We start from the raw sequence: 57,671 nt of genomic DNA, 5'->3' as shown, positions 1-57,671 counted from the left end.
CGCTGAACTCTGAATCGGGCCCGGTTCCGTTGGCTGATATTTCTGAACGTCAGGGTATTTCACTCTCCTACCTGGAGCAGCTGTTCTCCCGCTTGCGTAAAAATGGCCTGGTGGCCAGCGTGCGCGGTCCTGGCGGTGGTTATCTGTTAGGTAAAGACGCGAGCAGCATCGCCGTAGGTGAAGTGATCAGCGCCGTTGATGAGTCCGTAGACGCCACCCGTTGCCAGGGTAAAGGCGGCTGCCAGGGCGGCGATAAGTGCCTGACTCACGCGCTGTGGCGCGACCTGAGCGATCGCCTGACCGGCTTCCTGAATAACATCACCTTGGGTGAACTGGTTAACAACCAGGAAGTGCTGGACGTGTCCGATCGTCAACATAGTGAAAATCATCGCAGCACCCGTTCTCAAGACGCTATTGACGTCAAACTGCGCGCATAAGCAGAAGAACAAGAATTTTAGAATCAGGTTGAGGGAGCGGTGCTCCCTGTCTATAACGGCAACATATTTTAAGCCTGATTCTTCGCATTGAAGTGATGTACGGAGCTTAAGAGCAATGAAATTACCGATTTACCTCGACTACTCCGCAACCACGCCGGTAGACCCGCGTGTTGCTGAGAAGATGATGCAGTTTTTAACGATGGACGGCACCTTCGGTAACCCGGCCTCTCGTTCCCACCGTTTTGGCTGGCAGGCTGAAGAAGCCGTTGATATTGCCCGTAACCAAATCGCTGAACTGGTTGGCGCAGACCCGCGTGAAATCGTCTTCACCTCCGGCGCAACCGAGTCAGACAACCTGGCTATCAAAGGTGCGGCTAACTTCTATCAGAAGAAAGGCAAGCACATCATCACCGCCAAAACCGAACACAAAGCCGTGCTGGACACCTGTCGCCAGCTTGAGCGTGAAGGGTTTGAAGTGACTTATCTGGCGCCGCAGAGCAACGGTATCGTTGACCTGAAGCAGCTGGAAGCCGCTATGCGTGAAGACACTATTCTGGTGTCCATCATGCACGTTAACAACGAAATCGGCGTGGTGCAGGATATCGCGGCTATCGGCGAAATGTGCCGTTCCCGTGGCATTATCTTCCACGTTGATGCTACCCAGAGCGTGGGCAAACTGCCTATCGATCTGAGCCAGCTGAAAGTTGACCTGATGTCCTTCTCCGGCCACAAAATTTACGGGCCGAAAGGGATCGGTGCGCTGTACGTGCGTCGCAAACCGCGTATCCGTATCGAAGCGCAGATTCACGGCGGGGGTCACGAGCGCGGCATGCGTTCCGGTACGCTGCCTGTGCATCAGATCGTCGGCATGGGTGAAGCTTACCGTATCGCAAAAGAAGAGATGGAGACCGAAATGGCCCGTCTGCGCACGCTGCGTAACCGTCTGTGGAACGGCGTGAAAGATATGGAAGAAGTTTACCTGAACGGTGACCTGGAGCATGGCGCGCCAAACATCCTCAACGTCAGCTTTAACTATGTTGAAGGCGAGTCGCTGATCATGGCGCTGAAAGACCTCGCGGTCTCTTCGGGCTCAGCCTGTACTTCCGCTAGCCTCGAGCCATCCTACGTGCTGCGTGCGCTGGGGATGAGCGATGAACTGGCACACAGCTCTATCCGTTTCTCTCTGGGTCGTTTCACCACTGAAGAAGAGATCGATTACACCATCGAGCTGGTACGTAAATCCATTGGCCGTCTGCGCGACCTTTCTCCGCTGTGGGAAATGTTCAAACAGGGCGTGGATCTTAATTCCATCGAATGGGCTCATCACTGATCGTTCGTCAGGACGTCGATTTCAGATTCTGGAGAAGTAAAAATGGCTTACAGCGAAAAAGTAATTGATCACTACGAAAACCCACGCAACGTTGGCTCTTTTGACAACAGCGACGACAGCGTAGGTTCTGGCATGGTGGGTGCACCGGCCTGTGGCGACGTGATGAAGTTGCAGATTAAAGTCAACAATGACGGTATCATTGAAGACGCGCGTTTCAAAACCTACGGCTGCGGTTCGGCGATTGCGTCCAGCTCGCTGGTGACCGAGTGGGTGAAGGGCAAGTCCCTGGACGAAGCGCAGGCGATCAAAAACACCGACATCGCAGACGAACTCGAACTGCCGCCGGTGAAAATTCACTGCTCAATCCTGGCTGAAGACGCTATCAAAGCGGCCATCGCGGATTACAAAAGCAAACGTGAAACAAAATAACTCTAACGCATTCGAGCTTGCTGCCCGGCAGCGGCTCGAAGTATGACGAGTTAAAATTTTTATTGAGGTTGTTGTATGTCGATTACCCTTAGCGACAGCGCCGCTGCCCGTGTAAGTGCCTTCCTGACCAACCGCGGTAAAGGGTTTGGTTTGCGTCTGGGTGTGCGCACATCAGGCTGCTCTGGGATGGCTTATGTTCTCGAATTTGTTGATGCACCGATGGCGGATGACACCGTGTTCGAGGACAAAGGCGTGAAGGTGGTTGTCGATGGTAAAAGCCTGCAATTCTTAAACGGGACCGAGCTCGACTTCGTCAAAGAAGGCCTTAACGAAGGGTTTAAGTTCACTAACCCAAACGTGAAGGATGAGTGTGGCTGCGGCGAAAGCTTCCACGTCTGATCCCGCGCAATTCCCCACTGGCTCTGGCCCGTGGGGATTTTGCTTTACCACACAGCACTTACCTGACCTGAACCTGAGTCTGTTATGGATTATTTTACCCTGTTTGGGCTGACGCCAGGCTACACCCTGAACATCGAGCAACTGGCCAGCCGTTACCAGGAGCTGCAGCGTCAGTTCCACCCGGACAAATACGCCAGCCGCCCTCAGGCAGAACAGCTTCTGGCCGTGAGCCAGTCCGCCACTATCAACCAGGCCTGGCAGACGCTGCGTCACCCGCTTGCCCGCGCCGAATACATCCTGTCACTGAACGGTTTCGACCTCGCGAATGAACAGCACACCGTGCGCGACACCGCGTTCCTGATGGAACAGCTGGAGCTGCGTGAAGAGCTGGACGATATCGAGCAGGCGAAAGACAGCGACAAGCTTGAAAGCTTTGCCTCGCGCGTAAAAACGATGGTGAAAAACCGCAGCGCGCAGATGGTGCAGCAGCTGGATGACCAGCAGTGGGAACAGGCGGCGGACACTGTCCGCAAGCTGCGTTTCCTCGATAAATTGCAGAGCCAAATTGAACAACTAGAAGAAAAGCTGCTCGACTTTTAACGCCTGAACTCAGGCCCGATTTTTGGAAGCGATACATGGCCTTATTACAAATTAGTGAGCCTGGCATGATGGCAGCGCCGCACCAGCGCAGGCTGGCTGCGGGCATCGACCTTGGCACCACCAACTCGCTGGTGGCTACCGTTCGCAGCGGCCAGGCCGAAACCCTAGCCGACCATGAAGGCCGCCACCTGCTGCCTTCCGTGGTGCATTATCAGCAGCAAGAGCATATCGTTGGTTTTGACGCTCGCGCGCTTGCCGCGCAGGATCCCGCGAATACCATTAGCTCGGTAAAACGTATGATGGGCCGCTCTCTGGCGGACATCCAGACGCGTTATCCTCATCTTCCGTATCGCCTGCAGGCCAGTGAAAACGGCCTGCCGATGATTGAAACGCCTGCTGGCCTGCTGAACCCGGTACGCATCTCTGCCGACATCCTGAAATCGCTCTCCGCGCGAGCCAGTGAAACCCTGGAAGGGGAACTGGATGGCGTGGTGATCACGGTGCCAGCCTATTTTGACGATGCGCAGCGCCAGGGCACCAAAGACGCTGCTCGCCTTGCCGGGCTGCACGTTCTTCGTTTGCTGAACGAACCTACCGCCGCGGCGATTGCCTACGGCCTGGATTCCGGTAAAGAAGGCGTTATTGCCGTTTACGATCTGGGCGGTGGGACGTTTGACATCTCCATCCTGCGCCTGAGCCGCGGTGTGTTTGAAGTGCTGGCTACCGGCGGTGATTCCGCGCTGGGCGGCGATGACTTCGACCATCTTCTGGCCGACTGGCTGCGTGAGCAGGCCGGGATTGCCGACCGTAGCGACGACCGCGTGCAGCGCCAGCTTCTGGACGCCGCCATCGCCGCCAAAATCGCGCTTAGCGATGCCGCCACCGCTAGTGTAGAAGTGGCTGGCTGGCAGGGCGAAGTCACCCGCGAGCAGTTCAACGAGCTTATCTCTTCTCTGGTTAAACGGACGCTGCTGTCCTGCCGTCGCGCGTTGAAAGACGCGGGCGTGGAAGCAGAAGATGTACTGGAAGTGGTGATGGTCGGCGGCTCAACCCGCGTACCGTTGGTACGTGAGCGCGTAGGCGAGTTCTTTGGCCGCATGCCGTTAACCTCTATCGACCCGGATAAAGTTGTTGCCATCGGCGCGGCCATTCAGGCCGATATTCTGGTGGGCAATAAGCCGGACAGTGAAATGCTGTTGCTGGATGTGATTCCGTTGTCCCTTGGCCTGGAAACGATGGGCGGCCTGGTCGAGAAGGTTATCCCGCGTAACACCACCATCCCGGTGGCCCGCGCGCAGGAATTCACCACCTTCAAAGACGGCCAGACAGCGATGGCTATCCACGTGCTGCAGGGCGAGCGTGAACTCGTTCAGGACTGCCGTTCATTGGCGCGTTTTACCCTGCGCGGCATCCCGGCAATGTCCGCGGGCGGAGCCCACATTCGCGTCACCTTCCAGGTCGATGCCGATGGCCTGCTGAGCGTGACGGCGATGGAAAAATCCACCGGCGTTGAATCTTCAATCCAGGTGAAACCTTCTTATGGCCTGAGCGATGGCGAAATTGCCAGTATGATTCAGGATTCCATGAGTTACGCCGAGCATGACGTGCAGGCACGCATGCTGGCCGAGCAAAAAGTCGAAGCTGCCCGCGTGCTGGAAAGTTTGACCAGCGCGTTGACGGCGGATGCCGCGCTGCTAAGCGCCGCAGAGCGTGCCGACATTGATGCCGCGATGGCCGCGTTAAGCGCTGCTGCCGCAGGCGAAGATGCCGACGCTATTCAAAATGAAATCAAAAACGTAGACAAGCAAACCCAGGAATTCGCCGCACGTCGTATGGATCAATCGATCCGTAAAGCGCTGACCGGCCATTCTGTGGACGAGGTTTAATATGCCAAAGATTGTTTTTCTGCCTCATCAGGACCTGTGTCCGGATGGCGCAGTTCTGGAAGCGAAGCAAGGTGAAACCATTCTCGACGTTGCGCTGCGCAACGGCATTGAGATTGAACACGCCTGTGAGAAGTCCTGCGCCTGCACCACCTGCCACTGCGTAGTGCGTGAAGGTTTTGATTCCCTCGCGGAAAGCACCGAAGACGAAGACGACATGCTGGATAAAGCATGGGGTCTGGAGCCGGAAAGCCGCCTGAGCTGCCAGGCTCGCGTCAGCGACGAAGACCTGGTGGTTGAGATGCCGCGTTACACCATTAACCACGCACGCGAACACTAACGGGAGTCGCCATGGGACTGAAATGGACCGACAGCCGCGAAATCGGCGAGGCGCTGTACGACAGCCGTCCGGATCTCGATCCTAAGACGGTGCGTTTCACCGATATGCACCAGTGGATCTGCGAGCTGGAAGAGTTTGATGACGATCCGAACGCTTCTAACGAGAAAGTACTGGAAGCGATTTTACTTGTCTGGTTAGGTGAAGCTGAATGATACACGGGCTGCCTTGGGCGGCCCGTTTTTGCATTTTGCCTGTGCTGAATAATGAAGGATTGGAAAATGACTGAAGCCATGAAAATCACCCTTTCCACGCAGCCAGCGGACGCACGCTGGGGCGAAAAGGCGACGTATAGCATTAACAATGACGGCATTACCCTACACCTGACCGGCAAAGACGATCTCGGTCTGATCCAGCGCGCGGCGCGCAAAATTGACGGCCAGGGGCTGAAGCACGTCCAGCTGGCTGGTGAAGGCTGGGACGTTGAGAAAAGCTGGGCTTTCTGGCAGGGCTATCGTGCCCCAAAAGGCACCCGCAAAATTGACTGGGCGGTGCTGAGCGAAACCGAGCAGAAAGAGCTGGATAACCGCCTGAAAGTGATCGACTGGGTTCGCCATACCATCAACACCCCGGCCGAAGAGCTTGGCCCTGAGCAGCTTGCTTCCCGCGCGGTAGATCTGCTGTGCGATGTCGCCTGCGACCACGTGTCTTACCGCATCACCAAGGGCGAAGACCTGCGTGAGCAGAACTATGCCGGTATCCACACCGTTGGCCGTGGCTCAGACCGTGCCCCTGTGCTGCTGGCGCTGGACTACAACCCAACCGGCAATCCGGATGCACCGGTTTATGCGAGCCTGGTCGGGAAGGGCATTACCTTTGACTCCGGCGGTTACAGCATCAAGCAGACCGCGTTTATGGATTCCATGAAATCCGATATGGGTGGCGCCGCGACTATCACTGGCGCACTGGCTCTGGCCATCACTCGTGGCCTGAACAAGCGCGTTAAGCTGTTCCTTTGCTGTGCGGATAACATGATCAGCGGCAACGCCATGAAGCTGGGTGACATCATCACCTACCGCAACGGCAAAACCGTTGAAGTGATGAACACCGATGCCGAAGGGCGACTGGTGCTGGCTGATGGCCTGATTGACGCCGCAGCACAGAAACCAGAGCTGATCATCGACTGCGCGACCCTGACAGGGGCAGCAAAAACGGCCCTGGGTAACGACTACCATGCGCTGTTCAGCTTTGATGACAAGCTGGCTGCCCGCCTGCTGGCAAGCGCGGCGGAAGAAAACGAGCCGTTCTGGCGCCTGCCGTTGGCTGAATTCCACCGCAGCCAGCTGCCGTCTAACTTCGCCGAATTGAACAATACCGCGAACGCCTCTTACCCTGCGGGAGCGAGCACGGCGGCAGGTTTCCTGTCTCACTTTGTGGAAAACTACCACGAAGGCTGGCTGCACGTTGACTGTTCTGCGACTTACCGTAAAGGTGCCGTTGAGCAGTGGTCTGCTGGTGCGACCGGTCTCGGCGTGCGTGCGATCGCCAATCTGCTGTTAGCGAAGTAATATTGCCCCTCACCCCGGCCCTCTCCCCATAGGGGAGAGGGAGAAAAAAGTTCGGAGGGAGTCAACACCGACAGTCTCTCTCTGGAAGGGGAGACACTTTGAGTGGTTCTCATCTCCCTTTCAGGAAGAGAGACTCAGAACTGTTCCCTCTCCCTACCAGGGAGAGGGTTAGGGTGAGGGTAAACCCCTTAGGCTTTATCCCGGAATCACAATGTCAGAAACAAAGAACGAATTAGAAACCCTGCTTGAGCAGGCGGCAACCGAGCCGGCGCATCGCCCGGCATTTTTCCGCACCCTGCTGGAATCCACCGTTTGGGTGCCGGGCAATGCGGCAGAAGGTGAAGCGATTGACGCCGAGAGCGCAGTTGAACTGCAGCACTGGGAAAAAGAAGACGGCACTTCGGTGATCCCTTTCTTCACGTCCCTGGAAGCTTTGCAGGAAGCGGTCAGTCACGAGCAGGCGTTTGTAGTAATGCCCGTGCGCACTTTATTTGAAATGACGCTGGGTGAAGCGCTGTTCCTCAACGCCAAACTGCCGACAGGCAAAGAATTTACGCCAAATGAAATCAGCCATCTGGTCAGCGCGGAAAGCGATCCACTGAGCCAGCAGGAAGTGCTGGAGGGCGGTACTTCACTGCTGCTTTCCGAAGTTGCTGAACCGCCAGCGCAGATGGTTGACTCTCTGACCACGTTGTTTAAAAACCTGAAAACGGTCAAACGTGCGTTTATCTGCTCCATCAAAGAACAGGCGGACGAAGAGCCAAACCTGCTGATTGGCATTGAGGCCGACGGCGACATCGAGGCGATTATTCGTCAGGCCGGAAGCGTAGCCACCGATACGTTGCCGGGCGATGAGCCGGTTGATATCTGCCAGGTTGTTGAAGGCGAGAAGGGTATCAGCCACTTTATGATTGCCCACATCCCGCCGTTCTATGAACGCCGTTGGGGCAGCTTCCTGCGCGACTTCAAGCAAAACCGCATTATTTAACGGCCGGTTATACATATTCTAAGGGAGGCGCAGTGCCTCCCTTTTTGTATTTATTGCGCAGGCTCAACGGGCAGGTCTGGGCGAGCACCCCATTCACTCCACGAACCATCGTAAAGCGACACGCCGTTCACGCCCAGCGTGGTCAGCGCCAGCACCACAACGGCGGCGGTAACGCCTGAACCACAGCTGGCAATAATTGGCCGCTCAAAGCTCACGCCCTGGCGTTCGAAGATCTCGCTCAGTTTGTCCGTAGTCTTCAGTTGACCGTTTTCTACCAGGTCCACCCACGGCACGTTAAGCGCCCCAGGAATATGGCCGCGTTTCAGGCCCGGGCGTGGCTCATCGGCCAGCGCGTTGAATCGAGGAGCAGGGCGGGCATCCACAATTTGTGCAGTACCTTCGTGGCTGACCAGCAGCACGTCCGTCAGGCGTTTGATCACCAGCGGATCGAAGTTAACCTCGAACTCACCTTCCGGTAGATCCACGTCCCCTTGTTCCAGCGGCAATGCTTCACGCTGCCACTCCGCCAGCCCACCGGCCAGAATGGAGACTCTCTCGACGCCGAAGGTGCGCAGCATCCACCAGGCGCGAGGCGCGGAGAACAGGTTGCCTTCGTCGTAAACCACCAGATGCTTGTCACTGCTAACGCCAAGCTCGCGCATAGCAACGGCAAACGCTTCTGCACGTGGCATCATATGAGGAAGAGGGCTTGTGTGATCGGAGAGCGCTTCGATGTCGAAATAGGCCGCACCTGGCAGATGCCCGGCACGGTACTCCGCAGGCATATCGCGAAGTGCTTCCTGGCCTGCTGGTGCCATGCGGGCATCTAAAATCTGGATATCGTCATCGTTAATATGTTCTGCGAGCCAGTCGCTCGCGACGAAGAAAGAGGTGGACACAATGAGCCTCCGGTTCATCAAAGAAAAATGGATTGTCGGTGTTTTTCTATAACCCGGCAAGCAGCCTTGCCCGACACCGCGAGATACTTCGTAAAACTTAATGAATACACCCGCAAATTTACTGCCGCCTGCGAGGCTTCGCGCAAGGCAGAGTATTCCGACTTTCGCTTTTCTGGCTAATCCGCATAATACTTGCTCTACGTAATGTTTGGCGGCCCTTATTGGCCAGGGATGAAAGAATGAATGCACTACGTTTGACGAGCCTTGCCGTACTGGTTTGCGGCCTGCTTGCGCTTTCCGGCTGTGACGATAAAAACAATCAGCAAACCGTTCAGCCCACCGCCTCTGCAGCAGCGGAACAAAACAGTAAGGCTGAAACTAAACCGGATGCAGCTCAACTGGAAAAACTGGCTCAGCAGTCTGCGGGGAAGCCGCTGAAGCTGCTCGATGCCTCTGAAGTTCAGCTGGACGGTGCCAGTACGTTAGTGCTGACCTTCTCGATTCCGCTCGATCCCAATCAGGACTTCAATAAAGTTGCCCATCTCGTGGATAAAACCAGCGGCAAAGTGGACGGTGCCTGGGAGCTTTCCAGCGACCTAAAAGAACTTCGTCTGCGGCATCTGGAGCCCAAACGCACGCTGATTGTGACCGTAGACAGCGGGCTGCTCGCGCTCAATAAAGCGACGTTCGAAGATGGCTTTGAAAAGCAAATTGCCACGCGTGATATTCAGCCGAGCGTTGGCTTTGCCAGCCGGGGCTCCTTGCTGCCGACTAAAGTGATTGCGGGGTTGCCGGTGATGGCGCTTAACGTCGATAACGTTGACGTTAACTTTTATCGCATTAAAGACAGCTCCCTGAGCGCGTTTGTCAGCCAGTGGCAGTACCGTAACTCGGTTTCAAACTGGGAATCTGACAATCTGCTGAAGCTGGCTGACTTGGTTTACACCGGGCGTTTTGACCTAAATCCTGCGCGAAATACTCGTGAGAAGCTAATGCTGCCGCTGGGTGATATCAAACCTCTCCAGCAGCCCGGCGTCTATCTCGCTATCATGAGCCAGGCCGGGCATTACGCCTACAGCAATGCTGCAACCCTGTTCACGCTGAGTGATGTTGGTGTTTCGGTGCATCGCTACCACGACAGAATTGACGTCTTTACTCAAAGCCTGGAGAACGGTGCCGCGCAGTCGGGTGTGGAGATTGCGCTGTTGAACGAAAAAGGCCAAACGGTAGGGCAAACGAAAAGTGATAGTGACGGGCATGCCACGCTTGAGAAGCTGAACAAAGGCACGCTGCTGCTGGCGCGCAATGGTGAGCAAACCACGCTGCTCGATCTCAGCCGCCCGGCGCTGGATCTGGCGGAGTTTGATATTGCCGGTGAGCAAGGCTACAGCAAACAGTTCTTCATGTTTGGCCCAAGAGATCTCTATCGCCCCGGAGAGTCTGTCATCGTGAATGCCTTGCTCAGGGATGGGGATGGCAAACCGCTCCCGCCGCAGCCGGTGAAGCTTGAGGTCGTAAAACCGGACGGCCAGGTTACCCGCACCGAAGTGTGGCAATCTGCCAACGGACTTTATCAATTTACCTGGCCTCTGAGTGAAAGCGCGGCAACCGGTAACTGGCAAATGCGGGTCAACACCGGGGATAACCAGCCGCGTATCTGGACATTTAAAGTTGAAGACTTCATGCCGGAGCGTATGGCGCTGAATCTCACGGCGCAGAGCGCGCCGATAGCGCCTGAAGATACCGTCAATTTCGACGTTACCGGGCGCTATCTCTACGGTGCGCCAGCCGCGGGTAACAGCCTTCAGGGGCAGCTATTCCTACGCCCTTTACGTGATGCCGTTGCAAAGCTGCCTGGGTTCCAGTTCGGCGATATCAATGAGCAAAACCTTTCCCGTAGCCTGGATGCCGTTGAGCTAACGCTGGATGAACAAGGGCACACGACCGTCAGCGCGGAAAGCCAGTGGGGGGACGTGCATTCTCCTCTGCGCCTTATTTTGCAGGCTAGCCTGCTGGAGTCCGGCGGTCGCCCGGTGACACGCCGCGTTGAGCAGGCTATCTGGCCAGCTCAGGCAATGCCTGGGATCCGCCCTCAATTTGCCAGCAAAGAGGTTTATGACTACCGGACCGACACTACCCGCACTCAGCCCATCGTCGATGAAGACAGCAGCGCAGGTTTCGACATTGTGTATGCCGATGCGCAGGGGGAAAAGCTGGCGGTAAGCGATCTGGACGTGCGCCTGATTCGTGAGCGCCGGGACTACTACTGGAGCTGGGAAGAAAGTGAAGGCTGGCGGTCTCAGTACGATCAAAAAGATCTGGTGGAAGCCGAGCAGAAGTTGACGCTGGCTGCCGGAGAAACCGGCAAAGTTGCCTTCCCGGTAGAGTGGGGCTCGTACCGCCTGGAAGTTCGAGATCCTGAGAGCAACCTTGTCAGTAGCCTGCGCTTCTGGGCCGGTTACAGCTGGCAGGATAACAGCGATGGTACGGGGGCGGTGCGCCCGGACAGGGTGACGCTAAAAATAGATAAACCGTCTTACAAAGCTGGCGATACCATCAATCTGCATATTGCCGCGCCTGCCGCAGGTAAAGGCTATGCGCTGGTGGAATCCAGTGACGGCCCACTGTGGTGGAAAGAAATTGATGTTCCGGCAGGCGGCATGGATCTTGCCATTCCGGTGGATAAGCGCTGGCAGCGGCACGATCTTTACTTAAGCACCGTTGTTATTCGCCCCGGAGACAAGGCGCGTTCCGCCACGCCTAAGCGCGCGGTCGGGATCCTTCATCTGCCGCTAGGAGACGAGAGCCGCCGTCTCGATCTGACGTTGCAAAATCCAGCCAAAATGCGGCCTAACCAAAACCTGACCGTGAAGGTGAAGGCCAGCGTGAAAAATGGCGAAGTGCCGAAGCAGATTAACGTGCTGCTGTCCGCCGTGGACAGCGGTGTGCTGAATATCACCGATTACAAAACGCCGGATCCGTGGGACGCCTTCTTTGGACGCAAGCGCTATGGGGCAGATATCTATGACATTTACGGTCAGGTGATTGAAGGCGAAGGGCGGCTGGCTGCTTTGCGCTTCGGCGGTGACGGCGATGAAGGCGATGAGCTTAGTCGCGGCGGTAAAAAGCCGGTGAATCATGTCACTATCATCGCTCAGCAAGCCCAACCGGTTGCGCTGGATGAAAACGGCGAAGGAACGGTGACGCTGCCGATTGGTGATTTCAACGGCGAGTTGCGGGTTATGGCGCAGGCCTGGACCGACGATCGCTTTGGTAATAGCGAAGAAAAAGTCACGGTTGCCGCGCCGCTAGTGAGCGAACTGGCCGCGCCGAGGTTTATGGCGAGTGGCGATACCAGCCGCCTCGCGCTGGATCTTACTAACCTGACGGACAGGCCCCAGCAGCTTAGCGTGGTACTCAGCGCTCAAGGGCTGTTAGCGCTCAATGGCGCGTCGACGATGGACGTGAAGCTGGCGCCTGGTGCTCGCGGCACGCTGTTCATTCCCGTACGTGCGCTGGAAGGTTTCGGTGACGGTGAAATCAAAGCCGTGATTAACGGCCTCGCACTGCCGGGTGAAACGCTGGCTGACCCAATCAAACAGTGGAAAATCGCCGTTCGTCCTGCATTCCCTGCGCAGACGGTGAACAGCGGTGCCGTGGTTAAACCGGGAGAGACATGGACGCTTCCGCCTAAGCATCTGTCCGGCATTGCTGAATCTACCCTGGAAGGGCAGCTGCTGCTGAGTGGGCGTCCGCCACTGAACCTGGCGCGTTACATTCGTGAGCTAAAAGCCTATCCGTATGGCTGCCTTGAGCAAACGACCAGCGGTCTGTTCCCGTCTCTGTACACCAATGAAGCTGAACTTAATGCGCTGGGTATCAAAGGTATTACCGACCAGCAGCGCCGGAACGCCATTGATGTAGGGATTGCCCGCCTGCTTGAGATGCAAAGTGACAATGGCGCTTTTGGACTGTGGGATAAAGCAGGGCCGGAAGAATACTGGCTGACGGCCTACGTGACCGACTTCCTGGTGCGAGCTGGCGAACAGGGTTACAGCGTCAATGCGGATGCACTCAGCAAGGCCAATCAGCGCCTGCTGCGCTATCTGCAGGATCCGGGTTTGATTGCCTTACGCTACAGTGACGACGCTCCGGCCAGCCGCTTTGCGGTACAGGCTTATGCCGGGTTGGTGCTGGCTCGTCAGCAAAAAGCGCCCCTTGGGGCATTGCGCGAGCTTTGGCAGCGCCACGATCAGGCGCGTGCCGGGCTGCCGCTCGTGCAGCTGGGCATCGCGCTGAAGTTCATGGGGGATGAACCTCGCAGCCAACAGGCGATTGCTTTGGGGCTGAAAACTCAGCGCAGTGATAAACAGATCTGGATGGCGGATTACGGCAGCGAACTGCGGGATAAAGCGATGATGCTGAGCCTGCTGGAAGAGAATAAGCTGCTACCCGACGCTCAAAACCAGCTACTGCTTGAGCTGTCTGATTTGGCCTGGAGCCAGCGTTGGTTATCCACTCAGGAAACCAATGCGTTGTTTATTGCCGGTCACGGTCTGCAAAACGTGAAAGGCGACTGGCAGGCGCAAACATCGCTTGGTGCACAGCCACTGGCATCCAGTCAGTCGGTAACGCGCAATCTGAGCGCGCAGCAGCTTTCTGATCTGCAGGTGACCAACACCGGGATGAGCAGCCTCTATTTGCGCCTCGACAGCGCGGGATATCCGCAGCAGGCACCGGCTCCCTACAGCAATGTGCTGCATATTGAACGCCACTTCCTTGATGCGAAAGGCAACACCCGGCCGCTTTCTTCACTGAAAAGCGGTGAGCTGGTTATGGTCTGGCTGGACGTTTGGGCAGACAAGAACGTGCCTGATGCGCTGGTCGTCGATTTACTGCCGGCCGGGCTGGAGCTGGAAAACCAGAATCTGGCTAACAGCAGCGCCAGCCTGGGGGACAGCGCGAGTGAAGTACAGACTCTGCTGAACCAAATGCAGCAGCAGGACATTCAGCATATGGAGTTCAGGGATGACCGCTTTGTGGCCGCATTGCCGCTTAATGAAGGCCAGCATGCGACGCTTATTTACCTGGCCCGAGCCGTTACGCCGGGAAGCTACACCGTGCCCGTACCGCAGGTGGAATCCATGTACGTTCCGCAGTGGCGGGCAACCGGTAGCAGTACCGGCACGTTGACCGTTGTACCGTAAGCAGAACGTCGGTGCTTAACGGATCAAGGCCACGCTGGCGGCGGGGCTATCTCTGGCTGATAGTCCCGCTGCTGGTTGCCACTTTTATCTGGCTGGCGGATAAGCTTTGGCCGTTGCCGCTGCAAGAGGTCAATCCGGCCCGCGTGGTGGTGGCGGCAGACGGCACGCCGCTTTGGCGTTTTGCTGATGCCGAAGGGATCTGGCGTTACCCCGTCGTACTGAATCAGGTTTCTCCCCGCTACCTGGATGCGCTAATCGGCTATGAGGATCGCTGGTTTTGGGATCATCCTGGCGTCAATCCGTTCTCTATCTTGCGCGCGGCCTGGCAGGATCTGCGCAATGGGGAAGTGATCTCTGGTGGCAGTACGCTGACAATGCAGGTCGCCCGCTTATTGGACCCCCATCCTCGTACACTCGGCGGCAAAATACGTCAGGTCTGGCGGGCCTTTCAGCTCGAGTGGCATCTTTCCAAAACGGAGATCCTGACGCTCTACCTTAATCGTGCCCCCTTTGGCGGCACACTACAGGGGATCGGCGCGGCAAGCTGGGCGTATCTTGGAAAAGCGCCTGAGCAGCTAAGTTATTCAGAAGCGGCCTTGCTTGCCGTGCTGCCTCAGGCTCCCAGCCGCCTGCGGCCCGATCGCTGGCCTGAACGAGCGCAACAGGCGCGGGATAAGGTTTTACGCCGTATGGCGGAACAGGGCGTCTGGTCGCAAAAGCAGATTGATGAGGCTTTGCAGGAGCCTGTTTGGCTGGCACCGCGACAGATGCCGCAGCTGGCTCCGCTGCTGTCGCGGGCACTGGTATCGAAAAGCAAGTCAACGTTGATTGCGACCACGATAAATGCTCCTTTACAGCGCCAGCTGGAAGAGCTGGCGCTGAACTGGAAATCACGCCTGCCGCCTCGCTCCTCGCTGGCCATGCTGGTGGTTGATCACACTACAATGCAGGTTCGCGCGTGGGTGGGATCGGCGGATATTAACGATGACAGCCGATTTGGGCATGTCGATATGATCACCGCGATTCGCTCGCCGGGGTCCGTGTTAAAGCCTTTTGTTTACGGCATGGCAATGGATGACGGGCTGATTCATCCGGCGTCGTTGTTGCAGGACGTTCCGCGTCGGTTCGGCGATTATCGCCCTGGGAACTTCGACACCGGTTTTCACGGGCCGGTAAGCATGAGCGATGCCCTGGTGCGTTCGCTGAATTTACCTGCTGTTCAGGTGCTTGAGGCCTACGGGCCGAAGCGTTTTGCCGGGCAGATGGGCAACGTGGGGCTTAATCTTCGCTTCCCTCAGGGCAGTGAGCCGAACCTGTCGCTTATTCTTGGGGGCGGTGGTGCCAGGCTGGACCAGATAGTGGCAGCCTACAGCGCGTTTGCCCGTCATGGCAAGGCCGCTCAGTTGCGGGTTTTGGAAAGTGATGCCCTGCGAGAGCGCCCTCTGATGTCGCCGGGAGCTGCGTGGGTGATTCGCCGTATTCTTGCCGGGGAGGCCCAGCCTCAGCCGGATGCTTCTTTACCTCCCGTCGTCCCTCTGGCGTGGAAAACCGGGACCAGTTACGGGTATCGTGATGCTTGGGCCATAGGCATTAATTCGCGCTATCTGATTGGCATCTGGACCGGCAGGCCTGATAGCACGCCGGTGGCGGGGCAGTTTGGGTTAGGGAGTGCCGTACCGCTGCTTAATCAGGTGAATAATTTGCTGCAGGCTAATTCGCGCGTGCAGCAGCTCCATTTACCGACCGATCCCCGGCCCACTTCCGTTACTGCCGCAGAGATCTGCTGGCCTGGCGGCCAGGCATTGCCAGCCGGGGATGTGAACTGTCGTCGACGGCTGGCAACATGGCTTCTGGACGATGCTCAGCCGCCCACGCTGCTGGCACCGGGGCAAGAAGGGGCTCAGGGAACGCGCCAGCTTATTTGGGTGGATGCGCAGGGTAAGCGAGTGGCAGCCGATTGCCCTGGGGCTATTCAACAGGCAGTTGCTCTCTGGCCATTGCCCCTTGAACCCTGGCTACCCCCGACTGAACGCCGTGCTGCTCGTTTGCCAGCAGTTTCAGCCAGTTGCCCACCGCTACAGAAAGAGAGTGCCACGCCGCTGCTGCTGCTCGGCGTGCGTGACGGCACTATTTTGAAACGCTTACCGGGGCAGATGCAGCTCCCGCTACGGCTTTCCAGCCAGGGCGGGCAGGGCCAGCGGTGGTGGTTCATTAACGGAGAAAGCGAAGAGAGTAAAGGCGACGGGCTGGCCTTAATGCTCAATAAACCGGGCGACTATCAGGTCGTGGTGATGGATGAGTCCGGGCAGGTTGCCAGCGCGACCTTTACCCTGCAGTGACGGCAAAACGTGAAATTTCACCCTCTGCAGCAATAGTGTTGCCAAAATTAATCTTATTTTAAAAAAATGTTATCTCCATCCATAGGCAACGACAAACTTGCTCTTTATAATCTGCGCCAATTTCATAATCGGGTTTCCCCGGACACACAGAACATCTACAGAGGTAATCATGGCTATTGAACGTACTTTTTCCATCATCAAACCAAACGCGGTGGCAAAAAACGTTATTGGTAACATTTATACTCGTTTTGAATCTGCAGGGTTTAAAATCGTTGGCGCAAAAATGCTGCACCTGACCGTTGAGCAGGCTCGTGGTTTCTACGCCGAGCACGACGGTAAGCCGTTCTTCGACGGTCTGGTTGAGTTCATGACTTCTGGCCCAATCGTGGTTTCCGTGCTGGAAAGCGAAAACGCAGTACAGCGTCACCGTGACCTGCTGGGCGCAACTAACCCGGCTAACGCACTGGCTGGTACTCTGCGTGCAGACTACGCGGACAGCTTCACCGAAAACGGCACCCACGGTTCTGACTCCGTAGAATCCGCAGCCCGTGAAATCGCCTACTTCTTCGGCGAAGGCGAAGTGTGCCCACGCACTCGTTGATATTTCTAAATCTGTAAGCGAATTTACACTTAATATCTTAGTTGTTCGCTTTCAGTCGTGGCATCTATGCCATAAAATTTGTACAATGCAACGCCCCCGGAAGAGCCTGCTCACCGGGGCGTTTCTTTTTCTAACCCTCCAGGGGCCATAACGTGTAACAACGAGGCCGGAAAACATTATGTCTGAAATGAACACGCCTGAAGCAACACCTGTTGTTGTTTCCAATAAAGCCGAAAAAATTAACCTGCTCGATCTCAACCGCCAGCAGCTGCGCGAGTTTTTCGCCGAGCTGGGTGAAAAACCTTTCCGTGCAGATCAGGTCATGAAGTGGATGTATCACTACTGCAGTGATGATTTCGACGAAATGACGGACATCAACAAGGTCCTGCGCAATAAGCTGAAAGAGATCGCCGAGATTCGTGCACCTGAAGTTGCTGAAGAGCAACGTTCTGCCGACGGTACCATCAAGTGGGCAATCAAAATTGCCGACCAGCTGGTGGAAACGGTGTATATCCCGGAGGAAGACCGCGCCACGCTGTGTGTTTCTTCTCAGGTTGGCTGTGCGCTAGAATGTAAATTCTGCTCAACCGCGCAGCAGGGCTTTAACCGTAACCTGCGCGTGTCTGAAATTATTGGTCAGGTCTGGCGCGCGGCGAAGATTATCGGTGCGCAGAAGAAAACCGGCGTGCGTCCTATCACCAACGTGGTGATGATGGGCATGGGCGAACCGCTGCTGAACCTGAACAACGTTGTTCCGGCAATGGAAATTATGCTCGACGACTTTGGCTTTGGTCTGTCCAAACGCCGCGTCACGCTTTCTACCTCTGGTGTGGTACCCGCACTGGATAAGCTCGGGGATATGATTGATGTCGCGCTGGCAATTTCGCTGCACGCGCCGACCGATGATATTCGCGATGAAATCATGCCGATCAACAAGAAGTACAACATCGAAACCTTCCTGGCGGCCGTTCGTCGTTACCTGGAGAAATCCAACGCCAACCAGGGCCGCGTCACGGTGGAATACGTTCTGCTGGATCACGTCAATGATGGTACCGAACATGCGCATCAGCTGGCTGAATGCCTGAAAGATACGCCATGCAAAATCAACTTGATTCCATGGAACCCGTTCCCGGGCGCACCATACGGCCGCAGCTCCAACAGCCGTATCGATCGTTTCTCTAAAGTGCTGATGAGCTATGGTTTCACCACCATTGTTCGCAAGACACGCGGCGACGATATCGACGCGGCATGTGGTCAGTTGGCGGGGGAAGTGATCGACCGTACCAAACGCACTATGCGTAAACGTATGCAGGGCGAACCTATTGCCGTAAAAGCTGTTTGATTGTAGATGGCGATTTGCCGCGCTGGGCGAGGGTGCCTGGCGCGGTATAAAAAACGGGCAAAAGTGCATGAACAGTCAATAACGTGGCCTAATACATCATTCAGCATAATAATTACGGTGCGTTTCTGGCGGCTTTAAGGCAGTATGTAGCGTCGCAACAACAGTTTAGTTGTGCCCATTTCGTAAAGTTAACGGACAGCCAGCCAAAGGCTGACTATGGTTAACTAACCGGCGAGTCCGGTAGCCCGTAAAAATGCCAGCTAGCGCTAACAGCATGGCTGGAATCGGGAATTTTTACTGAGGGGTAGCCTTCAGGTATCAGATTTGTTTCGCGGTGCGAGTCAATCTGACGTAGCGGAGACGCTGCGGTACAGGACTTGTGCCAAATTCTTTAATTTGAACAGTACCAGCAGTTGTAGCTAATGAATACTGAAGCCACTAACGAATCAAATGCAGCACAAACCACAGGCCAGCGTTTACGTAATGCACGTGAGCAAATGGGGCTCAGCCAGCAGGCTGTGGCCGAACGCCTGTGCCTGAAAGTTTCCACCGTCAGGGATATCGAAGACGACAAGGCGCCTGCCGAGCTGGCGTCTACTTTCCTGCGTGGCTATATCCGCTCTTATGCGCGACTGGTTCGTATTCCTGAAGAAGAGCTGTTGCCGATGATGGCGAAACAGGCACCGATTAAGGCAGCCAAAGTTGAGCCGATGCAAAGCTTCTCTCTTGGTAAGCGTCGTAAAAAGCGCGACGGCTGGCTGATGAGCTTTACCTGGCTGATTCTGTTCGTGGTGATTGGCCTGACCGGCGCATGGTGGTGGCAAAATCACAAAGCGCAGCAGGAAGAGCTGTCGACCATGGCCGATCAATCTTCCACCGAACTTTCAACCAGCGGCGGCCAGTCTGTGCCGCTGAACACCGGCAGTGATACGCCTGCCGATGCAACATCTACTACATCAACACCTGCGCAACCTGTTGAACTGCCTACGCCAGTGGAGAACACCGCTTCTTCTTCTGCGCCAGCTCAGCAAAACGCTACTGAAAATGCGGCTCAGCAATCTGCCGTTGTGGCGCCAAGCCAGGCACCTGTTGATAACGCCCAGACAACGCCAGCACCAACCGCAGGCCAACTGCCAACCGATCAGGCTGGCGTGAATCAGACTGCGGACGCCTCTCAGGGGCTGTCTATGCACTTCACCGCTGACTGCTGGCTGGAAGTGACCGACGCCAGCGGCAAAAAGCTGTTTAGCGGCCTGCAGCGCAAAGATGCGAAGCTCGATTTAGCGGGTAAAGCGCCTTATAAACTGAAAATTGGCGCACCGTCAGCAGTACAGGTTCAATATCAGGGCAAACCTGTGGACCTGAGTCGCTTTATCAGAACTAACCAGGTTGCACGTCTCACTGTCGGTGCTGAATAATCAGCGCCAGTTCAGACGCGTAATTGTGGAGATTTACCATGCATAATGCCGCACCCATCCAACGTCGCAAATCCAAGCGGATCTACGTCGGTAATGTGCCAATCGGCGATGGTGCCCCTATCGCCGTTCAGTCGATGACCAATACGCGCACCACCGATGTGGAAGCCACGGTTAATCAAATCAAAGCATTAGAACGCGTGGGTGCCGATATCGTTCGTGTATCCGTGCCGACAATGGACGCCGCAGAGGCGTTTAAGCTTATCAAGCAGCAGGTCAGCGTCCCGCTGGTCGCCGATATTCACTTCGATTACCGTATTGCGCTTAAAGTCGCAGAGTACGGCGTTGATTGCCTGCGTATTAACCCCGGCAACATCGGCAACGAAGAGCGTATTCGCTCGGTGGTTGACTGCGCACGCGATAAAAACATTCCTATCCGTATCGGCGTGAATGCCGGCTCTCTGGAAAAAGATCTGCAGGAAAAATACGGCGAGCCGACGCCTCAGGCGCTGCTCGAATCCGCCATGCGCCACGTCGATCATCTGGATCGTCTCAACTTCGATCAGTTTAAGGTGAGCGTAAAAGCGTCAGACGTATTCCTGGCCGTTGAGTCTTATCGCCTGCTGGCAAAGCAGATCGATCAGCCGCTGCACCTCGGGATCACCGAAGCGGGCGGCGCGCGCGCGGGTTCTGTTAAATCCGCTATCGGCCTCGGGCTGCTGCTCTCTGAAGGGATCGGTGACACGCTGCGCATTTCCCTGGCGGCAGATCCGGTGGAAGAGATCAAAGTGGGCTTCGACATCCTTAAGTCGCTGCGCATTCGCTCCCGTGGGATCAACTTTATCGCCTGTCCAACTTGCTCACGTCAGGAGTTTGACGTCATCGGGACGGTAAACGCCCTGGAGCAGCGCCTGGAAGACATTATCACCCCGATGGACGTTTCCATTATCGGCTGCGTGGTGAATGGCCCGGGTGAAGCGCTGGTTTCCACGCTTGGGGTGACCGGCGGCAATAAAAAAAGTGGTTTCTACGAAGATGGCGTCCGCCAGCGAGATCGTATGGACAACGACGACATGATTGCGCAGCTTGAAGCGCGTATTCGTGCCAAAGCCAGCATGCTGGATGAAAAACAGCGTATTGATATCCAACAGCTGGAAAAATAATGCGAAGCATGGGAAGCACAGGGCTTCCCGTGTATGATTGAGCCCGCACGGCCGTTTACCTGAGTAAGTGGCCTGATTTCGGGTTCATTTTTTGTATATAAAGCAGAGAACAAACGTGGCAAAAAATATTCAAGCCATTCGCGGCATGAACGATTACCTGCCGGGCGAAACCGCCATCTGGCAGCGTATTGAAGGCATTCTTAAGCAGGTGCTCGCGAGCTACGGTTACAGCGAAATCCGTTTGCCGATTGTAGAGCAGACCCCGTTATTCAAACGCGCTATCGGTGAAGTCACCGACGTGGTTGAAAAAGAGATGTATACCTTTGAGGATCGCAACGGCGACAGCCTGACCCTGCGTCCTGAGGGCACCGCGGGCTGCGTGCGTGCCGGTATCGAACATGGTCTTCTGTACAATCAGGAACAGCGTTTGTGGTACATCGGGCCGATGTTCCGCCACGAACGTCCTCAGAAAGGGCGTTACCGCCAGTTTAATCAGCTGGGTGTGGAAGTGTTTGGCCTGAACGGTCCGGATATCGACGCCGAGCTTATCATGCTGACCGCTCGCTGGTGGCGCGCGCTGGGTATTGACCAGCACGTTAGCCTGGAGCTGAACTCCATCGGTTCTCTGGAAGCGCGCGCTAACTACCGTGATGCGCTGGTTGCTTTCCTGGAACAGCATAAAGAGAAGCTGGACGAAGACTGCAAACGCCGCATGTACAGCAACCCGCTGCGCGTGCTGGACTCCAAAAATCAGGACGTTCAGGCTCTGCTGAACGACGCGCCTCAGCTGGGCGATTACCTGGATGAAGAGTCCCGCGAGCATTTCGCCGGTCTGTGCCAGTTCCTGGATGCGGCAGGCATTGCTTACACCGTTAACCAGCGTCTGGTTCGCGGCCTGGATTACTACAACCGCACCGTGTTTGAGTGGGTGACCAATAGCCTGGGCTCTCAGGGTACCGTGTGTGCCGGTGGCCGCTACGATGGTCTGGTGGAGCAGCTTGGCGGGCGCGCGGCGCCAGCGGTTGGCTTTGCCATGGGCCTCGAACGCCTTGTTTTACTGGTTCAGGCGATTAATCCTGAATTTAAAGCAGAATCCGTTGTCGATATGTACCTGATATCTTCAGGTCAGGGAACGCAGGGTGCGGCAATGCTGCTGGCTGAAAAGCTACGTGACCAGGTGCCGGCCCTGAAATTGATGACTAACTACGGCGGCGGTAACTTCAAGAAGCAGTTCGTTCGTGCCGACAAGTGGGGCGCTCGCGTTGCACTGGTGCTGGGCGAAGATGAAGTCGCTAAAGGCGAGGTCGTGGTTAAGGATTTACGCACAGGTGAGCAACAAAACGTCGCGCAAGCCGACGCTGCCGCCCATCTGCAGGCGTTACTGGGTTAATTACCCGGTGATTATTCGTTAAGGAGAAGGACTGCGTGGAAGTTTACGAGAACGAAAACGATCAGATGGAAGCGGTTAAACGCTTCTTTGCGGAAAACGGCAAAGCGCTGGTAGTCGGGGTTGTGCTGGGTATCGGCGCTCTGGTGGGCTGGCGTTACTGGAACGGCCACCAGGACGACTCCATGCGTGAAGCCTCCCTGGCTTACCAGAATGTGACCAGCGCGGTGAAAGCAGACCAGCCGCAAACGCTGGAAGCGGTCGAGAAATTTGCCGCTGACAACAAAAACACCTACGGCGCGCTGGCGGCGTTAGAGCTGGCGCAGCAGTTCGTGGATAAAAACGAGCTGGATAAAGCGGCAACGCAGCTGCAAAACGGCCTTAGCAGCACCAAAGATGCGAACATGCAGGCGCTGATCAATCTGCGTCTGGCTCGCATTCAGATTCAGCAGAAACAGGCTGATGCCGCGCTGAAAACCCTGGATAGCGTAAAAGGCGAAGGCTGGGTAGCGATGGTTGCCGACCTGCGCGGCGAAGCGCTGCTCAGTAAAGGGGATAAGCAGGGCGCTCGTGATGCGTGGAGCAAAGGTTCACAGACCAATGCTTCTCCGGCCCTGCGTGAAATGATGCAGATGAAAATCAATAATTTGTCCAGCTAAGAGGGACCCGATGCAATTGCGTAAACTATTTGTGCCTGGGCTGCTCTCCTTGACGCTGCTCAGCGGCTGCTCCCTGTTCAGCGGCGAAGAAGATGTGGTTAAAATGTCCCCGCTGCCAACGGTGGAAAATCAGTTCACTCCGGCAAAAGCGTGGAGCACGTCCGTGGGTGATGGAATCGGTGATTTCTACTCTAACCTGCATCCGGCGTGGCAGGGCAGCACCATTTATGCTGCTGACCGTCGCGGTATCGTGAAAGCGCTGAATGCGGATGACGGCAAAGAAGAGTGGAAGGTCGATCTCTCTGAGAAAACCGGCTTCTTCTCCAGCAATATTCCTGCTCTGCTGTCCGGTGGCCTGACCGTTGACGGCGGCCACGTTTATGTTGGCACCGAAAAAGCGAAAGTCTTTGCCCTGAACACCTCCGACGGCAGCATCGCCTGGCAGGCAAAAGTGGCTGGCGAAGCGCTGTCTCGCCCGGTTGTGAGCGACGGCGTGGTGCTGATTCATACCAGCAACGGTATGCTGCAGGCGCTGAACGAAGCTGACGGCGCGGTAAAATGGAGCGTTAACCTCGATATGCCTGCGCTGTCCCTGCGCGGTGAATCGGCTCCGGCCACCGCCTTTGGTGCCGCTATTGTCGGCGGAGATAACGGCCGCGTAAGCGCCGTGCTGATGCAGCAGGGCCAGCTTATCTGGCAGCAGCGTATCTCCCAGGCGACTGGCGCGACAGAAATTGACCGCCTGAGCGACGTGGATACTACGCCGGTTATCGTGAATGGCGTGGTTTATGCTCTGGCTTACAACGGCAACCTGACGGCGCTGGATCTGCGTTCTGGCCAGATCATGTGGAAACGTGAGATGGGCTCGGTGAACGACTTCATCGTGGACGGGAACCGCATTTACCTGGTGGATCAGAATGACCGCGTTGTTGCGCTGAACGTAGACGGCGGCGTAACGCTGTGGACGCAAAGCGATCTGCTGCACCGCAACCTGACCGCGCCAGTGCTGTACAATGGCTACCTGGTCGTTGGCGACAGCGAAGGCTACATGCACTGGATCAACAACGATGATGGGCGCTTTGTTGCCCAGCAGAAAGTGGACAGTTCCGGCTTCCAGACGACGCCAGTGGTTGCCAGCGACAAACTGCTTATCCAGGCAAAAGACGGCACGCTGTACGCCATCAAACGCTAAACTTGTCGGATAATCGTCACGTTTGAAACGGTTCCCGTAGTTCGGGAGCCGTTTTGGCTTTTTAAAAACAGCCGAAAATTGACGCTGTTTTATTAATAAATTTTGAGTAATGAGGCTTTTATAATGGTACCTGTGGTCGCGCTTGTTGGGCGCCCTAACGTCGGTAAATCGACCCTGTTTAACCGCTTAACGCGTACCCGCGATGCGCTGGTTGCGGATTTTCCGGGGCTGACTCGCGATCGCAAGTACGGTCGTGCGGAAGTCGAAGGCCGCGAGTTTATCTGTATTGATACCGGCGGTATCGATGGCACGGAAGACGGTGTGGAAACGCGCATGGCCGAGCAGTCGCTGCTGGCGATTGAAGAGGCGGATGTTGTGCTGTTCATGGTGGATGCACGTGCGGGCCTGATGCCTGCCGATGAAGCCATCGCTCAGCACCTGCGCTCCCGCCAGAAGCCAACTTTCCTGGTAGCGAACAAGACCGACGGTCTTGACCCGGACCAGGCGGTGATTGACTTCTACTCTCTGGGCCTCGGCGAAATCCACCCGATTGCGGCTTCCCATGGCCGCGGCGTGACCAGCCTGCTGGAACACGTTCTGGTGCCGTGGATGGACGATATCGACCCGCGCGAACAGCCGGCAGAGATGGACGAAGACGAAGCCTACTGGGCCGCGTTTAACGCCAAAAACGGCATTGTGTCCGATGACGAAGAGTTTGAGGAAGAAGAGGAGGAAGAAGCCTTCAATCCTCAGGATCTGCCTATCAAGCTCGCTATCGTTGGCCGTCCTAACGTAGGTAAGTCTACGCTAACTAACCGTATCCTCGGCGAAGAACGCGTTGTCGTTTATGACATGCCGGGCACCACCCGCGACAGCATCTATATCCCGATGGAGCGTGACGAGCGTGAATTCGTGCTGATTGATACTGCGGGCGTGCGTAAGCGCGGGAAAATTACTGACACGGTAGAAAAATTCTCGGTAATCAAAACTCTGCAAGCGATCGAAGATGCGAACGTTGTGCTGCTGGTTATCGATGCCCGCGAAGGCATTTCCGATCAGGATCTCTCGCTGCTGGGCTTCATCCTGAATAGTGGGCGCTCACTGGTTATCGTGGTCAACAAGTGGGATGGCCTGAGCAACGAAGTTCGCGAGCAGGTAAAAGAGACGCTGGACTACCGTCTGGGCTTTATCGACTTCGCCCGCGTGCACTTCATCTCCGCTCTGCACGGCAGCGGCGTAGGTAACCTGTTCGAATCCGTGCGTGAAGCCTACGACAGCTCCACGCGTCGCGTAAGCACCGCGCTGCTGACCCGCATCATGAACATGGCGGCAGAAGACCATCAGCCACCGCTGGTGCGTGGCCGTCGCGTTAAGCTGAAATACGCGCACGCCGGTGGCTATAACCCGCCAATCGTGGTGATTCACGGTAACCAGGTAAAAGACCTGCCGGATTCCTACAAGCGTTATCTGATGAACTACTTCCGCAAATCGCTGGACGTGATGGGGACGCCAATCCGCATTCAGTTCAAGGAAGGGGAAAACCCGTTCGCCGGGAAACGTAACACCCTGACGCCGAACCAGATGCGTAAGCGTAAGCGTCTCATCAAGCACATCAAGAAAAGTAAGTAATTCGGACGGGAGCATTAAGCTCCCGTTTTACTATATGGAGATACCACATGGAACTGAATTGCCCGGCGTGTAAAAGCGAACTGAAACAAACGGACGATGGGGCACACTGCGATGCCTGCGGGAAGGACTTCCGCCTCGAAGCGCTTTGCCCGGACTGCCATAAGCCGCTGCAGGTGTTGAAAGCGTGTGGCGCGGTGGATTATTTCTGCCAGAACGGCCACGGGCTGATTTCTAAAAAGCGCGTGGAATTTATTCCCGCCGCACTCTGAGTGGCTTATTCGTCTTTCGGTGCGGGCTTACGTTTCCGCGGCGCTTTCACCGGCTTAATGCCTGTCACCTGACTTTCGACCCAGCCATCATCCAGACGCGTGGTTAGCGTGTCCCCAGACTTCACCTGTTTGGTTTTCTTCAGCACTTTGCCGTCTTCGGCGGTGGTCACGCTGTAGCCGCGCGCGAGCGTCGCCAGCGGGCTGACGGCTTCCAGCTGGGCGAGCGCGGTGCCAAAGCGTTGTTTCGTCTGGCTAAGCTGAGCGCTTACTAACTGCGACAGGCGGTATTCCAGCTGCTGTAAGCGAGACTGGGCGCGGTGAATGCGGGGCTGAGGCTGCTGCTGGTTCAGGCGCTGGCTAAGGCGCAGCTGCTGCTGACTAGCCCGGCGCATTTTGCCGTCCATTGCCACGGTCAGACGCTGGCGAAGGCGCTCGAGTGTGGTTTGCTGGCGGGCTAAACGTAGCTGAGGATGCTGCTGCTGCAGGCGGTGGTGTAGCTGGGTAAACCGCCGTGAGCGCTGGGCGAGGTAATAGTCCAGCGCCATTTCCATACGCTGCTGCTGGGACTGGATTTGGCGCAGTAACTCCGTCTGATTACGGCTGACGATTTCTGCTGCGGCGGACGGCGTCGGCGCACGTAAATCAGCGACAAAATCGGCGATCGTGACGTCAGTTTCATGCCCTACGGCACTAACAACGGGGATCTTGCTTGCGAAAATTGCCCGCGCAACACGCTCATCGTTAAAGCTCCACAGGTCTTCCAGCGAGCCGCCGCCGCGCCCGACAATCAGCACGTCACATTCGTTGCGCAGGTTGGCTAATTCAATGGCGCGCACAATCTGCAGCGGGGCGTCTGCGCCCTGAACGACGGTCGGGTAGATGATGACCGGCAGCGACGGATCGCGGCGCTGTAATACATGCAGCACGTCATGCAGGGCCGCACCGGTTTTAGAGGTAATCACGCCGACCTGGCGAGCCGGAGCGGGCAGGGGCTGCTTGTGCAACGGGTCGAAAAGCCCTTCGGCGCTCAGCTTCTGTTTCAACTGCTCGTACTGCTGCTGCAACAGCCCTTCACCTGCGGGCTGCATGCTTTCGACAATGATCTGGTAGTCGCCGCGCGGTTCGTAAAGCGTGATGTTAGCGCGCACTAACACCTGCTGGCCGTGCTGCGGGCGGAAGGTCACGCGGCGGTTGCTGTTGCGGAACATCGCGCAGCGCACCTGGGCGGTATCGTCCTTTAGCGTGAAGTACCAGTGGCCCGATGAAGGCTGGCTGAAGTTAGAGATTTCACCGCTGATCCAGACCTGCCCCATTTCCTGCTCAAGCAGCAAACGCACCGTCTGATTCAGGCGAGAAACGGTATAAATTGAGGGAGAATTTTGTGTCGACATGTGAGCTGGATCAAATTCTAAATCAGCAGGTTATTAGGTCGATACTACCTTCCGTTTCGCTATTAGCAAGGAGTTTTGCGAAAAAAGTGTGGATGCAATCGCTTACGCTCTGTATAATGCCGCGGCAATATTTTATCTGTTCTCATTCACCCCCAGGTTGAGATATTGCCATGCTACGTATCGCTAAAGAAGCACTGACGTTTGACGACGTTCTCCTCGTTCCCGCTCATTCCACCGTTCTGCCGAACACGGCCGACCTCAGCACTCAGCTGACCAAAACTATTCGTCTGAATATCCCTATGCTGTCCGCAGCGATGGATACCGTGACGGAAGCGCGTCTGGCTATCGCTCTGGCGCAGGAAGGTGGCCTTGGTTTCATTCACAAAAACATGTCCATTGAGCGCCAGGCTGAAGAAGTTAAGCGCGTGAAGAAACACGAAAGTGGCGTGGTTACTGACCCGCAAACCGTGCTGCCAACCACCACCCTGCGTGAAGTGAAAGAATTAACCGAGCGTAACGGCTTTGCCGGCTACCCGGTCGTCACCGAAGACAACGAGCTGGTGGGTATCATCACCGGTCGTGACGTGCGCTTTGTGACCGACCTGGCCCAGCCAGTTAGCGTGTACATGACCCCGAAAGAGCGTCTGGTTACCGTGAAAGAAGGCGAAGCGCGCGACGTCGTGCTGTCTAAAATGCACGAAAAACGCGTTGAAAAGGCGCTGGTTGTGGACGCGGGTTTCCACCTGCGCGGCATGATCACCGTGAAAGACTTCCAGAAAGCAGAGCGTAAACCTAACGCCTGTAAAGATGAGCAGGGCCGTCTGCGCGTTGGGGCTGCGGTTGGCGCAGGCGCAGGCAACGAAGAGCGCGTTGACGCGCTGGTCGCTGCTGGCGTTGATATTCTGCTGATTGACTCCTCTCACGGCCACTCCGAAGGCGTTCTGCAACGTATTCGTGAAACCCGCGCTAAATATCCTGACCTGCAAATCATCGGCGGTAACGTAGCAACCGCCGCTGGCGCTCGCGCCCTGGCCGAAGCTGGCTGCAGCGCGGTTAAGGTCGGGATCGGTCCTGGCTCCATCTGTACTACTCGTATTGTTACTGGCGTAGGTGTACCGCAGATCACTGCTGTAGCTGACGCGGTTGAAGCGCTGGAAGGCACCGGTATTCCGGTTATCGCCGACGGCGGTATCCGCTTCTCCGGCGACATCGCGAAAGCCATCGCTGCAGGCGCAGCCGCCGTTATGGTTGGCGGTATGCTGGCCGGTACCGAAGAATCTCCGGGCGAAATCGAACTGTACCAGGGCCGTGCGTTCAAATCTTACCGCGGCATGGGTTCTCTGGGCGCGATGTCCAAAGGCTCTTCTGACCGTTACTTCCAGACCGACAACGCTGCAGACAAACTGGTGCCGGAAGGTATCGAAGGTCGCGTGGCGTACAAAGGCCGTCTGAAAGAGATCGTTCACCAGCAAATGGGCGGCCTGCGTTCCTGCATGGGCCTGACCGGCTGTGGTACTATCGACTTGCTGCGCACCAAAGCAGAATTCGTACGTATCAGCGGCGCGGGCATTCAGGAAAGCCACGTTCACGACGTGACGATCACCAAAGAGTCCCCGAACTACCGTATGGGTTCTTAATCTTTATGCACCCGGCTTTATGCCGGGTGTTTTTGTTTTGTATCACTTGCCTCGGAATTAACGTCAATGACGGAAAACATTCATAAACATCGCATTCTGATCCTCGACTTCGGCTCTCAGTACACTCAGCTGGTGGCGCGCCGCGTCCGTGAGCTGGGCGTTTACTGCGAACTGTGGGCCTGGGATGTTACCGAAGCTCAAATTCGTGAGTTCAACCCCAGCGGCATCATCCTTTCCGGCGGCCCGGAAAGCACCACCGAAGCAAACAGCCCGCGTGCGCCTGAGTACGTGTTCGAAGCCGGCGTGCCGGTGTTCGGCGTTTGCTACGGCATGCAGACCATGGCCATGCAGCTGGGCGGCCACGTTGAAAGCTCTACCGAGCGTGAATTCGGCTACGCGCAGGTTGAAGTGAAAACCGACAGCGCGCTGGTTCGCGGCATCGAAGACTCCCTGAGCGCAGCCGGTCAACCGTTGCTGGACGTCTGGATGAGCCACGGCGACAAAGTCACCGCTATCCCGTCTGACTTCGTGACCGTTGCCAGCACCGAAACCTGTCCGTTCGCCATTATGGCCAACGAAGAAAAACGCTTCTACGGCGTGCAGTTCCACCCGGAAGTGACCCACACCCGTCAGGGCCAGCGTCTGCTGGAGCGTTTTGTGCTGGAAATCTGTGGCTGTGAAGCGCTGTGGACCCCGGCAAAAATCATCGAAGATGCTATCGTCCGCATCCGCGAGCAGGTGGGTGACGACAAAGTTATCCTCGGCCTGTCCGGCGGCGTTGACTCCTCCGTGACCGCGATGCTGCTGCACCGCGCCATCGGCAAAAACCTGACCTGCGTGTTCGTGGACAACGGCCTGCTGCGCCTGAACGAAGCCCAGCAGGTGATGGACATGTTCGGCGACCACTTCGGCCTGAACATCGTTCACGTTGAAGGCGAAAACCGCTTCCTGACCGCGCTGGCGGGCGAAAACGACCCGGAAGCCAAGCGTAAGATCATCGGCCGCGTGTTCGTGGAAGTGTTCGACGAAGAAGCGCTGAAGCTGGAAGACGTTAAATGGCTGGCGCAGGGCACCATCTACCCTGACGTTATCGAGTCTGCGGCCTCCGCAACCGGGAAAGCACACGTCATCAAATCTCACCACAACGTGGGCGGCCTGCCGAAAGAGATGAAGATGGGCCTGGTTGAGCCGCTGCGCGAGCTGTTCAAAGACGAAGTGCGTAAAATCGGTCTCGAGCTGGGCCTGCCGTACGACATGCTTTACCGCCACCCGTTCCCAGGCCCAGGCCTCGGTGTTCGCGTGCTGGGCGAAGTGAAGAAAGAGTACTGCGACCTGCTGCGCCGCGCCGACGCTATCTTCATCGAAGAACTGCACAAAGCCGACCTGTACAACAAAGTGAGCCAGGCGTTCACCGTGTTCCTGCCGGTCCGTTCCGTGGGCGTGATGGGCGATGGCCGCAAGTACGACTGGGTTGTTTCCCTCCGTGCGGTAGAAACCATCGACTTCATGACCGCGCACTGGGCGCACCTGCCGTATGACTTCCTCGGCCGCGTGTCCAACCGCATCATCAACGAAGTGAACGGCATCTCCCGCGTGGTTTACGATATCTCCGGCAAGCCGCCGGCGACGATTGAGTGGGAATAATCACTCTCTTAGCTGATTAGATGTGCTGAAAGCCCGCGATTGCGGGCTTTTTTATATTTATCTTCCCTTACTTATGCAGTTTCATACCTTTTATCACCTTATCCACCATCTTCTTCGGGCCACGCATTGCCAGGCCGACCAGGTTCATGCTGTCGGCATCTTCCGCTTTGAACACTTCCCGGTTGGCTGCGTCATGCCCGGTGGAAAACATGGCGTGCACGTATGGGATCAGGGTTAGCTCGCGCTCGAGGCCTTTGTGGTGAGCGGTTTGCAGCCCTGCGAGATCGGATTCGAAAATCAGCATCGGCTGGCCGGACAAATTGCCGTATTCGCGGCCTTTCGCATCTATGTAGGGCGCGCCCATTATTTCCGGGGAGGCGGCTGCCACGCCGGTGCCGAGAAAAGCCACCACGTTCAGGCGCTGCCAGGTGGGTAAATCGTCGCGTACGATAAAGGCAATTTTGGTATCAAACATCTGTCCTGCTTCTCCGTTCATCTTTCTGAGAAAGCATCATCGAAGATAACAGGGCGGTCAGTATAGAACGTTTGTGCAGCGACGCTGGTAGGCGACAGGGGAGAGTCGATAGGCGCGCTGGAACCAGCGTCCCATATGGCTTTGGTCGGCAAATCCGGTTTGTGTGGCGACCAGCGCAGGCTCTTTCCCCTGGGCCAGCAGCGCACGGGCGGTGCGCAGGCGGAGTCGCACCAGGTAAGCGTGAGGTGACTGGCCAAATGCCTGCTTAAACTGGCGGTTGAGCCGGAACCTGTCGATGCCGGAGTGCAGCGCGAGTTCGTCGAGGCCGATGTCCAGATGCATACGATCGTGAAGGAAATCCCGAACTTCATGCATTTGCCGAAGCGCATCGTTTGAGGTGGAAGGCGGCCTGAGGCTGATGTGACGAGAAAGCAGGGCGATAAGGTGGTCGAGCGTCTGGTCGCGGGCGAGTCGCCCTTCGCGATGGTGAACGGCAAAAAACGCCTGCTGAATAGCAATGCTTAGCTGCGGGTCGTCCGCCAGGGTGTTATGGAAAGCGGCTTCCAGCGTGGCGATGTTGCCCAGCCCGCGGCGCTGCATGTGATCGCCCACCCAGGCTTGCGGCAGGTAGAGCATCGCGTAAGTAAAGCCTTCGGCTTCGGGAGCGTGGCCGTCGTGCACCGCGCCGGGTTCAATCAGAATGGCTCTTCCCGGATGGCTGGTGTGCGTGGTGCGGTGGCAGTTAAAGCGCTGGAGCCCCTGCTGCGTAACGCCGACAAGCACTTCATCATGATCGTGCGCGTCATAAGCGTGGCCGGAGAAATGGGCGTTAATGCTCTCTATACCGCTCTCTTCATCGCGGTTGATATCAACCCAGTCACTGCTTGTTTTTTCGCGCGTTGTCATCAATCAGGCCTCGCTTTAAAACGAATTCGGTTTCCGAAAGAGGAGCAGGCTACTCGATGCCATAGAAAAGGAAGTTAAGCGCCGCTTTTATTGTATTTTCATGTTCAGCCGCGCTGCAGTGTTCTGCGCCCAGGACCCGTTCAGGGATGCTCGCGAGTTCATGAGTCATCACAATAAAATCTTCACCGGCCAGATGAATGGATGGGGTGAGTTTGTCCGTGCGTGGCCCTTTATAGTTTTCAGCAGGGAATAAAGGAATGACGACTCGGGTATTTCTGCGCCCGATGATGTTGCTCTGAACATTCAATAAATACGGGTAAGCCGTTGGCTTTCCCGTATTTTTGTAGACGGTGAATTGCATGATTAGAACGTCCTGTAGGTGTCGGATAAAAGTCCGTTTTCTTCCGTGAGCTGGTTCAGATAGTCGATTGCGGCTTCGTTTTCTTTCTTCCAGCGAGCGGCTTCAATCTCCTTGATTTCGGCTTTTAGCGCTTTACGCAACGTTTGTGACAAGTTGATTCCTGCCGCTTTGGCTTCCTGAATCAGATCTGGCTCTAGTGTGACGGTGACGGTTTTTTTCACTCGTATACTTGCTGATGCAGGCATAGCTCCTCCTCAAGAACTGTGTTTTTGTATGTGTTAATAACGCATACAGTAGCACATATACTGTATGGCTAAAATATCACCAAATGTCTTTGGTTAAAAATCGACTTCATGTCCGGGTTTCAAGCCCGCTATATAAATCCCGAGTGATCTGCTAAAACATCTGGCGATCCGACTCCGGCAAAAGTTAAACAAGACTGAGGTAACGAACACCATGAATAAAGCAGATCATCTCCAGGCGGTCACGGCCAAAGCCCGGGCGATCATGGCCCGGCACAATATTGAGGCTCTGGTAGTGACCACCCCGGACAACTTTTGCCATGTCACCGGGTTTGCCAGTTTCTTTATGTACACCTTCCGCCATACCGGCGCGGCGCTGGCGGTCATTTTCCGGGATGAGAAGCTGCCTTCGTTGATCGTGATGAATGAGTTTGAGGCGGCTGGCCTGAAGTTTGATCTGGCGAACTATGAGCTGAAGACCTTCCCGGTTTGGGTGGATGTCGACGAGCCTTTTAACCCGCAGCGGGTGGTGAAAGAGCGGCCGATTGGCCCGCCGGTGGAGGCCGTTTTCACGCTGCTCAAGTCCACATTGGCGGATGCGGGCGTGCTGGATACAAACATCGCTATCGAGCTGAATGCGATGAGCAACGGCGGCAAGCAGACGCTGGATAAGGTGATCCCGAATCTACGGCTGGTGGACTCCACGGCAATCTTTAATGAGCTACGGATGGTCAAAAGCCCCTGGGAGATTACCTTCCTGCGTAAAAGTGCGCAGATCACCGAGTATGGCATCAGTGAAGCCTTTAAGGCGATTGGCGCGGGCTGCTCGGCCTGGGATCTCACCGCCGCCTACAAAGCTGCCGTGATGCAGTACCCGGAGACCAACCTGTCGCGCTTCCATTTGATCTCGGTGGGCGATGACTTTGCCCCCAAATTAATCCCGAGCCGCGAACCCGTTAAACCGGGGGATTTGATCAAATTTGACTGCGGCGTGGATGTCGCCGGGTACGGTGCGGATTTGGCGCGAACCGTGGTGTTCGGGCAGCCAACGGCCATGGCCGAGCGAATCTACCAAACCATTTTGCAGGGCCACGAGCATATGCTCAGCCTGATTGGCCCGGGCGTAAAGCTCAGCCATGTGTTTAACGACACGATGAGTAAAATCAAGGCCAATGGTTTGCCGCACTATAATCGCGGCCATTTAGGGCACGGCGATGGGCTGTTCTTAGGCCTGGAAGAGGCGCCGTTCGTGAGCGCTGCGGCAACCAAAACCTTTGAACCGGGCATGGTCTTTAGCGTGGAAACGCCTTACTACGGCATCGGCGTCGGGGCGATCATGCTGGAAGATATGTTGCTCATCACCGATGACGGCTATGAATTGTTTAGCCAGTTACCGAGGACGCTACAGCGTTTTGAGTAAGCTTAATTCGGGGCATTAAGATGCCCCGTTAATCTCTTAATTAAGATATTATTGTGAATTCGTGTTGTCAGCTTTGCTAAATTAAGTATCTTAATTTTGTAATGGTTGGATAGTACATTGCATTATTAAAAATAAAGGAACCTGCGAGATTAATTTGTACATAAAGGGGTTATAAATAATGCCCAATAATATCAGGCGGTTCCTTTAGGGAAAAAATAATGGATTTTAGTATAAGCGGCTGACATCTATCATTTTTGCATGGGCGAGTGAATATTCAGCGGGCCTCAGTTTCATTCTTTGCTTAGCTAAATTCATTGCCTGCTGACTGGCGCCAGAAAAATCCTTCGGATTTTGCCCCTCGGAGATACCGCAGCCTTTTTGATAGTGAAAGTTGAATGTTTTGGGGATAACGCCAGAGTAATACTCATTTGAATACTCGGCGCTGCCTCCCTGCGCTTTGATAAAGCTGACAATATCATTCCCTATGTGGCTGCTGGGAGGGGAACACCGAACGTAGCTTTGTTTACCGTCGCCGCCAAAGACCGTTGCTTTAAAGCTGCTCATGCTGATGTTTTTAGCCGCTAAAGCATTCTTAATTTCTCTTAAATTTTGCTGCAGCCCGACTTCTGAATCAAAATGCGCGCAGAGAAGGTAATCATGCTGCTCTGATACGGCATAAAGCCCCAGGCAGGTTTGTATTGCCGGCATGGAAAGATCAAGCCCTTCTTTTTTGAACAGGCCATATTGGCCCTGTAATACGACGACTCTCATATAATCAATTTCCTTATTAGATGAAATATCCGCGCAAAGAATATAGCAATCCAAAAAGAATGACACGTAACCATCAGTGAGACATTTCTGTAAAACGCCAGATGCCGAATCAGAATAATTACAGTGCGATCGGGCGTAAATAACCTGTCCGACCTCAGCTAAAAAATGCCAGCTTCACCGCAAATATCGCCAGGAACAGGCCGGTGGCTTTCCCCAGCAGATAAACCATGCCCGGCCGCGAACGCACTTTCTCTGCAAGCGAAGTCGTCAGGAAGATCATTATCGAACAGTAGATAAAGGTCAGCGCGGCCGCCGTACCCGCCAGAATAGCGAACGTCGGGATCCCCAGGCTACGTGCGGGGTCGATAAACAACGGCAGAAACATCACGTAGAACAGAACGGGTTTGGGGTTCATCAGAGTAATGACCATGCCCTGCAAAAACGGCGTTCTTTTACCGGTCACCGGCGGCGGCGGGGCGCTGGTTTTCGCTTTCATCAGCAGCTGCACACCCATCCACAGCAGGTAAGCGGCACCCAGCCACTTGATGACCTGGAAAACATGCGGCGAGGATTCGAGCAGCGCCGCCACGCCCGCGATAGCCAGCCACAGCAGCACCTGATCACCCAGAATAATCCCCATCAGGCAGAGATAGCCGCTGCGCGCGCCGCCTTTGCTGGCGCTGGTGATCAGGATCAGATTCCCGGGGCCGGGAATGATTAACAGCAGGATGAAAGAGACGACAAAGGTGCCGTAATGAATGATGCCGGGCATGCTCAGGTTTTCCTTAAAGTGCTTAGTTCAGATGATGCATTCTTGCTTTTATGCGCCGTACTGGCTGGCTTTATGATGGGAAGGAAGGCCCGTAGGCGGCAACCGAAAAGCGTGATATGTTTTTCTTATCTATGAAGAATTTCGATTTGTCGAAAGCTGCTCTTTCCAATAACTGACTGAAAATATGGCCGGAATAAAGCTAAATCAGCTGGAAATGCTGATAGCCGTAGTGGAAAACAATGGTTTCAGCGCCGCAGCCGCAGCATTGGGCTGTACGCAGTCGCGCATCAGCCATGCGATTGCCGAACTGGAACAACATCTGAATGTGCGCCTGCTGCATCGCTCGCGCAGCGGCTGCGTGCCGACTGCCGCCTGCACGCAAATCCTCAAAGATGCGAAAAAAATCATGCAGCTGCTGGACGGTATTGAGCAGACAGCGGCGGAAGCGCCGCAGCTTGCCGGGCGCGTGCGGGTGGCCTGCTTCCGCAGCGCGACGGCGAACCTGTTGCCGCCTTACTTTGAGGCGCTGGCCACGGCGCTGCCCGATATTCATCTGGATATTGATGACAGCGCGACGGAATACCATCACCTCAACGACGCGGTGGTGTCCGGGCGGGCGGATATCGGCATTACCATTCAGGGCTACCCGGACTCGCTGCACGGCGTGCCGTACATCAGCGATCCTTACGTACTGATGCTGCCCCGCAGCTTCCGCCTGCGGCAGCCTTTTAGCTGGCAGCAGCTGGAAAACCTGCCGTTTATCCAGCCGAACGCCAACACCTTAAGCCCCGCCGTGGAGCGCTGCCGTGAGATGGGGCTGCGTAATGAGGTGGTGCATAAGCTGGCCAGCGACAGCGGTATAGTCGGGCTGGTGAATCAGGGCCTGGGGTTTTCCATTATGCCGTGGCTGTCGGTGCTGCCGGTGCCGGAGAATATGCGCATTCTGGATTTGCCCCAGCCGCTGCGCCGCCATTTATTCATCGTCACCCGCCCCGAGCTGCGCCATGACAAAGTGATCGCCACGCTGATTAATTTCCTGCGCGATAAGGCGCTGATCCGCACGACCAGCGTCTGGCGCTCGGGCATGCTGGCTTTCGATTACTGACCGGCTTCCAGCCACTGGCTGGTCAGGGACATAGCCTGAGTGTCAAAGTCGATGCGCATCCGCACCCCGAGCGGGAGCGTCAGCATCGGGTGCGTGTGGCAGCAGTCAAAATCAGAGACGAGGGGGATCTCGCGGCCATTCAGCACTTCCCTCAGGATGTGCAGCGGCGTTTTTCCGCTGCCCTGGTCGTCAAACAGCTCGTGTCTGCCGAGCACAATGGCGGCGATGCGGTCGAACACGCCGCACAGTAAAAGATGGGAAAACTCCCTCTCCAGCTCAGCCGCGCTTTGCAGGCTGTCCTCGATAAACAGAATATCTCCCCGGTTGATATCGGGCATGTATTCGCTGCCCCAGATGCCGTAAAGCGTATTCAGGTTGCCGCCAATGACGCGGCCTTCTACCTTGCCTGTGCCCTCGAAGCACCAACTGCCCGGACGCAGAGTTTTCGCCCGGGATTGTGTTTCCCAGTCGAGCATTTCCTCGGTCCACGCTACGGGCTGGCTCAGCGTGTACGGCAGTGCCTGAGGCCGGCTGAGAATATTGAAGAAATAGTCAAACGTGCTGTCGACCAGCGGAGGGAACTCACCCAAAGAAGCCACCACCGCCGGGCCATAAAAGGTAATCAGCCCAGTTCTTTGATAGATGCCCGCCAGGAGCGCGGTTACGTCCGAATAGCCGATGATGATTTTGGGATCTTTCATCAGCTGCGCGTAGTCGATATAAGGCAGCAGCGAGTTGCTGTTTAAGCCGCCGATGGCCGAAATAATGCAGCGCACGTTCGGGTCATGCAAAAGGGCATTAAACTCATCCGCCCGCTCGCGAATGGAGCCAGAACGCCAGTAATCCTTTTTGCCTGTCAGGCTGCCTTCCTGCAGACAGAACCCCTGCGACTCAATAAACGCTTTTGCCCTTTGGTAGCGCTGTGGGGCAAACGCGGTGGCCGCCGATGAGGGGGAAAACACGGCGATCGTGTCCCCCGCCGTTAATGGGCGGGCATAAATCTGCGGCATGGCGACTTCTCCCTGTGGGTCAGTTATCGGCTGGCGGTAGCCGGGAAAACAAACTCAAACTCTTCCTGTTCAAACTCATCGGGCGCTTCCCACAGGCTGCTGGCGACTTCAAAAATCTCGTCCGGCACGACCATCGAGAAGGTTTCGCCTTGTTCGGTATTGCGGCGCTGTACGCGCTCGCGGCGAACGCTTTTGGGCGCGTCGAGGACGTGTACGCAAAACGGAATGCCTTCTTCCTGCAGCTGGCGGAGCAGGGCTAACCTTGGGCCTTGCTGAATTAGGCCCAGCTCCAGCGCAATGCTGTTGGTGGCAAGCACCGTGTGGGCATAGCTCAGGATAAGCGTAATCAGCCGGTCTTTGCGTTCCACATACCAGGGCACAAAATTTCCGGCCGGACGGTCGGGGCTGTAGAGCCGCACGAACCACTCGTCCAGCGCGATGTGGGTAAACCCGTCGGTTTTGGCCAGGGCTTTAGCGTAGGTCGATTTACCCGCACCAACCGGGCCTTCAATAAAGTGTATTTGGTTCATCGGATAAGCTTTTTGTAGGAGGAATTATCAGGCGCGTTTTGTCGCGTACTTAACGATAGTAGCGCGAGAAATGGCTTTTAAATAGCTACCTTATTTGTTGTTTTTATAAGATATAACCATATTTTTTAAGAGGTTACTGGCTGGCAATTCCTGGCATAATTTTGAAATTTGTGAAGGATTTTTCTGCAATTCCCCTCTCTCTGCCAGGGAGAGGGGAAAAACAGAAGCGACGCTGTGGCTGAGTGAAACGTTGGACGAAAAGCGAGGCATGATTCTCAGTGGGAGAAGTTAAAAACCAACCAGCTACAGCGTTACAAGTCCACTTGCCGCCGCTTTCTGTGCCGCATCGCTAATGGGCTGATAATCATCCCGGTGCGTCACGCTAAAATCTTTTATCAGTAACGCCTCCCTTACTTCTTGCCACTCAGGCTCGCTCACCAGCCGTTTCAACGCGCGGCGCAGCTGCGCCAGTTCCACGGCTGAAGTTTGCGCCGAGGTGATCATCGGTAAACCCGGTGCCAGCGCCGTTGTGCCGATAGAAACCAGGCCCGCAACGCGTTCCGGTTCGTGATGAGCAACCAGCGCGAGAGTGACTGCATCAATGGCGGCAATATCGCTCGTGCCGGCCTGCACCTCCGCCAGCGACTGGCGGTGGCTGCCGCTAAAGGCGATGTCTGAGAAGAACTTCCCGTCTTTTTGCAGCGGGGCAACCAGGCTGCGAAAGCCGTGATAGCCGGACTGGGAATCGTCGCTGTTGCAGACGACGCGCTTGCCCCGGAAATCTGCCAGCGTTTTTCCCGCGTCAGCTTCACGCACAATCAGCTGGCTGCTGTAGTGAAACCCTTCGCAGCCTGCCGCCTGATAATGAAACGTACCGACGACCTGCACCTTAGGCAGCAGGGCGCGCAGGGGATAACCGCAGGTCTGGCTGAGCAGCAGCCGCGAGTCTTGCCAGTGGCTCAGGCGATCTTCGGGTTCGCTATAAATCAAACTGTCGCCGTCCAGCCCTTCTTCGCTCAGTAGCAGGCGCAAGGTGGCTAACAGCGCTTCGGTATCCGGGTGATGCACGTCGTACATCGGCAGCGAGATAAGCTTACTCATGGGCTTTCTCCTGCGGCACCACGTCCTGCGCCAGGCGGCCGTCCGGGAAGAACGGGTTAATTTCCACCTGGATCGGCTTAATCAGATGCTCGCGCATCAGCTCGCCGTAACCGTTCACAAAGAAGCCCTGGTTCCGCTGCAGGTATTCCTCTTTATAGGCACGGTAAACGGTTGGCAGCCCGTACCACGGAATGCCGGGGAGATCGTGGTGCACTGAGTGATAGTTCAGATTCAAGAACAGCAGACGCCAGAACATGCCTGCTTCGTTAATCACCGTCCGGGCCTCGGGATCTTCCGCCGCGCGGTGTTCGAAGAAAGAGCGGACTTTGGTCATCGCCAGCATCGGCCAGGTAACGACCAGCAGGTAGTAAACCACCGAGAAATCATGCTTCACCAGCCAGCCGAGCACCGGGATAAGCAGCAGCAGATGTACCGTCCACATCGCCATCGCCGGGCGATTGCCGCCGCGGAAAGTTTCCCAGATATTGATCGCCGTCCAGCGCATGGTCAGCACCGGCGTCAGCAGCAGCCTACCTGGGAAGGTGTTACGCAGGCGCACCAGCAAGCGCTGAACGCCGCTAAAATGCTGCCAGCGGCGGCGGGTAAAGTAGTAACTTTCCGGGTCAGTTTCCGGCACGGTCAGATCTTCATCCTGGTGATGTTTCAGATGCAGATCGCGATAAGTGCCGTACGGATACCAGATAGAAAAAGGGATCAGCCCGAACAGCTGATTCAGGCGCGGGAAGCGCGTCGGGTGGCCGTGCAAAAGCTCATGCTGCAGCGACATATACCAGGTGGCTAACCAGATGAGCAGCAGCGTTGCCGGGAAGAGGCCAATGGTTTTCCACCACGCCACGGTGGCAAACCAGCCGCCGTAAATCGTGATAATCAGCAGCCAGGTGGGCAGTTCCGTGCGCCACAGCCACGAACGCCGCAGTTTACTGACAAATTCCCGTTGTTCTTCATGTAAATAGACCGACGCTCTGCCACTCATTTAACTTATCACTGCCCGCAATTAATCGTTGATTTGAGCAGAGAGTAAATCGTCGCCGCTAAAGCCCATAGGAATATAAATAGCTATGCTTAGAACATAAAATGCTTAAACAGAAAGAGAGAATAAAGGCAGAGGTGCGTAGCGGCATAACGACAGAAAAGGGCGGCTTTTGGTCGCCCTTCAGGCTTTACATTGACTCAATGCCAACCCGCTGGCCGTAGGAGAGTTCCAGCGTGTTACCGTCTGGATCGGCAAAGAACACGAAGTAACCCACCGGGTCGCCAAGCTGCTCTGGTTCTCTGCGCAGCACACCTTCGGCTCTCGCCATTTCCGTCTTGCGATCAATTTCTTCTTTGGTTGCGCAGGCCACGCCCAGGTGACCAAAATTCCCCAGCGGCGTGTCGGTGTTGTTGTCTGCCTGCACCAGAACCAGCGCAAAAGGCCGGGTGCGATCGCTGAGCCAGGCCACCTTGCGTGCGTCCGGCAGGTTGGGTTCGCGCTGGTGAATCACTTTCATTGCGGTATAGCGTAGGTAGAAATCGACGCTTTTATCCAGATCCTTCACCATAAATGCGACGTGGGTAAAGCCGACATCAATCTGTTCCATAGTCTGCCCATTCAGCTGTTTTTGATGGCGTGACTTTACAACCTCAAGTTAACTTCAGGTCAAGGCGAGGGGCCAGCAAACGGGGCGCTTGAGCATTTTTGAACAAGTGGTAGGAAATTAAAAGAGCGCGAGGGGGAACCGACGGACTAACGGTTAGCGCTGTCCACCTGCTGGCTGCTTTGTTGGGTTTCTGCTTTTTTATCCTGATGGTGGTACCAGGCTCCGATGGAGGAATAAATAAAGCGACCAAAAAAGAACAGAAAACTGATGAGCAGAATAATGCGGGTCATGCGATTATTAAAACGGTTTCGTCTTTGCATAGTCGTAACCTGTGTCACGCAGGGGTCCTTAAGATTGGCCCGGCGATGCGGGCGACGGGGCTATTTAGTCACACAGAACCACTCAGGTCAATTATTCATCATGTAAAAACGGCCTGAATGAATGATTCATGGGCATTTCATTCATGAGGTGAATTTGTTGTGAACTAATATGAATCATATTCAGTCTGAATTTTACCTCAGCGGTGATTCATTGAACTGATACTGATATGCATCAATTATTCTTAATGTTGGCGAACTAAAATTTGTCCCCCGCAGTGACGGAAGATGGGCCGTAACGAACCGGAAAGGATATCCGGAAGATACCCGAAGAGGAACAGGGATTTTGGCGAAGATGTATGCAACTGGCTAGCTGGTATAAACAATCAAAAAGTAAATGGTGGGCACTGCCCCTGATTCTCCCCAGCCTGCTGCTGCCGCTGGTGGCAACGTTTAACGCGCAGACGGTACTGGATGGCGGGCGAGTTTTCCTGCTTTACATGTCGCTCCCGCTGCTAACCGCCTGCATCGTACTGTTCGGGCGCGCGGCTATTCCGGGCATTGTTCTGGCATTGCTGATTCGCTATCTGCCCTCAGAAGGCGTGTGGATTTCGTTGCTGGCCGTCCTGCACTTTATCGTGCCGATTACGGTCAGTTCGTGCTGCTATCGCTATTTTGTGTCGCGACGCAGCGCGGTGACCTTCGGCCTGACTCAGCTCACCGCTCAGCGTATGTTTTGGCTGGTGCTGGTTAACGCCGGGCTATTTCTGGTGTTCTACGAGATAGCGTTATTTTTAGGCTGGTACGATCGCAGTTTTTCTATTCTGTCCGCCACGCCGTGGAGCGCCAGGACATTAATTAATTTCCAGGCCGTGCTGGTGGGGGGATTAACCGGGCTGCCGTTCTTCTATTTTATTTTAAGAATGATAGTGCACCCGCGCTTTATCAAAAGCTTCTGGTCCCGCATGCGGGGACAGCGGCAGAAGGGCGTGACGCGAAGTGAAATGCTGCTCTGGGCCACGCTCATTGGCCTGCTTATTTGGCTGCTGCTGTACCCGATTAGCCAAAACAAAACTATTTTTAATACCGATTACACGCTGACGCTTATTCTGCCCGTTATGCTGTGGGGGGCGATGCGTTTCGGCTTCTTGTTTATTACCAACGCCTGGACCGTGGTACTGATTATTCTCTGCGGCGGGTTCCATAATTACCTGCCGCCGGATATGGGCTTTCAGCTGCATTTGGCGATTGCGTCGTCCTGCTATGCGGTGTTTTCCATCACCATCTATTTAATGGCGGCGGTGACCACCCGACAGCGCTTCTTGCACTATAAAGCACGCCGCGTGGCGTTCATCGACCCGATGATGCAGATGCCGAATCTACGCGCGTTATCTCGCGACCTCGGGAACACGCCCTGGTCCGCGCTGGGATTTTTGTCGATTCCCGAGCTGGAGCTGCTGGGGCGAAACTACGGCGTTTTGCTGCGCATTCAATACAAACAGCAGCTGGCGGAGTATTTGCGCGGCCAGCTGTCGCCCGGCGAGAGGGTGTACAACCTTTCCGGGCACGATCTCGCCCTGCGCCTTAATTATGAATCTCATCAGGCTAAAATTGAGTCTCTGTACGCCCATGCCCGACGGTTCCGCTTTATGTGGGACGGGATGCCGCTGCAGCCGCAAATCGGCATCAGCTATTGCTTTGTGCGCCACCCGGTGTCCCATCTCTACTTATTGCTCGGCGAGTTAAGCACCATGGCCGGGGTATCGCTCTCTACGCAACAGCCCGAAAGCCTGCAGCAAAAAGGCTCCAATCACATTCAGAATGCGGTCAAACGCAAAGTTGAAATGATGAACCGCCTCCAGCATGCGCTCGATCAGGACCTGTTTGTGCTGATGGCGCAGCGTATTGAAGGGTTACGGGGTGACGCCTACTACGAGGTGTTGTTGCGGATGCGCGACGATAAAGGCGAACTGCTGTCACCGGATATCTTTTTGCCCGTCGCCCATGAATTTGGGCTTTCATCCCGCATTGACCGCTGGGTGCTGAATGCCGCCCTGCAGTTTATGGATAAGCACCGCGACAGTTTGCCGGGCTGCAGGCTCGCCATTAACCTGACGCCCGCTTCGGTGTGTCAGGCCCAGCTTCCGGGGGATGTGCAGCATTTGCTGGCGAAGTACCGTATTGAGCCGTGGCAGCTGGTTTTTGAAGTGACAGAAAGTCACTCTTTAACCAACCTTGAACAGGCCAATGTAACGTTGAAGATGCTGCAGCGCATGGGTTGCCGGGTGGCCATCGACGACTTTGGCACAGGCTATGCCAGCTATGCGCGTCTGAAAGAGCTGAGCGCCGACATCCTTAAAATTGACGGCAGCTTTATCCGCAATATTTTAACCAGCAGCCTGGATTACCAGGTGGTGAGCTCGATATGCCAGCTGGCAAGAATGAAGAAGATGCAGGTTGTGGCGGAATATGTCGAAACGCAGGCGCTAAAAGATGCCGTCCGGGCGATGGGCATGGATTATGTGCAGGGATATTTGATTGGTCGCCCTCAGCCGCTGGAGAGCCTTGCAGAAGAACAAAGCCCCTCTGCGCCGGAAGACGCAAAGGGGCTGATGGAGTAAATCAGGCGGAGAGCGCCGCTTCGGCCTCTTCTTCGATGGTCAGCTTCCAGCCGGTCATGCTTTCCCAATACAGCTGTTCGCGCTCCAAATCCAGCTGAACCAGCGTGTTCTGGCTGAACCAGTCGTGCGGGAAGCGCAGCGTCCAGTGGTTGTCGTCGGTTTCCAGCACCAGCGTCGGCGGGGTGGTTGTCGCCTGGCGCTGGTTATTCAGCAGCGTGGCCAGACGAATCAGCTGAATCAGCGGCAGGAACTGTTTCTTTTTAAACAGGGTGAAGCGCGGCAGATCGTCCAGCTTAATGGCCTTGCGGTGGTAGCGCACCAGGGAAGCCATCAGTACCTGCTGCTCCTGGTTGAAGCCCGGCAGGTTGCTGTTTTGCAGAATGTAGGCAGAGTGGCGGTGCATCCCGCTGTGGTTGATGCCCAGCCCGACTTCATGCAGCATCGCAGCCCACTTCAGCAGCGCGGCCATCTGCGGGTTAGCCAGCTTGTGGTTCTGTTTTTCCCACTGCTGGTACAGCAGTTCAACGGTTTCCAGTACCCGACGAGCCTGATCGCTGTCGATGTGGTACTGCTCCGCCAGGCTTTGCGCGGTGCGAATGCGAATATCCTGATGGCGGAAGCGGCCTTCCATTTCGTACAGCACGCCTTCGCGCAGCGCACCGTCAGACAGGCGCAGCTCGCGGATGGCGAGCGCATCAAACACGCCGCACAGAATGGCCAGCCCAGGCACAAACACCGCTTTACGCTCTTCGGACAGGCCCGGCAGGCTCAGGGCGTCGAAGGTTTTAAACTTCAGCACTTCCTGCTGGAGCATGTCCAGGCGTTCCGGGGTGATCATCCCGTCTTTTTCGCCCATCTCGATCAGCACTTCATGCGCCGCTTTAATGGAGCCAGAGGCGCCCATCGCGACTTTCCAGCCCTGCAGGCGATATTGCCAGGCAAGGGTTTCCAGTTTTTGGATAGCCGCCATGCGGGCGCGCTTGAAGTTTTCCGGGCTGATGACGCCGCCAGGGAAGAAGTTTTGTGCGAAGCTGACGCAGCCCATACGGCGACTTTCCACCAGCATTGGCTCAAAATCTTCGCCGATCACCAGCTCGGTGGAGCCCCCGCCGATATCAATCACCAGCTTGCGGCCTTTCTCCGGCTGAGTGTGTTCCACGCCCATAAAAATCAGACGGGCTTCTTCGTTCCCGGGAATGATTTCGATCGGGTAGGGGATCACTTTCTCCGCGCGTTTCAGAAACTCAGCGGCATTGGTGGCCTCGCGAAGCGAGTGGGTGCCCACAATGCACACGTTGTCTGCTGCAAATCCCTGCAGGCGTTCGGCAAACAGCGCCAGGCAGGAGAGCCCACGCTCCATGGCCTCCTCGCTTAATTTGTTATCGGGCCCGAGGCCATCCGCGAGGTGCACGCGCTGCTTCAGGCGGCCAATGATTTGCATGGCGCCATCCACCACACGGGCAATGACCATGTGGAAGCTGTTCGAGCCGAGGTCGACCGCAGCAAATTCCTGCGGCCGTGGAGCATGGTTTGATATCGGCATAATTTTATCTTCGCCTGAGAGCGTTAGTCAGGTTGTTCCAGAGTTTTAATATAATCGTAGATCGCCAGCTGCGAACGCACTTTCCGGCGGTTGCCGCGCGGCACATAGCGATTACTCAGTTCTTTTTCGATGATGCGCGCTTTCACCGTGTCGTTCAGCTGGATATCAATGATATCGAGCATACGCTGCTTCAGGCGCGGATCGAGGACCGGGACGGCCACTTCAATGCGGTAGTCGATGTTACGGGTCATCCAGTCGGCTGACGAGAGGAAGACTTTTTTATCGCCACCGTTTTCAAAAATATAGACCCGGTCGTGCTCGAGGTAGCGGTCAACGATACTCTGCACGCGGATATTATCGCTGATCCCGTCGAGTTCTGGAATCAGCGAACACATGCCGCGTATTAGCAGGTTCACCTTCACGCCCGCGCTGGAGGCCGCATAAAGTCTGTCCACCAGGCCTTTGTCTACCAGGTTATTCAGCTTCAGCGTGATCCCGGCAGGCTGCCCGTTCTGGGCATTTTTGATTTCGCGATCGACCAAATCGTACAGCAGGCGACGCGAGTTCTGCGGCGACACCAGCAGATAGTCGAAGGTCACCGGGCGGTACGGATTTTCGATAAAGTTGAACACGCGACGCACTTCGTTGGTGATGCGAGCATCGGCGGTTAACAGGGAATAGTCCGTGTAGAGACGGGCGGTTTTCTCGTTAAAGTTACCGGTCCCAATATGCGCATAACGCACAATCTCTTCGCCTTCCATGCGGGAAATAAGGAACAGCTTGGCGTGAATTTTCAGCCCCGGCGCGGAGAAGATAACGTGCACGCCCGCCTCGGTAAGGCGCTTCGCCCAGTGGATATTCGCTTCTTCGTCAAAACGTGCCTGCAGCTCGACCACCACGGTGACTTTCTTGCCGTTATGGGCGGCGTGGATCATGGCGTCAATAATGCGTGAGTCTTTCGCCACGCGGTAGATATTGATTTTAATCGCCAGCACGTTTGGATCGAAGGAGGCCTGGCGCAGCAGCTCAAGAACGTGTTCGAAGGTGTGGTACGGGTAGTAAAGCAGGACGTCACGCTCGCGGATGGCGTCGAACCCGTTACGGAATTTATCGAACCAGATATGGCGCAGGCGCGGCAGCGGCTTGTTCACCAGGTTAGCTTTCCCGACGTTCGGGAAGCCAATAAAGTCTTTAAAGTTGTGGTAGCGTCCGCCGGGAATGATCGAGTCGTAGTTGGAAATGGTCAGCTTGTCGCGCAGCATCTCCACCATCGCATCCGGCATATCGCGCTGATAAACAAAGCGCACCGGCTCGGCGGTCAGACGCTGTTTCAGGCTGGAGGACATCAGTTCCAGCAGGCTGGATTCCATTTCGGTAACCAGGTCGTACTCGGCGTCACGCGTCATCTTCATTGAATAGGCGTTGAGCGCGTCGTAATCGAAGAATCCTTTGAAGATCTCGTCCAGGCAGTAGCGCAGGATGTTATCCAGCAGGATCATCGGCTTGCGGCGACGTGGTGCTTCCGGCGGCAGGTTCACAAACCGCGGCACTTTGTCCGACGGGATCTCCAGCAGCGCGTAGCGAATGCTGTCCCCACGAATGATTTCGACCGCCAGGTAGGTGTAATCGTCCTTCAGGAACTGCACCAGGTCGGTATCGCGGTTGATCAAAATCGGCGTGATGTGCGGGCGAAGCTGATGCTTGAAGTAGCTGCGCAGCCAGCTTTGCTGATTTTCGGAAAGCTGACGTTCGTTAATCAGGAAGATTTGGTTGCGGGCCATCTCCAGCAGCAGCTCGTTATACAGGCTGTCAAATTCCTGATCGGCCTTCAGCACCCGAGCCTGAATCTTGTTCAGCAGGTGGCGCTGGTTGGAAGGAGAACCCTGTTCTTCACTGATTAAAATGCGGCGCTTCAGTTCGGCGAAACGCACTTTATAGAATTCATCGAGGTTATTGGAATAGATGCCGAGAAAACGCATCCTTTCAATCAACGGGTTGAGCTTGTCCGCCGCTTCCTGCAGAACGCGTTCGTTAAAAGACAACCAGCTCAGTTCTTTTTCGATATACAGCTTATCCTGACCCATTAGTCCTCACACTCCGTTTTCGTGGACGTGGCAATGCCGTCACCGTCACGTCAGTTATTATGGCGAGCTTTAGCGGAGAATGTCCAACTATGCAGATGAAACTCTCTCATCTGACCATGACAACTTTATGAGAGACAGACACAAAAAAAGGGCCTAAGCCCTTTTTAGTTAAATTATTCTGCTGCATGTCCCTGCGGGGGCAGCTGCACGCCATCAAGCCAGGCGGCGTTTTGGCGCATTTTTAGTCGATCGTCGAGGAACCAGCTGACGACCAGCGGGTAAATCGCGTGTTCCTGGTGCTGAACGCGGGCGGTGATTTCGTCCTCATCATCCCCTTCAAATACCGGCACTTTGGCCTGCAAAATGACCGGGCCGCCGTCCAGTTCGTCAGTGACAAAATGCACGGAAGTGCCGTGCTCTTCATCGCCGTTTTCCAGCACCTGGCGGTGGGTATGCAGACCGGGATATTTCGGCAGCAGGGAAGGGTGAATGTTGAGTAAACGACCGCTGTAGCGCGCCACAAAGGCCGGGCTGAGAATGCGCATATAACCCGCCAGCACCACGACGTCCGGCGCGTAGGCGTCAATCTCCTGCATCAGCTGGCGATCGAACGCCTCCCGGCTGGCAAACTCGCTTGCCGTCAGCGCGTGGGTCGGGATCCCGGCTTCGCGGGCTCGCTCAAGGCCGAACGCGTCGGCCTTATTGCTGAACACCGCGCTGATGGTGCCGTTAATCTTCCTCTGCTGGCAGGCGTCAATGATCGCCTGCAGATTGCTTCCGTTACCGGAAATCAGCACCACAATGTGTTTCATTACTCAATAACCACGCGCTCTTCGGAATCAGATGCCTTGATGATACCGATTTTCCACGCCTTTTCACCTTTGGCCTGCATCAGCGCAACGGCTTTATCCGCTTCTGCCGCCGGCAGCGCAATGACCATGCCTACGCCGCAGTTAAAGGTGCGGTACATTTCGTGGCGGCTGATGTTGCCGGCCTGCTGCAGCCAGTTGAAGACGGCTGGCCACTGCCAGGAAGATTCGGTGATAACGGCCTGGGTGTTGTCCGGCAGTACGCGCGGAATGTTTTCCCAGAAGCCGCCGCCGGTCAGGTGGGCGATGGCGTGAACATCCACGTTTTCAATCAGCTCAAGGATATTTTTCACGTAAATGCGGGTTGGCTCGAGCAGGTGATCCGCCAGAGGTTTCCCTGCCAGTTCGGTGGTCAGCGGGTCGGTGCCGCTCACTTCCAGCACTTTGCGCACCAGCGAGTAGCCGTTGGAGTGCGGGCCGCTTGAACCCAGCGCAATCAGGACATCGCCATCGGCAACTTTAGACCCGTCGATGATTTCAGACTTCTCAACTACGCCTACGCAGAACCCGGCCACGTCGTAGTCTTCCCCGTGGTACATGCCTGGCATCTCAGCGGTTTCACCGCCAACCAGCGAGCAGCCTGACTGCAGGCAGCCTTCGGCGATGCCGGTGATAACGCTGGCGGCAGTATCCACGTCCAGCTTGCCGGTGGCGTAGTAGTCGAGGAAGAACAGCGGCTCGGCACCCTGAACCACCAGGTCGTTCACGCACATGGCGACCAGGTCAATGCCGATCGCGTCGTGGCGTTTTAAATCCATGGCCAGACGCAGCTTGGTCCCCACACCGTCGGTGCCGGAAACCAGAATCGGTTCGCGATATTTCTGAGGCAACGCGCACAGCGCACCGAAACCGCCCAGGCCACCCATCACTTCCGGGCGGCGGGTTTTTTTCACTACGCCTTTAATTCTGTCGACCAGAGCGTTACCAGCATCAATATCTACACCGGCATCTTTATAGCTGAGAGAGGTTTTATCGGTCACTGCTCGTTCCCCACGGGTGGTATATATAAGAAAAACGCGGCAATTCTAACAGTGGAGGCAAACGTTTGCGAGCCTCTTGTCATCGGCAAGAAAAGAATTCCTGAGATAGACTCAATCCAGTCCGGTTGATCTCGATCATTCCATTAGCTGTAGCGCAGCGGCAAAAAAGCGGTATAATCCGGCGATTTTTTTTGTGGTAGCCAACTATCTCGGGGGAGAAAGAGTATGAAGATCGTGGAAGTGAAACACCCACTCGTCAAACACAAGCTGGGCCTGATGCGCGAGCAAGACATCAGCACCAAGCGCTTTCGTGAACTCGCCTCTGAAGTAGGCAGCCTGCTTACTTATGAAGCCACTGCGGACCTGGAAACCGAGAAAGTCACCATCGAAGGCTGGAACGGCCCGGTGGAAGTCGACCAGATCAAAGGCAAAAAAATTACCGTTGTGCCAATTCTGCGTGCTGGCCTTGGCATGATGGAAGGCGTTCTGGAAAACGTACCAAGCGCGCGTATCAGCGTCGTTGGCGTTTACCGCGATGAAGAAACCCTGCAGCCGGTGCCTTACTTCCAGAAGCTGGTTTCTAATATAGAAGAACGTATGGCGCTGGTGGTTGACCCGATGCTGGCGACCGGCGGTTCTATGATTGCCACCATCGACCTGCTGAAAAAAGCGGGTTGTACCAGCATTAAGGTACTGGTGCTGGTTGCCGCGCCGGAAGGCATCGCCGCGCTGGAAAAAGCGCACCCGGACGTGGAGTTGTACACCGCTTCTATCGATCAGGGCCTCAACGAGCACGGGTACATTATTCCTGGCCTCGGTGATGCGGGCGATAAGATATTCGGAACAAAATAAGATTCATCAGCCGACTTTGAAAGTCGGCTTTTTTTTGATTGCAGCAAACACCGTTCGTTAAAAATAACACTTAGAGGAAAACAACATGACCCGCCGCGCCATTGGGGTAAGTGAACGCCCGCCCTTACTGCAAACGATTCCGTTGAGCCTGCAGCATCTGTTCGCCATGTTCGGCGCAACCGTGCTGGTGCCGATCCTGTTCCACATCAACCCGGCTACGGTGCTGCTGTTTAACGGCATTGGCACCTTGCTTTATCTGTTCATCTGTAAAGGCAAAATCCCGGCGTATCTGGGGTCCAGCTTCGCGTTTATCTCTCCGGTATTGCTGCTGCTGCCGCTGGGGTATGAAGTAGCCCTCGGCGGATTTATCATGTGCGGCGTGCTGTTCTGCATCGTGGCGCTGATTGTGAAAAAAGCCGGTACCGGCTGGCTGGACGTGATGTTCCCTCCGGCGGCGATGGGTGCGATTGTTGCGGTTATTGGTCTTGAGCTGGCGGGCGTGGCGGCTAACATGGCCGGACTGTTGCCTGCGGATGGCGCATCCCCGGATTCCACCACCATTATTATCTCGCTGGTGACGCTGGCGGTCACGGTGTTTGGTTCCGTGCTGTTCCGTGGTTTTATGGCCATTATCCCGATTCTCATCGGCGTGCTGGCGGGTTACGCGCTCTCCTTCGCCATGGGCGTGGTAGACGTGACGCCCATCCGCGAAGCGCACTGGTTCGCGCTGCCAACCTTCTATACGCCTCGCTTTGAATGGTTCGCTATCTTCACCATTCTGCCTGCGGCGCTGGTGGTTATTGCCGAACACGTGGGCCACCTTGTGGTTACCGCGAATATTGTGAAAAAAGACCTGATTCGCGACCCGGGCCTGCACCGTTCGATGTTTGCCAACGGCATTTCAACCGTGTTCTCCGGCTTCTTCGGCTCCACGCCAAACACCACCTACGGTGAGAACATCGGCGTCATGGCGATCACCCGCGTGTACTCGACCTGGGTTATCGGCGGTGCGGCAATTATCGCCATTCTGCTTTCCTGTGTCGGCAAACTGGCGGCGGCGATTCAAATCATTCCGGTGCCGGTGATGGGCGGTGTTTCTCTGTTGCTGTACGGAGTGATCGGCGCCTCCGGTATTCGCGTGCTGATCGAATCCAAAGTGGATTACAGCAAAGCGCAAAACCTGATCCTGACCTCCGTGATCCTGATCATCGGGGTGAGCGGGGCGAAGGTGCACATTGGTGCGGCAGAGCTGAAAGGCATGGCGCTGGCGACCATCGTCGGCGTGGGTCTGAGTCTTATTTTCAAACTTATCAGCATACTGCGCCCGGAAGAAGTCGTGCTTGACGCGAAAGACAACGACGCGCAGGCCTGATCGTTTCCTCGCCGGGCGGATCCTCGCCCGGTTCTAAACCTCAGCCATTCTGTGTTAGACTCGTTTCGATTTTCTGCCTGTTATGGTTGAGGTACTTCTGAATACGCCGGCACAGCTCTCACTGCCACTCTATCTTCCCGACGACGAAACCTTTGCGAGTTTCTGGCCGGGTGACAACCCTTCTTTATTAGCCGCCCTGCAGGCGGTACTCCGTCAGGATCACAGCGGGTACATCTATTTCTGGTCGCGTGAAGGCGGCGGGCGCAGCCATTTGCTGCATGCGGCCTGCGCAGAGCTTTCCCAGCGCGGTGAAGCCGTGGGCTATGTGCCGCTGGATAAGCGCACCTGGTTTGTGCCGGAAGTGCTCGACGGGATGGAACAGCTGTCGCTGGTTTGCATCGACAATATCGAATGCGTGGCCGGGGATGAGCCGTGGGAAATGGCGATCTTCAATCTTTATAATCGCATTCTGGAATCCGGGAAAACGCGCCTGCTGATCACAGGTGACAGGCCGCCTCGCCAGCTCAATCTGCAGTTGCCTGACCTGGCTTCCCGCCTCGATTGGGGGCAAATCTACAAGCTGCAGCCGCTTTCCGATGACGACAAGCTGCAGGCGCTGCAGCTGCGCTCCCGGTTGCGGGGGTTTGAGCTGCCGGAAGACGTGGGGCGTTTCCTGTTAAAACGCCTCGATCGCGAAATGCGAACCCTGTTTATGACGCTCGATCAGCTCGATCACGCCTCGATTACCGCCCAGCGCAAACTCACTATTCCGTTCGTCAAAGAGATCCTCAGCCTGTAGTTTTCCCCGTCCGCCGACGGGGAGTGTCGCGTTATACCTGGCGTAATCTTTCTGCCGCAGCGTCCAGCGTCGCTTCCTGCTTAGCAAAGCACAGGCGAATCAGCTTGTGCGGGAAAGCATCCGCGCAGAACACAGACAGCGGAATTGCCGCCACACCTACTTCTTTGGTCAGCCACTGGCAGAAACTCACGTCGTCGAGATCGGAGATTCCGCTGTAGTCGGCCAGCAGGAAGTAAGTCCCTTCGCAGGGCAGAATTTCAAACCGGCTGTCCGCCAGCGCTTCAACAAAGCGGTCGCGGCGCGCGCGGTAGAATTCCGGCAGTTCACGATAATGTTCCGGTTCGGCACGCAGCATGTCGGCAATCGCAAGCTGCGCCGGGGTATTCACCGCGAACGTCAGGTACTGGTGAACTTTACGCAGCTCCGCACTGATGGCCGCCGGTGCCACGCAGTAGCCCACTTTCCAGCCCGTCATATGGAACGTTTTGCCGAAAGAGGACACAGAGATAGCGCGCTCGCGCAGCTGCGGGTGGGCCAGCACGCTGGCGTGGCCTTCTTCGTCGAAGCAGATATGCTCGTACACTTCGTCGCTCAGCACGTAGACTTCGTGCTGCGCAATGGCCTGCCACAGAGCGGCAAAATCACTTTTGCGCCAGACGGTAGCGGAGGGGTTGTGCGGCGTGTTAAGAATGACGAGGCGAGTTTTGTCGCTCAGCAGGGCAGCAAATTCTTGCCAGTCGACGCGGAAGTGCGGCGGCTGGAGAGCAATACGTTTCAGAATGCCGCCGGAAAGCGTCACGGCTGGGGCATAGCTGTCATAGCTTGGGTCAAAGCAAATCACTTCATCGCCCGGACGAACCAGCACGGTGATGGCGGCATAAAGCGCTTCGGTGGCGCCAGCGGTGACCGTAATATCAGTATTGGCATCCGGCTTATGGCCGTACAGCGCTTCGGTTTTCTCGGCGATGGCTTCGCGCAGGGCTGGAACGCCGGTCATCGGTGCATACTGGTTTGCGCCCTGGCTGACGTGAAACGCCAGGCGTTCCTGCAGGTAGCGCGGGCCGTCAAAATCCGGGAAGCCCTGGGAAAGGTTAATCGCATTGTGCTGCTGCGCGAGGGCGCTCATTTGCGTGAAAATAGTGGTGCCGAGCGCCGGCAGTTTGCTTTCTGGAATCAAAGGGGAGTGGCTCATTATTCTTCGACCTTAACGTAATGCGTGTGTTTCCCTGTGTTGCCGGGACTATAACACGATGTTAAGATTTAGCAATCAAGACGCTTAGACGTCTAAATAATAATGACCTCAGTTGCCAACATAACGCAGCGTTAACGGCTGGAGAGATGATGATTCGCGCCATTGTTACCGATATTGAAGGCACCACCAGCGACATTCGCTTTGTGCACAACATCCTGTTCCCGTATGCCCGCGAACGCCTCGCGGGTTTTGTTCGCGAGCAGCAAAATGAAATAGCCCCAATACTCAACGACCTGCGGGCGGAAATTAATGAACCGCAGGCGGATATTGAACGGCTGATTGAGACGTTGTTTAGCTTCATGGATGTAGATCGTAAATCTACCGTGCTAAAAGCGCTGCAGGGTCTTATCTGGCGGGATGGCTACGTGAATGGAGACTTCACCGGCCATCTCTATGATGACGTTCTGCCCGCGCTCAAGGCCTGGAAACAGCAGGGCATTGCCCTGTATGTCTATTCATCCGGCTCGGTGGCGGCGCAGAAGCTGCTTTTTGGCTACAGCGACGCCGGGAATATTACTGAGTTGTTCAGCGGCTATTTTGATACCCACGTGGGGGCCAAGCGTGAAGCGCAGTCCTATCGCAACATCGCGGCGGAGATCGGCGTGGCACCTGAGTCGCTGCTGTTCTTGTCAGATATTCACCAGGAGCTGGATGCCGCACGGGAAGCCGGTTGGCAAACCGTGCAGCTTATTCGCGGCGAGGCGGATGACGTCAGCCGCCATCGCCAGGTAAACCGTTTCGACCACATTAATCTGGAGTCGTTTTCTTCATGAGCGCATTGACCATTTTTACCGATACCGAAGCAAAGGAGCCGGTATGGCACAGCACGGACGCGCAAGAAATTCGCGAGCAGTTGAACGCCAAAGACGTGCGTTTTGAACGCTGGGAAGCGAACCAGGATTTAGGCAACGACCCAACGCCGGAAACGGTGATCCACGCTTATCAGCATGCTATCGACAAGCTGGTGGCGGAGAAGGGCTATCAGAGTTGGGATGTGATCAGCCTGCGGGCGGACAACCCGCAGAAAGACGTGCTGCGGACTAAATTCCTGTCTGAACATACCCACGGCGAAGATGAAGTACGTTTCTTCGTCGAAGGCGCGGGGCTGTTCTGCCTGCATCTGGACGACAAGGTGTATCAGATCCTCTGCGAGAAGAACGACCTGATTTCCGTCCCGGCGGGAACACCGCACTGGTTTGATATGGGGTCCGAGCCGCATTTCACCGCGATTCGTATTTTTGATAACCCGGAAGGCTGGGTGGCGCACTTTACCGGCGATGCGATTGCGGATGCTTATCCACGCTTGCCGTAGGCTGTGATTGACCCTCTCCTGGTAAAGGAGAGGGGGAAAATTGTGAATCTGTAGTGCGTTCTATTCCTTCTCCCCTTTGGGGAGAAGGTCAGAATGAGGGGCATTATTTCTTCGGTAAAAATACCCCATCCCGAACCTGTTCCGGCGTCACCACGCCCGTATCCAAAATCCAGCCGCTAATCAACTCTGCAGGGGTAACGTCAAACGCCGGGTTATACACGCTTGCGTTGTCTGGCGCCCACTGCACGCTGCCAAAGCTGCCCGCCACGCCGGTCACTTCACTGGCGGCACGTTGCTCAATCGGAATGGCTTCGCCGTTCGGACAGTTTCTGTCGAGCGTGGTATGAGGCGCGGCAACGTAGAATGGAATGCCGTGGTAATGCGCCAGCACGGCCAGGCTGTAGGTGCCGATCTTATTGGCCACGTCACCGTTCGCGGCGATGCGGTCCGCGCCCACCCAGATGGCGTCCACCTGCTTTTTCGCCATCAGGCTGGCGGCCATGGAATCGCAAATCAGCTGGTAAGGAATGCCCAGTTCACCCAGTTCCCAAGCCGTCAGCCTGCCGCCCTGCAGCAGCGGGCGGGTTTCGTCCACCCAAACGCTGGCGACGTTCCCTTCGTTAAATGCCCGCTGAATAACGCCCAGCGCGGTGCCGACGCCTGCGGTAGCCAGCCCGCCGGTATTGCAGTGGGTCAGCAGGCGGCTACCGGGTTTAACCAGCGCCGCGCCCGCCTGGGCGATGTTATCGCACAGCACTTTATCTTCCGCCACCAGCCGCAGCGCCTCTTCTTCGAGTGCAGCCACAACATTTTCCTGAGCCAGCGCCTGCTTCATGCGGTCGAGGTTATTCATCAGGTTTACCGCCGTCGGGCGGGACGCCCGCAGGGTTTCCAGGGCTTCAGCGAGCTGAGCTTTTGTCAGCCCTTGCTCCGCCAACAGCGCCAGCAGCAGGCTGGCGGAAAGGCCGATGAGCGGCGCGCCGCGTACGCTGAGGGCATGAATATGCGCGACCAGCTGTGACACGGTGTGCGCCGGGAGCCAGTTTTTCTGCTGCGGCAGCGCCTGCTGATCAAGGATCCAAAGCTGGTTATCACGCACTTCCAGGCTGGTGGTTTTTAAATTATGCATTCGTGTTAATTCCATGTTGCGTTGTTGCGGTATATTGTGCCAACATGACTTCCAGATGTATAGACGTCCAAACGTCTTAATTGACTTTATTTTCTGAGAGGATCGCCATGTCGCAATACCGCACTTTTACCGCCGCTGACGCAGTGGCCTATGCTCAACAGTTTGGCGGGCTGCAGACGCCGTCTGAGCTGGTGGAGGCGCAGGAAGTGGGCGACGGCAACCTCAATCTGGTGTTTAAAATCTTTGATACTCAGGGCGTCAGCCGGACTATCGTGAAGCAGGCGCTGCCGTATGTGCGCTGCGTGGGCGAGTCCTGGCCGCTGACGCTGGATCGCGCTCGCCTTGAGGCGCAAACCCTGGTGGAGCACTACCAGCACAGCCCGGAACACACGGTCAACGTGGTGCATTACGACCCAGAGTTGGCGGTGATGGTGATGGAAGATCTCTCCAGCCATCGCATCTGGCGCGGCGAGTTGGTGAAGGGTGTTTATTATCCTCAGGCGGCCAGCCAGCTTGGTGAGTATCTGGCAAAAGCGCTGTTCCACACGTCAGATTTTTATCTGCATCCGCACGATAAGAAGGCGCTGGTTGCCCGCTTTATCAACCCGGAAATGTGCGAAATCACCGAAGATCTGTTCTTTAACGATCCGTATCAGATCCACGAGCGAAATAACTACCCGGCCGCGCTGGAACAACAGGTTGCCGCGCTGCGAAGCGACAGCGACCTAAAGTTGGCCGTGGCGTTGCTGAAGCATAAATTCTTTTCCAGCGCGGAAGCGCTGCTGCACGGCGATATCCACAGCGGGTCGATTTTCGTTGCGGAAGGTAGCCTGAAAGCGATCGACGCTGAATTTGGTTACGTGGGCCCGGCCGGGTTTGATCTTGGGACCGCCATCGGCAACCTGCTGCTGAACTACTGCGCGCTGCCGGGGCATTTTGGTCCACGGGATGCAGCCAGCCAGCGTGAACAGCGCCTGAAGGATATTCAGGAACTGTGGCTGAGCTTCTCAGAGCGCTTTACGGCGCTTGCCCGCGAGAAAACACGCGACTCGGCGCTGGCAACGGAAGGCTACGTTGAGCACTACCTACAAAAAGTGTGGGTTGATGCGGTAGGCTTCTGCGGCACCGAACTGATTCGCCGCTCGGTTGGTTTGTCGCACGTTGCCGATCTGGAAAGTATTGAGGATGAGGCGGCGCGCCTGGCCTGCGTCAGCCACGCTATTGAGCTGGGCAAGTTTTTGATTCTGATCGCCGGGCAGGTGAATTCGGTGGATGAGTTTATTGCGAGGGTTCGGCAGAAGGGGTGAGTTTCTCTGCCTCAAAATTTATTTCAACCGTTAATCTCTTCTATGAGGGTCTGGCGAAAGATTCCGTTCACTTCCAGCCCTGTTTCATATGTCATCACAGAGTCAGTGAACGTCTCAGGGGAATCACCGTCATTCCCCTGAGAACCCGGACTCCCGGCCAAATAAATCGACCGCGTGAGCGGCAGACCTCCGTTT

52 protein-coding genes (1 of these 52 running past the window's edge) are annotated in these 57,671 nt (G+C 55.9%); 32 read left to right on the top strand and 20 right to left on the bottom strand.

The annotated features are described in order from the left end of the window. The 10 genes from iscR to sseB form a co-directional block, all read left to right on the top strand. A protein-coding gene (gene iscR / locus A936_RS15400; protein WP_008459430.1) for a Fe-S cluster assembly transcriptional regulator IscR crosses the window boundary here: on the top strand, nucleotides 1-437 show its 3' portion. It extends 52 nt beyond the left edge of the window; only the last 437 of its 489 coding nucleotides appear in the window; its start codon lies off the left edge, out of view; its stop codon occupies nucleotides 435-437. Nucleotides 438-552: 115 nt separating this feature from the next. Next, nucleotides 553-1,767: a cysteine desulfurase gene (iscS, locus tag A936_RS15395; protein WP_008459429.1), complete on the top strand. Its 1,215-nt coding sequence runs from the start codon at nucleotides 553-555 to the stop codon at nucleotides 1,765-1,767. A 42-nt stretch (nucleotides 1,768-1,809) separates the two neighbouring features. Further along, on the top strand, nucleotides 1,810-2,196 hold the full coding sequence (iscU, locus tag A936_RS15390) for a Fe-S cluster assembly scaffold IscU (RefSeq protein WP_008459428.1): 387 nt from the start codon (nucleotides 1,810-1,812) through the stop codon (nucleotides 2,194-2,196). 75 nt (nucleotides 2,197-2,271) lie between these two features. After that, nucleotides 2,272-2,595 carry an iron-sulfur cluster assembly protein IscA gene (gene iscA / locus A936_RS15385; protein WP_008459427.1) on the top strand — a complete coding sequence of 108 codons (324 nt, stop codon included), beginning with the start codon at nucleotides 2,272-2,274 and terminating at the stop codon, nucleotides 2,593-2,595. Nucleotides 2,596-2,679: 84 nt separating this feature from the next. Further along, nucleotides 2,680-3,195 carry a co-chaperone HscB gene (gene hscB, locus A936_RS15380; protein WP_008459426.1) on the top strand — a complete coding sequence of 172 codons (516 nt, stop codon included), beginning with the start codon at nucleotides 2,680-2,682 and terminating at the stop codon, nucleotides 3,193-3,195. Between the two features lie 35 nt (nucleotides 3,196-3,230). Then, the gene (gene hscA, locus A936_RS15375) at nucleotides 3,231-5,081 is read left to right on the top strand and encodes a Fe-S protein assembly chaperone HscA (RefSeq protein ID WP_008459425.1); all 1,851 of its coding nucleotides are present in this window, start codon (nucleotides 3,231-3,233) and stop codon (nucleotides 5,079-5,081) included. 1 nt (nucleotide 5,082) lies between these two features. Then, a complete protein-coding gene (gene fdx, locus A936_RS15370; protein WP_008459424.1) occupies nucleotides 5,083-5,418 on the top strand; it encodes an ISC system 2Fe-2S type ferredoxin in 336 nt (111 codons plus the stop codon). Nucleotides 5,419-5,429: 11 nt separating this feature from the next. Beyond that, nucleotides 5,430-5,630 (top strand): Fe-S cluster assembly protein IscX, encoded by a 201-nt coding sequence (iscX, locus tag A936_RS15365; RefSeq protein WP_008459423.1) that lies wholly within the window; start codon nucleotides 5,430-5,432, stop codon nucleotides 5,628-5,630. 66 nt (nucleotides 5,631-5,696) lie between these two features. Continuing rightward, a complete protein-coding gene (gene pepB, locus A936_RS15360; protein ID WP_008459420.1) occupies nucleotides 5,697-6,983 on the top strand; it encodes an aminopeptidase PepB in 1,287 nt (428 codons plus the stop codon). A 211-nt stretch (nucleotides 6,984-7,194) separates the two neighbouring features. After that, a complete protein-coding gene (gene sseB / locus A936_RS15355; RefSeq protein WP_008459418.1) occupies nucleotides 7,195-7,971 on the top strand; it encodes an enhanced serine sensitivity protein SseB in 777 nt (258 codons plus the stop codon). A 50-nt stretch (nucleotides 7,972-8,021) separates the two neighbouring features. On the opposite strand, the gene sseA is transcribed toward sseB, so the two are convergent. After that, nucleotides 8,022-8,870 (bottom strand): 3-mercaptopyruvate sulfurtransferase, encoded by an 849-nt coding sequence (gene sseA, locus A936_RS15350; RefSeq protein WP_008459416.1) that lies wholly within the window; start codon nucleotides 8,868-8,870, stop codon nucleotides 8,022-8,024. 239 nt (nucleotides 8,871-9,109) lie between these two features. On the opposite strand from sseA, the gene A936_RS15345 reads away from it, so the two are divergent. From A936_RS15345 to A936_RS15295, 11 genes are all read left to right on the top strand, one after another. After that, complete coding sequence (locus A936_RS15345) at nucleotides 9,110-14,077, top strand: alpha-2-macroglobulin family protein (RefSeq protein WP_034809530.1); 4,968 nt, start codon at nucleotides 9,110-9,112, stop codon at nucleotides 14,075-14,077. A gap of 56 nt (nucleotides 14,078-14,133) precedes the next feature. Beyond that, nucleotides 14,134-16,416, top strand: coding sequence for a peptidoglycan glycosyltransferase PbpC (pbpC, locus tag A936_RS15340; protein ID WP_442892841.1), 2,283 nt, complete (start codon nucleotides 14,134-14,136; stop codon nucleotides 16,414-16,416). A gap of 169 nt (nucleotides 16,417-16,585) precedes the next feature. Further along, nucleotides 16,586-17,017: a nucleoside-diphosphate kinase gene (gene ndk, locus A936_RS15335; protein WP_008459411.1), complete on the top strand. Its 432-nt coding sequence runs from the start codon at nucleotides 16,586-16,588 to the stop codon at nucleotides 17,015-17,017. Between the two features lie 178 nt (nucleotides 17,018-17,195). Further along, nucleotides 17,196-18,359, top strand: coding sequence for a dual-specificity RNA methyltransferase RlmN (rlmN, locus tag A936_RS15330; protein ID WP_008459410.1), 1,164 nt, complete (start codon nucleotides 17,196-17,198; stop codon nucleotides 18,357-18,359). A gap of 422 nt (nucleotides 18,360-18,781) precedes the next feature. Beyond that, complete coding sequence (gene rodZ, locus A936_RS15325; RefSeq protein ID WP_008459409.1) at nucleotides 18,782-19,777, top strand: cytoskeleton protein RodZ; 996 nt, start codon at nucleotides 18,782-18,784, stop codon at nucleotides 19,775-19,777. A gap of 38 nt (nucleotides 19,778-19,815) precedes the next feature. Then, complete coding sequence (gene ispG, locus A936_RS15320; protein WP_008459408.1) at nucleotides 19,816-20,937, top strand: flavodoxin-dependent (E)-4-hydroxy-3-methylbut-2-enyl-diphosphate synthase; 1,122 nt, start codon at nucleotides 19,816-19,818, stop codon at nucleotides 20,935-20,937. A 115-nt stretch (nucleotides 20,938-21,052) separates the two neighbouring features. Beyond that, on the top strand, nucleotides 21,053-22,327 hold the full coding sequence (gene hisS / locus A936_RS15315) for a histidine--tRNA ligase (protein WP_008459407.1): 1,275 nt from the start codon (nucleotides 21,053-21,055) through the stop codon (nucleotides 22,325-22,327). Nucleotides 22,328-22,362: 35 nt separating this feature from the next. Continuing rightward, a complete protein-coding gene (locus A936_RS15310) occupies nucleotides 22,363-22,983 on the top strand; it encodes a YfgM family protein (protein WP_008459406.1) in 621 nt (206 codons plus the stop codon). A 10-nt stretch (nucleotides 22,984-22,993) separates the two neighbouring features. Then, nucleotides 22,994-24,175 (top strand): outer membrane protein assembly factor BamB, encoded by a 1,182-nt coding sequence (bamB, locus tag A936_RS15305; RefSeq protein ID WP_008459405.1) that lies wholly within the window; start codon nucleotides 22,994-22,996, stop codon nucleotides 24,173-24,175. 123 nt (nucleotides 24,176-24,298) lie between these two features. Further along, nucleotides 24,299-25,804 (top strand): ribosome biogenesis GTPase Der, encoded by a 1,506-nt coding sequence (gene der / locus A936_RS15300; RefSeq protein WP_008459404.1) that lies wholly within the window; start codon nucleotides 24,299-24,301, stop codon nucleotides 25,802-25,804. Nucleotides 25,805-25,851: 47 nt separating this feature from the next. Continuing rightward, the gene (locus A936_RS15295; protein ID WP_008459403.1) at nucleotides 25,852-26,073 is read left to right on the top strand and encodes a zinc ribbon domain-containing protein; all 222 of its coding nucleotides are present in this window, start codon (nucleotides 25,852-25,854) and stop codon (nucleotides 26,071-26,073) included. 5 nt (nucleotides 26,074-26,078) lie between these two features. Here A936_RS15295 and xseA read toward each other — a convergent pair whose 3' ends face one another. Next, nucleotides 26,079-27,464 carry an exodeoxyribonuclease VII large subunit gene (xseA, locus tag A936_RS15290; protein ID WP_008459402.1) on the bottom strand — a complete coding sequence of 462 codons (1,386 nt, stop codon included), beginning with the start codon at nucleotides 27,462-27,464 and terminating at the stop codon, nucleotides 26,079-26,081. 170 nt (nucleotides 27,465-27,634) lie between these two features. On the opposite strand from xseA, the gene guaB reads away from it, so the two are divergent. Both guaB and guaA read left to right on the top strand, forming a co-directional pair. Then, nucleotides 27,635-29,101, top strand: a complete 1,467-nt coding sequence (guaB, locus tag A936_RS15285; RefSeq protein ID WP_008459401.1) for an IMP dehydrogenase — start codon at nucleotides 27,635-27,637, stop codon at nucleotides 29,099-29,101. 66 nt (nucleotides 29,102-29,167) lie between these two features. After that, complete coding sequence (gene guaA, locus A936_RS15280; RefSeq protein WP_008459400.1) at nucleotides 29,168-30,745, top strand: glutamine-hydrolyzing GMP synthase; 1,578 nt, start codon at nucleotides 29,168-29,170, stop codon at nucleotides 30,743-30,745. Between the two features lie 67 nt (nucleotides 30,746-30,812). On the opposite strand, the gene A936_RS15275 is transcribed toward guaA, so the two are convergent. The 4 genes from A936_RS15275 to A936_RS15260 are packed head-to-tail and all read right to left on the bottom strand — an operon-like array spanning nucleotide 30,813 to nucleotide 32,732. Continuing rightward, on the bottom strand, nucleotides 30,813-31,220 hold the full coding sequence (locus tag A936_RS15275) for a DUF2000 family protein (RefSeq protein WP_008459399.1): 408 nt from the start codon (nucleotides 31,218-31,220) through the stop codon (nucleotides 30,813-30,815). A gap of 57 nt (nucleotides 31,221-31,277) precedes the next feature. After that, entirely contained in the window at nucleotides 31,278-32,126 is an 849-nt protein-coding gene (locus tag A936_RS15270; RefSeq protein ID WP_008459398.1) for an AraC family transcriptional regulator, read from the bottom strand. 49 nt (nucleotides 32,127-32,175) lie between these two features. Next, entirely contained in the window at nucleotides 32,176-32,487 is a 312-nt protein-coding gene (locus A936_RS15265) for a CcdB family protein (RefSeq protein WP_008459397.1), read from the bottom strand. A 2-nt stretch (nucleotides 32,488-32,489) separates the two neighbouring features. Next, the gene (locus tag A936_RS15260; RefSeq protein WP_034809527.1) at nucleotides 32,490-32,732 is read right to left on the bottom strand and encodes a type II toxin-antitoxin system CcdA family antitoxin; all 243 of its coding nucleotides are present in this window, start codon (nucleotides 32,730-32,732) and stop codon (nucleotides 32,490-32,492) included. A gap of 211 nt (nucleotides 32,733-32,943) precedes the next feature. Between A936_RS15260 and A936_RS15255 the strand changes: the two genes are divergently transcribed. Further along, the gene (locus tag A936_RS15255; protein WP_008459394.1) at nucleotides 32,944-34,149 is read left to right on the top strand and encodes a M24 family metallopeptidase; all 1,206 of its coding nucleotides are present in this window, start codon (nucleotides 32,944-32,946) and stop codon (nucleotides 34,147-34,149) included. Between the two features lie 225 nt (nucleotides 34,150-34,374). Here the strand turns inward: A936_RS15255 and A936_RS15250 are convergent, their stop codons facing one another. Continuing rightward, nucleotides 34,375-34,920: a hypothetical protein gene (locus A936_RS15250; protein WP_008459393.1), complete on the bottom strand. Its 546-nt coding sequence runs from the start codon at nucleotides 34,918-34,920 to the stop codon at nucleotides 34,375-34,377. A 154-nt stretch (nucleotides 34,921-35,074) separates the two neighbouring features. Beyond that, nucleotides 35,075-35,692 carry a LysE family transporter gene (locus tag A936_RS15245; RefSeq protein WP_008459389.1) on the bottom strand — a complete coding sequence of 206 codons (618 nt, stop codon included), beginning with the start codon at nucleotides 35,690-35,692 and terminating at the stop codon, nucleotides 35,075-35,077. Between the two features lie 184 nt (nucleotides 35,693-35,876). On the opposite strand from A936_RS15245, the gene A936_RS15240 reads away from it, so the two are divergent. Beyond that, nucleotides 35,877-36,797: a LysR family transcriptional regulator gene (locus A936_RS15240; RefSeq protein ID WP_008459387.1), complete on the top strand. Its 921-nt coding sequence runs from the start codon at nucleotides 35,877-35,879 to the stop codon at nucleotides 36,795-36,797. On the opposite strand, the gene A936_RS15235 is transcribed toward A936_RS15240, so the two are convergent. The 6 genes from A936_RS15235 to A936_RS22900 all read right to left on the bottom strand — a co-directional run bounded on the left by A936_RS15235 (nucleotide 36,791) and on the right by A936_RS22900 (nucleotide 41,359). Further along, on the bottom strand, nucleotides 36,791-37,807 hold the full coding sequence (locus A936_RS15235; protein ID WP_008459384.1) for a S66 family peptidase: 1,017 nt from the start codon (nucleotides 37,805-37,807) through the stop codon (nucleotides 36,791-36,793). The two genes, A936_RS15240 and A936_RS15235, sit on opposite strands and share 7 nt — an antisense overlap. Before the next feature lie 23 nt (nucleotides 37,808-37,830). Next, nucleotides 37,831-38,337, bottom strand: a complete 507-nt coding sequence (locus tag A936_RS15230; protein ID WP_008459382.1) for a P-loop nucleotide/nucleoside kinase family protein — start codon at nucleotides 38,335-38,337, stop codon at nucleotides 37,831-37,833. Between the two features lie 303 nt (nucleotides 38,338-38,640). Continuing rightward, entirely contained in the window at nucleotides 38,641-39,438 is a 798-nt protein-coding gene (locus A936_RS15225; RefSeq protein WP_008459381.1) for a phosphate/phosphite/phosphonate ABC transporter substrate-binding protein, read from the bottom strand. Next, a complete protein-coding gene (locus A936_RS15220) occupies nucleotides 39,431-40,432 on the bottom strand; it encodes a fatty acid desaturase (RefSeq protein ID WP_008459379.1) in 1,002 nt (333 codons plus the stop codon). The genes A936_RS15225 and A936_RS15220 overlap by 8 nt, the downstream gene beginning before the upstream one ends. 187 nt (nucleotides 40,433-40,619) lie before the next feature. After that, complete coding sequence (locus A936_RS15215) at nucleotides 40,620-41,039, bottom strand: VOC family protein (RefSeq protein WP_008459377.1); 420 nt, start codon at nucleotides 41,037-41,039, stop codon at nucleotides 40,620-40,622. Between the two features lie 146 nt (nucleotides 41,040-41,185). Beyond that, nucleotides 41,186-41,359, bottom strand: coding sequence for a YfgG family protein (locus tag A936_RS22900; RefSeq protein ID WP_034809523.1), 174 nt, complete (start codon nucleotides 41,357-41,359; stop codon nucleotides 41,186-41,188). A gap of 356 nt (nucleotides 41,360-41,715) precedes the next feature. Between A936_RS22900 and A936_RS15205 the strand changes: the two genes are divergently transcribed. After that, nucleotides 41,716-43,977, top strand: coding sequence for an EAL domain-containing protein (locus tag A936_RS15205; RefSeq protein ID WP_008459375.1), 2,262 nt, complete (start codon nucleotides 41,716-41,718; stop codon nucleotides 43,975-43,977). A 1-nt stretch (nucleotide 43,978) separates the two neighbouring features. On the opposite strand, the gene ppx is transcribed toward A936_RS15205, so the two are convergent. The 4 genes from ppx to purM all read right to left on the bottom strand — a co-directional run bounded on the left by ppx (nucleotide 43,979) and on the right by purM (nucleotide 49,453). Next, entirely contained in the window at nucleotides 43,979-45,520 is a 1,542-nt protein-coding gene (ppx, locus tag A936_RS15200) for an exopolyphosphatase (RefSeq protein WP_008459374.1), read from the bottom strand. A 23-nt stretch (nucleotides 45,521-45,543) separates the two neighbouring features. Then, nucleotides 45,544-47,604, bottom strand: a complete 2,061-nt coding sequence (gene ppk1, locus A936_RS15195; RefSeq protein ID WP_008459372.1) for a polyphosphate kinase 1 — start codon at nucleotides 47,602-47,604, stop codon at nucleotides 45,544-45,546. A 173-nt stretch (nucleotides 47,605-47,777) separates the two neighbouring features. Beyond that, the gene (gene purN / locus A936_RS15190; protein ID WP_008459370.1) at nucleotides 47,778-48,416 is read right to left on the bottom strand and encodes a phosphoribosylglycinamide formyltransferase; all 639 of its coding nucleotides are present in this window, start codon (nucleotides 48,414-48,416) and stop codon (nucleotides 47,778-47,780) included. Beyond that, nucleotides 48,416-49,453 (bottom strand): phosphoribosylformylglycinamidine cyclo-ligase, encoded by a 1,038-nt coding sequence (gene purM / locus A936_RS15185; RefSeq protein WP_008459368.1) that lies wholly within the window; start codon nucleotides 49,451-49,453, stop codon nucleotides 48,416-48,418. Before purM ends, purN begins: the two co-directional genes overlap by 1 nt. 225 nt (nucleotides 49,454-49,678) lie before the next feature. Here purM and upp point away from each other — a divergent pair, with 225 nt between their 5' ends. From upp to A936_RS15170, 3 genes are all read left to right on the top strand, one after another. Beyond that, nucleotides 49,679-50,305, top strand: coding sequence for a uracil phosphoribosyltransferase (gene upp, locus A936_RS15180; RefSeq protein WP_008459367.1), 627 nt, complete (start codon nucleotides 49,679-49,681; stop codon nucleotides 50,303-50,305). 85 nt (nucleotides 50,306-50,390) lie between these two features. After that, entirely contained in the window at nucleotides 50,391-51,677 is a 1,287-nt protein-coding gene (gene uraA / locus A936_RS15175) for a uracil permease (RefSeq protein WP_008459365.1), read from the top strand. A 97-nt stretch (nucleotides 51,678-51,774) separates the two neighbouring features. Beyond that, complete coding sequence (locus A936_RS15170) at nucleotides 51,775-52,476, top strand: DnaA inactivator Hda (protein ID WP_213715630.1); 702 nt, start codon at nucleotides 51,775-51,777, stop codon at nucleotides 52,474-52,476. A 31-nt stretch (nucleotides 52,477-52,507) separates the two neighbouring features. On the opposite strand, the gene A936_RS15165 is transcribed toward A936_RS15170, so the two are convergent. Then, complete coding sequence (locus A936_RS15165) at nucleotides 52,508-53,668, bottom strand: pyridoxal phosphate-dependent aminotransferase (protein ID WP_008459360.1); 1,161 nt, start codon at nucleotides 53,666-53,668, stop codon at nucleotides 52,508-52,510. A 149-nt stretch (nucleotides 53,669-53,817) separates the two neighbouring features. Between A936_RS15165 and mtnC the strand changes: the two genes are divergently transcribed. Continuing rightward, nucleotides 53,818-54,501: an acireductone synthase gene (gene mtnC, locus A936_RS15160; RefSeq protein ID WP_008459359.1), complete on the top strand. Its 684-nt coding sequence runs from the start codon at nucleotides 53,818-53,820 to the stop codon at nucleotides 54,499-54,501. Then, on the top strand, nucleotides 54,498-55,040 hold the full coding sequence (locus A936_RS15155) for a 1,2-dihydroxy-3-keto-5-methylthiopentene dioxygenase (protein ID WP_008459357.1): 543 nt from the start codon (nucleotides 54,498-54,500) through the stop codon (nucleotides 55,038-55,040). The genes mtnC and A936_RS15155 overlap by 4 nt, the downstream gene beginning before the upstream one ends. A 103-nt stretch (nucleotides 55,041-55,143) precedes the next feature. Here A936_RS15155 and mtnA read toward each other — a convergent pair whose 3' ends face one another. After that, nucleotides 55,144-56,169, bottom strand: coding sequence for an S-methyl-5-thioribose-1-phosphate isomerase (gene mtnA, locus A936_RS15150; RefSeq protein ID WP_008459356.1), 1,026 nt, complete (start codon nucleotides 56,167-56,169; stop codon nucleotides 55,144-55,146). Nucleotides 56,170-56,276: 107 nt separating this feature from the next. Between mtnA and mtnK the strand changes: the two genes are divergently transcribed. Continuing rightward, nucleotides 56,277-57,476, top strand: a complete 1,200-nt coding sequence (gene mtnK, locus A936_RS15145) for an S-methyl-5-thioribose kinase (RefSeq protein WP_008459354.1) — start codon at nucleotides 56,277-56,279, stop codon at nucleotides 57,474-57,476. Nucleotides 57,477-57,671 lie beyond the last annotated feature (195 nt).

The organism is Enterobacter sp. Ag1 (assembly GCA_000277545.1).
Classification (GTDB): domain Bacteria; phylum Pseudomonadota; class Gammaproteobacteria; order Enterobacterales; family Enterobacteriaceae; genus Cedecea.
The sequence above is the reverse complement of the archived record's forward strand: the minus strand, read 5'-3'. Positions and strand labels throughout refer to the sequence as shown.

Coding starts and splice junctions, on each gene's coding strand:
- iscS (WP_008459429.1), top strand. CDS start 553: ATGAAATTACCGATTTACCTCGACTACTCCGCAACCACGCCGGTAGAC.
- iscU (WP_008459428.1), top strand. CDS start 1,810: ATGGCTTACAGCGAAAAAGTAATTGATCACTACGAAAACCCACGCAAC.
- iscA (WP_008459427.1), top strand. CDS start 2,272: ATGTCGATTACCCTTAGCGACAGCGCCGCTGCCCGTGTAAGTGCCTTC.
- hscB (WP_008459426.1), top strand. CDS start 2,680: ATGGATTATTTTACCCTGTTTGGGCTGACGCCAGGCTACACCCTGAAC.
- hscA (WP_008459425.1), top strand. CDS start 3,231: ATGGCCTTATTACAAATTAGTGAGCCTGGCATGATGGCAGCGCCGCAC.
- fdx (WP_008459424.1), top strand. CDS start 5,083: ATGCCAAAGATTGTTTTTCTGCCTCATCAGGACCTGTGTCCGGATGGC.
- iscX (WP_008459423.1), top strand. CDS start 5,430: ATGGGACTGAAATGGACCGACAGCCGCGAAATCGGCGAGGCGCTGTAC.
- pepB (WP_008459420.1), top strand. CDS start 5,697: ATGACTGAAGCCATGAAAATCACCCTTTCCACGCAGCCAGCGGACGCA.
- sseB (WP_008459418.1), top strand. CDS start 7,195: ATGTCAGAAACAAAGAACGAATTAGAAACCCTGCTTGAGCAGGCGGCA.
- A936_RS15345 (WP_034809530.1), top strand. CDS start 9,110: ATGAATGCACTACGTTTGACGAGCCTTGCCGTACTGGTTTGCGGCCTG.
- ndk (WP_008459411.1), top strand. CDS start 16,586: ATGGCTATTGAACGTACTTTTTCCATCATCAAACCAAACGCGGTGGCA.
- rlmN (WP_008459410.1), top strand. CDS start 17,196: ATGTCTGAAATGAACACGCCTGAAGCAACACCTGTTGTTGTTTCCAAT.
- rodZ (WP_008459409.1), top strand. CDS start 18,782: ATGAATACTGAAGCCACTAACGAATCAAATGCAGCACAAACCACAGGC.
- ispG (WP_008459408.1), top strand. CDS start 19,816: ATGCATAATGCCGCACCCATCCAACGTCGCAAATCCAAGCGGATCTAC.
- bamB (WP_008459405.1), top strand. CDS start 22,994: ATGCAATTGCGTAAACTATTTGTGCCTGGGCTGCTCTCCTTGACGCTG.
- der (WP_008459404.1), top strand. CDS start 24,299: ATGGTACCTGTGGTCGCGCTTGTTGGGCGCCCTAACGTCGGTAAATCG.
- A936_RS15295 (WP_008459403.1), top strand. CDS start 25,852: ATGGAACTGAATTGCCCGGCGTGTAAAAGCGAACTGAAACAAACGGAC.
- xseA (WP_008459402.1), bottom strand. CDS start 27,464: ATGTCGACACAAAATTCTCCCTCAATTTATACCGTTTCTCGCCTGAAT.
- guaB (WP_008459401.1), top strand. CDS start 27,635: ATGCTACGTATCGCTAAAGAAGCACTGACGTTTGACGACGTTCTCCTC.
- guaA (WP_008459400.1), top strand. CDS start 29,168: ATGACGGAAAACATTCATAAACATCGCATTCTGATCCTCGACTTCGGC.
- A936_RS15275 (WP_008459399.1), bottom strand. CDS start 31,220: ATGTTTGATACCAAAATTGCCTTTATCGTACGCGACGATTTACCCACC.
- A936_RS15270 (WP_008459398.1), bottom strand. CDS start 32,126: ATGACAACGCGCGAAAAAACAAGCAGTGACTGGGTTGATATCAACCGC.
- A936_RS15265 (WP_008459397.1), bottom strand. CDS start 32,487: ATGCAATTCACCGTCTACAAAAATACGGGAAAGCCAACGGCTTACCCG.
- A936_RS15260 (WP_034809527.1), bottom strand. CDS start 32,732: ATGCCTGCATCAGCAAGTATACGAGTGAAAAAAACCGTCACCGTCACA.
- A936_RS15255 (WP_008459394.1), top strand. CDS start 32,944: ATGAATAAAGCAGATCATCTCCAGGCGGTCACGGCCAAAGCCCGGGCG.
- A936_RS15250 (WP_008459393.1), bottom strand. CDS start 34,920: ATGAGAGTCGTCGTATTACAGGGCCAATATGGCCTGTTCAAAAAAGAA.
- A936_RS15245 (WP_008459389.1), bottom strand. CDS start 35,692: ATGCCCGGCATCATTCATTACGGCACCTTTGTCGTCTCTTTCATCCTG.
- A936_RS15240 (WP_008459387.1), top strand. CDS start 35,877: ATGGCCGGAATAAAGCTAAATCAGCTGGAAATGCTGATAGCCGTAGTG.
- A936_RS15235 (WP_008459384.1), bottom strand. CDS start 37,807: ATGCCGCAGATTTATGCCCGCCCATTAACGGCGGGGGACACGATCGCC.
- A936_RS15230 (WP_008459382.1), bottom strand. CDS start 38,337: ATGAACCAAATACACTTTATTGAAGGCCCGGTTGGTGCGGGTAAATCG.
- A936_RS15225 (WP_008459381.1), bottom strand. CDS start 39,438: ATGAGTAAGCTTATCTCGCTGCCGATGTACGACGTGCATCACCCGGAT.
- A936_RS15220 (WP_008459379.1), bottom strand. CDS start 40,432: ATGAGTGGCAGAGCGTCGGTCTATTTACATGAAGAACAACGGGAATTT.
- A936_RS15215 (WP_008459377.1), bottom strand. CDS start 41,039: ATGGAACAGATTGATGTCGGCTTTACCCACGTCGCATTTATGGTGAAG.
- A936_RS22900 (WP_034809523.1), bottom strand. CDS start 41,359: ATGCAAAGACGAAACCGTTTTAATAATCGCATGACCCGCATTATTCTG.
- A936_RS15205 (WP_008459375.1), top strand. CDS start 41,716: ATGCAACTGGCTAGCTGGTATAAACAATCAAAAAGTAAATGGTGGGCA.
- ppx (WP_008459374.1), bottom strand. CDS start 45,520: ATGCCGATATCAAACCATGCTCCACGGCCGCAGGAATTTGCTGCGGTC.
- ppk1 (WP_008459372.1), bottom strand. CDS start 47,604: ATGGGTCAGGATAAGCTGTATATCGAAAAAGAACTGAGCTGGTTGTCT.
- purN (WP_008459370.1), bottom strand. CDS start 48,416: ATGAAACACATTGTGGTGCTGATTTCCGGTAACGGAAGCAATCTGCAG.
- upp (WP_008459367.1), top strand. CDS start 49,679: ATGAAGATCGTGGAAGTGAAACACCCACTCGTCAAACACAAGCTGGGC.
- uraA (WP_008459365.1), top strand. CDS start 50,391: ATGACCCGCCGCGCCATTGGGGTAAGTGAACGCCCGCCCTTACTGCAA.
- A936_RS15165 (WP_008459360.1), bottom strand. CDS start 53,668: ATGAGCCACTCCCCTTTGATTCCAGAAAGCAAACTGCCGGCGCTCGGC.
- mtnC (WP_008459359.1), top strand. CDS start 53,818: ATGATTCGCGCCATTGTTACCGATATTGAAGGCACCACCAGCGACATT.
- A936_RS15155 (WP_008459357.1), top strand. CDS start 54,498: ATGAGCGCATTGACCATTTTTACCGATACCGAAGCAAAGGAGCCGGTA.
- mtnA (WP_008459356.1), bottom strand. CDS start 56,169: ATGCATAATTTAAAAACCACCAGCCTGGAAGTGCGTGATAACCAGCTT.
- mtnK (WP_008459354.1), top strand. CDS start 56,277: ATGTCGCAATACCGCACTTTTACCGCCGCTGACGCAGTGGCCTATGCT.